The 56,203-nt window shown below is 67.7% G+C and carries 55 protein-coding genes, 1 tRNA gene and 2 riboswitches (2 of these 58 cut by a window edge); of the genes, 21 read left to right on the forward strand and 35 right to left on the reverse strand.

Annotated elements, in window-relative coordinates; translation table 11 throughout:
* Positions 1-218 carry the beginning of an Rrf2 family transcriptional regulator gene (locus ASF65_RS00325; RefSeq protein ID WP_055883499.1) on the reverse strand. It extends 259 nt beyond the left edge of the window, so 218 of the gene's 477 nt are visible here — the first part of the coding sequence; its start codon is at positions 216-218; its stop codon lies beyond the left edge, outside the window.
* Positions 219-331: 113 nt separating this feature from the next.
* Between ASF65_RS00325 and ASF65_RS00330 the strand changes: the two genes are divergently transcribed.
* The 7 genes from ASF65_RS00330 to ASF65_RS00360 all read left to right on the forward strand — a co-directional run bounded on the left by ASF65_RS00330 (position 332) and on the right by ASF65_RS00360 (position 10,855).
* The gene (locus tag ASF65_RS00330) at positions 332-766 is read left to right on the forward strand and encodes a group III truncated hemoglobin (protein WP_244486517.1); all 435 of its coding nucleotides are present in this window, start codon (positions 332-334) and stop codon (positions 764-766) included.
* Between the two features lie 32 nt (positions 767-798).
* Positions 799-2,031, forward strand: a complete 1,233-nt coding sequence (hmpA, locus tag ASF65_RS00335) for an NO-inducible flavohemoprotein (protein ID WP_055883502.1) — start codon at positions 799-801, stop codon at positions 2,029-2,031.
* Positions 2,032-2,093: 62 nt separating this feature from the next.
* Complete coding sequence (locus ASF65_RS00340) at positions 2,094-3,560, forward strand: DUF305 domain-containing protein (protein WP_055883503.1); 1,467 nt, start codon at positions 2,094-2,096, stop codon at positions 3,558-3,560.
* Between the two features lie 322 nt (positions 3,561-3,882).
* A riboswitch (cobalamin riboswitch) is annotated at positions 3,883-4,094 on the forward strand.
* A 123-nt stretch (positions 4,095-4,217) separates the two neighbouring features.
* On the forward strand, positions 4,218-7,124 hold the full coding sequence (locus ASF65_RS00345; protein WP_055883507.1) for a ribonucleoside-diphosphate reductase subunit alpha: 2,907 nt from the start codon (positions 4,218-4,220) through the stop codon (positions 7,122-7,124).
* 73 nt (positions 7,125-7,197) lie between these two features.
* On the forward strand, positions 7,198-8,346 hold the full coding sequence (locus ASF65_RS00350; RefSeq protein ID WP_082505070.1) for a ribonucleotide-diphosphate reductase subunit beta: 1,149 nt from the start codon (positions 7,198-7,200) through the stop codon (positions 8,344-8,346).
* A gap of 124 nt (positions 8,347-8,470) precedes the next feature.
* Positions 8,471-8,693: riboswitch (cobalamin riboswitch) on the forward strand.
* 118 nt (positions 8,694-8,811) lie between these two features.
* A complete protein-coding gene (locus ASF65_RS00355; protein ID WP_055883509.1) occupies positions 8,812-9,798 on the forward strand; it encodes a putative oxygenase MesX in 987 nt (328 codons plus the stop codon).
* Between the two features lie 28 nt (positions 9,799-9,826).
* Positions 9,827-10,855, forward strand: a complete 1,029-nt coding sequence (locus tag ASF65_RS00360; RefSeq protein ID WP_055883513.1) for a methionine synthase — start codon at positions 9,827-9,829, stop codon at positions 10,853-10,855.
* A 73-nt stretch (positions 10,856-10,928) separates the two neighbouring features.
* Here the strand turns inward: ASF65_RS00360 and ASF65_RS00365 are convergent, their stop codons facing one another.
* The 14 genes from ASF65_RS00365 to ASF65_RS00430 form a co-directional block, all read right to left on the reverse strand.
* Positions 10,929-11,519, reverse strand: a complete 591-nt coding sequence (locus tag ASF65_RS00365; RefSeq protein ID WP_055883515.1) for a HupE/UreJ family protein — start codon at positions 11,517-11,519, stop codon at positions 10,929-10,931.
* 195 nt (positions 11,520-11,714) lie between these two features.
* Positions 11,715-12,332 carry an SCO family protein gene (locus ASF65_RS00370; protein WP_055884908.1) on the reverse strand — a complete coding sequence of 206 codons (618 nt, stop codon included), beginning with the start codon at positions 12,330-12,332 and terminating at the stop codon, positions 11,715-11,717.
* A gap of 65 nt (positions 12,333-12,397) precedes the next feature.
* Positions 12,398-14,008 carry a CopD family protein gene (locus tag ASF65_RS00375; protein ID WP_162239435.1) on the reverse strand — a complete coding sequence of 537 codons (1,611 nt, stop codon included), beginning with the start codon at positions 14,006-14,008 and terminating at the stop codon, positions 12,398-12,400.
* Between the two features lie 50 nt (positions 14,009-14,058).
* Entirely contained in the window at positions 14,059-14,580 is a 522-nt protein-coding gene (locus ASF65_RS00380) for a DUF1775 domain-containing protein (RefSeq protein ID WP_055883519.1), read from the reverse strand.
* Positions 14,581-14,671: 91 nt separating this feature from the next.
* On the reverse strand, positions 14,672-15,199 hold the full coding sequence (locus ASF65_RS00385) for a copper chaperone PCu(A)C (RefSeq protein ID WP_055883523.1): 528 nt from the start codon (positions 15,197-15,199) through the stop codon (positions 14,672-14,674).
* Between the two features lie 86 nt (positions 15,200-15,285).
* Positions 15,286-16,656 carry a PepSY domain-containing protein gene (locus ASF65_RS00390; RefSeq protein WP_055883526.1) on the reverse strand — a complete coding sequence of 457 codons (1,371 nt, stop codon included), beginning with the start codon at positions 16,654-16,656 and terminating at the stop codon, positions 15,286-15,288.
* A gap of 47 nt (positions 16,657-16,703) precedes the next feature.
* Positions 16,704-17,501 (reverse strand): DJ-1/PfpI family protein, encoded by a 798-nt coding sequence (locus tag ASF65_RS00395; RefSeq protein WP_055883529.1) that lies wholly within the window; start codon positions 17,499-17,501, stop codon positions 16,704-16,706.
* Positions 17,502-17,634: 133 nt separating this feature from the next.
* Positions 17,635-18,237 (reverse strand): SCO family protein, encoded by a 603-nt coding sequence (locus ASF65_RS00400; RefSeq protein ID WP_055883531.1) that lies wholly within the window; start codon positions 18,235-18,237, stop codon positions 17,635-17,637.
* A 228-nt stretch (positions 18,238-18,465) separates the two neighbouring features.
* Positions 18,466-18,855, reverse strand: a complete 390-nt coding sequence (locus ASF65_RS00405; RefSeq protein WP_055883534.1) for a DUF2946 family protein — start codon at positions 18,853-18,855, stop codon at positions 18,466-18,468.
* 217 nt (positions 18,856-19,072) lie between these two features.
* Positions 19,073-19,891: a metallophosphoesterase gene (locus ASF65_RS00410; protein ID WP_055883537.1), complete on the reverse strand. Its 819-nt coding sequence runs from the start codon at positions 19,889-19,891 to the stop codon at positions 19,073-19,075.
* Positions 19,888-20,085, reverse strand: a complete 198-nt coding sequence (locus ASF65_RS00415; protein WP_055883539.1) for a hypothetical protein — start codon at positions 20,083-20,085, stop codon at positions 19,888-19,890. Before ASF65_RS00415 ends, ASF65_RS00410 begins: the two co-directional genes overlap by 4 nt.
* On the reverse strand, positions 20,082-21,863 hold the full coding sequence (locus ASF65_RS00420) for an AAA family ATPase (protein WP_055883542.1): 1,782 nt from the start codon (positions 21,861-21,863) through the stop codon (positions 20,082-20,084). Before ASF65_RS00420 ends, ASF65_RS00415 begins: the two co-directional genes overlap by 4 nt.
* 353 nt (positions 21,864-22,216) lie before the next feature.
* A tRNA-Thr gene (locus ASF65_RS00425) sits at positions 22,217-22,292 on the reverse strand.
* Between the two features lie 90 nt (positions 22,293-22,382).
* On the reverse strand, positions 22,383-23,336 hold the full coding sequence (locus ASF65_RS00430) for a nitronate monooxygenase family protein (protein WP_055883545.1): 954 nt from the start codon (positions 23,334-23,336) through the stop codon (positions 22,383-22,385).
* A 153-nt stretch (positions 23,337-23,489) separates the two neighbouring features.
* Between ASF65_RS00430 and ASF65_RS00435 the strand changes: the two genes are divergently transcribed.
* From ASF65_RS00435 to ASF65_RS00445, 3 genes are all read left to right on the forward strand, one after another.
* Positions 23,490-24,311, forward strand: a complete 822-nt coding sequence (locus ASF65_RS00435) for a DUF3820 family protein (protein WP_055883548.1) — start codon at positions 23,490-23,492, stop codon at positions 24,309-24,311.
* Positions 24,312-24,498: 187 nt separating this feature from the next.
* The gene (locus ASF65_RS00440; protein ID WP_055883550.1) at positions 24,499-26,166 is read left to right on the forward strand and encodes a cisplatin damage response ATP-dependent DNA ligase; all 1,668 of its coding nucleotides are present in this window, start codon (positions 24,499-24,501) and stop codon (positions 26,164-26,166) included.
* Between the two features lie 91 nt (positions 26,167-26,257).
* Positions 26,258-26,527, forward strand: a complete 270-nt coding sequence (locus ASF65_RS00445; protein WP_055883553.1) for a DUF6460 domain-containing protein — start codon at positions 26,258-26,260, stop codon at positions 26,525-26,527.
* 3 nt (positions 26,528-26,530) lie between these two features.
* Here ASF65_RS00445 and ASF65_RS00450 read toward each other — a convergent pair whose 3' ends face one another.
* Genes ASF65_RS00450 through ASF65_RS00465 form a run of 4 tightly spaced genes read right to left on the reverse strand, consistent with a single transcriptional unit; the run spans position 26,531 to position 29,957 of the window.
* The gene (locus ASF65_RS00450; protein ID WP_055883556.1) at positions 26,531-27,430 is read right to left on the reverse strand and encodes a histone deacetylase; all 900 of its coding nucleotides are present in this window, start codon (positions 27,428-27,430) and stop codon (positions 26,531-26,533) included.
* A 13-nt stretch (positions 27,431-27,443) separates the two neighbouring features.
* A complete protein-coding gene (locus tag ASF65_RS00455; RefSeq protein WP_055883559.1) occupies positions 27,444-28,562 on the reverse strand; it encodes a quinone-dependent dihydroorotate dehydrogenase in 1,119 nt (372 codons plus the stop codon).
* On the reverse strand, positions 28,559-28,912 hold the full coding sequence (locus ASF65_RS00460; RefSeq protein WP_055883562.1) for a DUF952 domain-containing protein: 354 nt from the start codon (positions 28,910-28,912) through the stop codon (positions 28,559-28,561). Before ASF65_RS00460 ends, ASF65_RS00455 begins: the two co-directional genes overlap by 4 nt.
* A gap of 37 nt (positions 28,913-28,949) precedes the next feature.
* The gene (locus ASF65_RS00465) at positions 28,950-29,957 is read right to left on the reverse strand and encodes an alpha/beta hydrolase (RefSeq protein WP_055883563.1); all 1,008 of its coding nucleotides are present in this window, start codon (positions 29,955-29,957) and stop codon (positions 28,950-28,952) included.
* Positions 29,958-30,025: 68 nt separating this feature from the next.
* Between ASF65_RS00465 and ASF65_RS00470 the strand changes: the two genes are divergently transcribed.
* From ASF65_RS00470 to ASF65_RS00485, 4 genes are all read left to right on the forward strand, one after another.
* The gene (locus ASF65_RS00470; RefSeq protein WP_244486518.1) at positions 30,026-30,466 is read left to right on the forward strand and encodes a secondary thiamine-phosphate synthase enzyme YjbQ; all 441 of its coding nucleotides are present in this window, start codon (positions 30,026-30,028) and stop codon (positions 30,464-30,466) included.
* 80 nt (positions 30,467-30,546) lie between these two features.
* Positions 30,547-31,005 carry a large conductance mechanosensitive channel protein MscL gene (gene mscL / locus ASF65_RS00475; protein WP_055883567.1) on the forward strand — a complete coding sequence of 153 codons (459 nt, stop codon included), beginning with the start codon at positions 30,547-30,549 and terminating at the stop codon, positions 31,003-31,005.
* A 111-nt stretch (positions 31,006-31,116) separates the two neighbouring features.
* On the forward strand, positions 31,117-32,286 hold the full coding sequence (locus tag ASF65_RS00480; RefSeq protein ID WP_055883569.1) for a pyridoxal phosphate-dependent aminotransferase: 1,170 nt from the start codon (positions 31,117-31,119) through the stop codon (positions 32,284-32,286).
* Positions 32,283-33,383 (forward strand): AbrB family transcriptional regulator, encoded by a 1,101-nt coding sequence (locus tag ASF65_RS00485; protein WP_055883572.1) that lies wholly within the window; start codon positions 32,283-32,285, stop codon positions 33,381-33,383. The genes ASF65_RS00480 and ASF65_RS00485 overlap by 4 nt, the downstream gene beginning before the upstream one ends.
* Positions 33,384-33,408: 25 nt before the next feature.
* On the opposite strand, the gene hemA is transcribed toward ASF65_RS00485, so the two are convergent.
* The 3 genes from hemA to ASF65_RS00495 form a co-directional block, all read right to left on the reverse strand.
* Positions 33,409-34,686 (reverse strand): 5-aminolevulinate synthase, encoded by a 1,278-nt coding sequence (hemA, locus tag ASF65_RS00490; RefSeq protein ID WP_055884911.1) that lies wholly within the window; start codon positions 34,684-34,686, stop codon positions 33,409-33,411.
* Between the two features lie 81 nt (positions 34,687-34,767).
* Positions 34,768-34,941 (reverse strand): hypothetical protein, encoded by a 174-nt coding sequence (locus ASF65_RS21740; RefSeq protein WP_200939986.1) that lies wholly within the window; start codon positions 34,939-34,941, stop codon positions 34,768-34,770.
* A 9-nt stretch (positions 34,942-34,950) separates the two neighbouring features.
* Positions 34,951-35,883, reverse strand: coding sequence for an NAD-dependent epimerase/dehydratase family protein (locus ASF65_RS00495; RefSeq protein WP_055883576.1), 933 nt, complete (start codon positions 35,881-35,883; stop codon positions 34,951-34,953).
* A 51-nt stretch (positions 35,884-35,934) separates the two neighbouring features.
* Here ASF65_RS00495 and ASF65_RS00500 point away from each other — a divergent pair, with 51 nt between their 5' ends.
* Positions 35,935-36,498, forward strand: a complete 564-nt coding sequence (locus ASF65_RS00500; protein ID WP_055883579.1) for a sugar transferase — start codon at positions 35,935-35,937, stop codon at positions 36,496-36,498.
* Positions 36,476-37,177: an endonuclease/exonuclease/phosphatase family protein gene (locus tag ASF65_RS00505; RefSeq protein ID WP_055883582.1), complete on the forward strand. Its 702-nt coding sequence runs from the start codon at positions 36,476-36,478 to the stop codon at positions 37,175-37,177. The genes ASF65_RS00500 and ASF65_RS00505 overlap by 23 nt, the downstream gene beginning before the upstream one ends.
* On the opposite strand, the gene ASF65_RS00510 is transcribed toward ASF65_RS00505, so the two are convergent.
* Genes ASF65_RS00510 through ASF65_RS00520 form a run of 3 tightly spaced genes read right to left on the reverse strand, consistent with a single transcriptional unit; the run spans position 37,174 to position 40,423 of the window.
* Positions 37,174-37,944 carry an ABC transporter permease gene (locus ASF65_RS00510; protein ID WP_348271162.1) on the reverse strand — a complete coding sequence of 257 codons (771 nt, stop codon included), beginning with the start codon at positions 37,942-37,944 and terminating at the stop codon, positions 37,174-37,176. The genes ASF65_RS00505 and ASF65_RS00510 overlap by 4 nt on opposite strands.
* Positions 37,945-37,988: 44 nt before the next feature.
* A complete protein-coding gene (locus ASF65_RS00515; RefSeq protein ID WP_055883588.1) occupies positions 37,989-38,936 on the reverse strand; it encodes an ABC transporter permease in 948 nt (315 codons plus the stop codon).
* Positions 38,937-38,950: 14 nt separating this feature from the next.
* Positions 38,951-40,423, reverse strand: a complete 1,473-nt coding sequence (locus tag ASF65_RS00520) for an ABC transporter substrate-binding protein (protein WP_244486536.1) — start codon at positions 40,421-40,423, stop codon at positions 38,951-38,953.
* 218 nt (positions 40,424-40,641) lie between these two features.
* Between ASF65_RS00520 and ASF65_RS00525 the strand changes: the two genes are divergently transcribed.
* A complete protein-coding gene (locus tag ASF65_RS00525) occupies positions 40,642-41,778 on the forward strand; it encodes a siderophore-interacting protein (RefSeq protein WP_055883593.1) in 1,137 nt (378 codons plus the stop codon).
* A 3-nt stretch (positions 41,779-41,781) separates the two neighbouring features.
* Here the strand turns inward: ASF65_RS00525 and ASF65_RS00530 are convergent, their stop codons facing one another.
* The 6 genes from ASF65_RS00530 to ASF65_RS00555 all read right to left on the reverse strand — a co-directional run bounded on the left by ASF65_RS00530 (position 41,782) and on the right by ASF65_RS00555 (position 47,790).
* Complete coding sequence (locus tag ASF65_RS00530; protein ID WP_055883596.1) at positions 41,782-42,816, reverse strand: L-idonate 5-dehydrogenase; 1,035 nt, start codon at positions 42,814-42,816, stop codon at positions 41,782-41,784.
* Entirely contained in the window at positions 42,813-44,219 is a 1,407-nt protein-coding gene (locus ASF65_RS00535) for a TRAP transporter large permease (RefSeq protein ID WP_055883599.1), read from the reverse strand. The genes ASF65_RS00530 and ASF65_RS00535 overlap by 4 nt, the downstream gene beginning before the upstream one ends.
* Positions 44,220-44,222: 3 nt before the next feature.
* The gene (locus tag ASF65_RS00540; RefSeq protein ID WP_055883602.1) at positions 44,223-44,795 is read right to left on the reverse strand and encodes a TRAP transporter small permease; all 573 of its coding nucleotides are present in this window, start codon (positions 44,793-44,795) and stop codon (positions 44,223-44,225) included.
* 104 nt (positions 44,796-44,899) lie between these two features.
* Entirely contained in the window at positions 44,900-45,823 is a 924-nt protein-coding gene (locus tag ASF65_RS00545; protein ID WP_244486537.1) for a sialic acid TRAP transporter substrate-binding protein SiaP, read from the reverse strand.
* Positions 45,824-45,870: 47 nt separating this feature from the next.
* Positions 45,871-46,659, reverse strand: a complete 789-nt coding sequence (locus tag ASF65_RS00550) for an FCD domain-containing protein (protein ID WP_055883608.1) — start codon at positions 46,657-46,659, stop codon at positions 45,871-45,873.
* Positions 46,660-46,749: 90 nt separating this feature from the next.
* Positions 46,750-47,790 (reverse strand): Ldh family oxidoreductase, encoded by a 1,041-nt coding sequence (locus ASF65_RS00555; RefSeq protein ID WP_055883611.1) that lies wholly within the window; start codon positions 47,788-47,790, stop codon positions 46,750-46,752.
* A 170-nt stretch (positions 47,791-47,960) separates the two neighbouring features.
* On the opposite strand from ASF65_RS00555, the gene ASF65_RS00560 reads away from it, so the two are divergent.
* The 3 genes from ASF65_RS00560 to ASF65_RS00570 all read left to right on the forward strand — a co-directional run bounded on the left by ASF65_RS00560 (position 47,961) and on the right by ASF65_RS00570 (position 51,322).
* Complete coding sequence (locus ASF65_RS00560; RefSeq protein ID WP_055883614.1) at positions 47,961-48,986, forward strand: hydroxyacid dehydrogenase; 1,026 nt, start codon at positions 47,961-47,963, stop codon at positions 48,984-48,986.
* Between the two features lie 9 nt (positions 48,987-48,995).
* Entirely contained in the window at positions 48,996-49,442 is a 447-nt protein-coding gene (locus tag ASF65_RS00565; protein ID WP_055883617.1) for an RbsD/FucU domain-containing protein, read from the forward strand.
* Positions 49,443-49,567: 125 nt separating this feature from the next.
* A complete protein-coding gene (locus ASF65_RS00570; protein WP_055883619.1) occupies positions 49,568-51,322 on the forward strand; it encodes an ABC transporter ATP-binding protein in 1,755 nt (584 codons plus the stop codon).
* Between the two features lie 16 nt (positions 51,323-51,338).
* Here ASF65_RS00570 and ASF65_RS00575 read toward each other — a convergent pair whose 3' ends face one another.
* The 4 genes from ASF65_RS00575 to ASF65_RS00590 form a co-directional block, all read right to left on the reverse strand.
* Positions 51,339-52,370, reverse strand: a complete 1,032-nt coding sequence (locus ASF65_RS00575) for a carbohydrate kinase family protein (protein ID WP_055883623.1) — start codon at positions 52,368-52,370, stop codon at positions 51,339-51,341.
* Positions 52,371-52,374: 4 nt separating this feature from the next.
* Positions 52,375-53,379: a hypothetical protein gene (locus tag ASF65_RS00580; protein WP_200939987.1), complete on the reverse strand. Its 1,005-nt coding sequence runs from the start codon at positions 53,377-53,379 to the stop codon at positions 52,375-52,377.
* 43 nt (positions 53,380-53,422) lie between these two features.
* Positions 53,423-54,472: an ABC transporter permease gene (locus ASF65_RS00585; RefSeq protein ID WP_055883627.1), complete on the reverse strand. Its 1,050-nt coding sequence runs from the start codon at positions 54,470-54,472 to the stop codon at positions 53,423-53,425.
* Positions 54,473-54,585: 113 nt separating this feature from the next.
* Complete coding sequence (locus tag ASF65_RS00590) at positions 54,586-55,560, reverse strand: substrate-binding domain-containing protein (RefSeq protein WP_244486538.1); 975 nt, start codon at positions 55,558-55,560, stop codon at positions 54,586-54,588.
* A gap of 572 nt (positions 55,561-56,132) precedes the next feature.
* Here ASF65_RS00590 and ASF65_RS00595 point away from each other — a divergent pair.
* On the forward strand, positions 56,133-56,203 hold the 5' end (the start) of the coding sequence (locus tag ASF65_RS00595) for a malate dehydrogenase (RefSeq protein ID WP_055883630.1). The gene runs 907 nt beyond the window's last position; the window shows 71 of its 978 coding nt (coding positions 1-71); its start codon is at positions 56,133-56,135; its stop codon lies off the right edge, out of view.

Here is a 56,203-nt window from a genome sequence, read left to right on the forward strand (position 1 = left end):
ATCTCCCCGGGCGGGCGCGCCATCTTGATGCCGCCCGAACGGCCGCGCACCGTCGTCACGAGGTTCGCGCGGCCGAGATCCTGGACCACCTTCATCAGATGGTTCTTCGAGATGCCGTAGGCCTGCGAGATCTCGGCGATTGAGGACAGGCGATCGGGATGGGCCGACAGGAACACCAGCACGCGGATCGAGTAGTCGGTGTAGAGGGTCAGCCGCACGGCTATGGATCCTTCGCTTCAGCAAAACATGTAGGACGCTTGCATCTTTTAGGCAATGTGCTACACGACAGCCATAGATGCATCATCGATGCATGTTATGGCGATCCCGTCCAATGCGCCCGTTCGAAGTTGCTCCTGAACCCTGCCCACTCAGCGCAGCCGAACTGCGGCACTTGGTGTCGGCGCTCTATGGCGCGGTCCGCAGGGACGACCTGCTAGCGCCCATGTTCATGCCGCGGGTCTTAAACTGGCCCGCGCATCTGAAGCGTCTTGAGGCGTTCTGGTGCTCGGTCATGCTTGGCAGTGGCACCTATAAGGGCAATCCCTTCGGCGCCCATCTGCCTCTCCGCGACACACTTGAGCCCATGCATTTCGCGCGCTGGCTCTCGCTGTTCCATGCGACCGCGGAACAGGAGTTCGGTGCCGACCGCAGCGCCGCGATCTCGCAAAAGGCCGATCGGATCGCCGATAGCCTGAAAGCTGGGCTCCGGTTCCGGGCGTCGGCTCGGCCGCCTCCGGCTGCAACGGTTGATCCGCCTCTCGGCTGACGCCTTCCATCCTTCCACTAGGAGACAATGCCATGACCTCGCCCCTTAGCGAGCGAACAGTCGCGACCGTAAAGGCGACGATCCCAGCCCTCGAAGCCCACGGGCTCGAGATCGTCAGGACCATGTACGAACGCATGTTCCGCGATTCCGCGATCCGCGACCTGTTCAACCAGTCCCACCACGGCGAGACGGGCTCGCAGCCCAAGGCCCTAGCCGGGGCGATCCTCGCCTATGGGCGGAACATCGACAACCTTGCCGTCCTTGGCGAAGCCGTCGAGCGCATCGCGCAGAAGCACGTCGGGCTCCAGATCCGTCCCGAGCACTACCCCGTCGTCGCCGAGGCCCTGCTCGGCGCCATCTCCGAGGTATTGGGCGAAGCCGCAACGCCCGAGGTGCTGGACGCCTGGGGCGAAGCCTACTGGTTCCTCGCCAACATCCTGATCGGAAGGGAAGGAGCGCTCTACCGGGAGCTCGAAACAGCCGACGGCGGCTGGTCCGGATGGCGGCAGTTCACGATCGAGGCCAAGATCCGGGAAAGCGACATCGTGACGTCGTTTGTGCTGCGGCCCGCGGACGGCGGAGCCGTGATCCGGCACCGCCCGGGGCAGTATCTGACCTTCCGGCTGAGCCTTCCCGGCGACGTCGTGTTGAAGCGCAACTACAGCATCTCCTCCGCGCCCGACGGCCAGACCTATCGCATCACCGTCAAGCGCGAGCTGAAGGGCTCGGCGTCCAACTGGCTGCACGACGCAGCCGAGGTCGGCACCATCCTCGACGTTGCGCCCCCCGCCGGCGAGTTCGTCCTGAAGTCCGAGACGGACGCTCCCGTCGTGCTCCTGTCCGGCGGCGTCGGACTGACGCCGATGGTATCGATGCTCGAGACGCTCGTCGGACGAGGGGAGGGCGTCCCCGTGCACTACGTCCACGGCACGCAGGACGGAGCGACCCATGCGATGGGCAAGCACGTCAAGCGCCTCGTGTCCGGTCGGTCCGAGGCACGGCTGACGACCTTCTACCTGTCACCCCGCCCGGAAGACGAGATCGGCCGAACGCACGACGTCGACGGCATGATCACCCTCGACTGGCTGCGCGAGCACACGCCGATCGAGAGCGCGCATTACTACCTTTGCGGTCCGAAGGCGTTCCTCGCGGCGTTCGTCCATGGCCTGCAACGGATCGGCGTGCCGCCCGCACGCATCCACTACGAGTTCTTCGGGCCTGCCGACGACCTGTCCGAGGAGCCGGATGATCGCCTGGCGGCCTGAACCGTCGGGGCTCGCGTGTGCAGGCCCCCTTCCACCTTCCCGAAACCTGGAACTCTCCCGACATGCGTATCCGAAGTTCGACCAGCCGTTTAGGAACGACGCTGGCCTGCATCGTTCCCGCCATCCTCATGCCGACGCTGGCGCAGGCGCACGTGAAGTGGTTCGCGCCCTACATCGTCGGCGCCCCGCCTGCGCCCGTCTCGAGGACGGCCGCTGATCCCTGGTTTTGGGCTGCCATCGCGCTGGTCCTCGTCTTCTTCGTCGGCACGCGCCTCGTCGAGCGCTCGGCGGCGGGCGAGGGGATCCTACGCGGCATGGACCGCGTCACCGATCCCCTCTGGACGCGCCTTGACGATTTCGTCTGCGTCGTCGTCGGCGCCTTCTTCGTCGCCATCTTCGCGGTTGGCGGCGTCTACCTGACGCCCGACCTCAAGACCCCTAACGAGTGGGTGTCGTGGGTCCAGCTCCTGATCGCCTTCGGCGTCTTCTCGAAGCGCACGATGCCGCTGTCTGCGGCCGGGATCATCTTCCTCTGGGTGATCGCCCTCCGGGACTACGACTTCTTCCATCTGCTCGACTATCTGGCGCTTGGGCTGGGCGTCGCGGCCTATCTCGTGCTTGCCTCGTCGACGAAGCCCGAATGGCGCAAGCACCGCTTCGAGGCGCTGCGCTGGGGCGTTGCGATTGCCCTGATGTGGTCGAGCCTCGAGAAGTTCGCCTATCCCGACTGGTTCTACCCGCTCGTCGAGGAGAAGCCGTTCCTGACCTTCGGCATGCCGCGGGACGTCTTCATCCCGATGGCGGGCGTCGCCGAGTTCACGATGGGCTTCGGCTTGATCTGGACGCCGCTCGTGCGCAGGCTCTCGGCGATCGCGCTGTTCCTCATCATGGGCGCCGCCGTCTACCCCTTCGGCCGGGTCGATCTCATCGGCCACGCGCTCATCATGGCGATCTTCGTCGCCATCGCCGCCGACCACACCCGGGAGGTCCACTTCCTCCCGGCGATCAAGCGCTCGCTCGCCGGGGTCCCGGCCGGGATCGCCGCCGCCCTCGTGATCTTCGTGACGGGCTACTGGGGGCTGCACATTGCCTTCTACGGCCTGGAGGGACGTGCGGTCGCCATGCCGACCGAGATGGCGACGCACACGTACTCGCCCGAGCATCCGCATGGCCCGAAGGCGCTTGAGAGCGTCGTCTCCGGCGAGCTCGAGGGGGGCATGCACATGTCTCATGGACAAACCACATCCGCACCCGGAGGCGGGGCGACCGCTGCCTACGCGGCGACCATGGCGACGATGCATGGTCCGATGATGGAGGGCATGCGCCATCCCGACCCCGACGTGGCCTTCGTGCTCGGCATGATCCCGCATCATCAGGGTGCAATCGACATGGCGAAGGTGCAGCTTCAGTACGGCGCCGACCCGAGCAACAAGGCGCTGGCCGAGCACATCATCCTGGAACAGCAGCAGGAAATTGACGCCATGACCGATTGGCTTCGGCAGCGGGGCGTGACCGCACCGAGCCGGTAGAATTTCGAAGGAGCTTTGGGACGGGGCCGGCCGAGACGCTGTACGGCCCCGTCCGCATACGCACAGTGCATTTCTATACAATCAGCAACGAAGCGCCGACCAATCCGACGATAGCGAATGTCCGCTATCGAGAAGAGCTTCTGTGCTCGCGAACGACAGAGACGGGTCGATAGCGGATGAGCCGCTTCGAGGCGTCCGCTTTCTCCGCTACGATCGCCACGACCGGGTGGGTACCTGCCTGTCCGCTTCGAAGCCCCATCCAGGACAAGCGGACGTTGGGGATAGAGACGCACGGCGCGTTGACTCGAACCCTCGCTGCCGCACTATATGCGGCAGTCACGGTCCGCCGCATCGCAAGATGTGGTGGCTAAGAGGGAACCCGGTGAGCCGCAGGGCAAGGCCGGGGCTGCCCCCGCAACTGTAAGCGGCGAGCCATCCGTCCATTCCGCGTCACTGGGGCATTCGCTCCGGGAAGGCCGGACGGAAGGCGACGACCCGCGAGCCAGGAGACCTGCCGCGACTTGGTAGAACCTTCCCTGGGCGGGGTGTCCCGGTGGATCGTGTGCCTGTCGCGGCGCCGCGCTCCCGTCCGGGATCCGCGTGCCGTCCGGTCTCGCGTCCGCTCGGCCTTTGCCTCCACTTCGCTGGAGCAGCCGAATGTCTCTTCTTCCTACCCCCGCGGCCCTGCCGCATCCGTTCCCCGCAGCGCACGCCGCCAACGACGCGTCCGCACCGTCCGACACGGCGACCGCGCGCGTGATCCGGCGCAACGGCTCGGTGTCGCCCTTCGACGCCTCCAAGATTGCGGTCGCGATGACCAAGGCGTTTCTCGCCGTCGAAGGACGCCAGGCCGCCGCCTCGACCCGCGTCCACGACGTCGTGCGCAGCCTTGCCGACGAGGTCGTCGCCGCGCTGGCGCGACGCTCGGGCGGCGACCGCCTCCTGCACATCGAGGACATCCAGGACCAGGTCGAGCTCGCGCTGATGCGCTCCGAGCACCCGAAGGTCGCCCGAGCCTACGTTCTCTACCGCGAGGAACACGCCCGCGCCCGCGCCTCACAGGCCGCCGCGTCCGAGACGCCCGCCATGCCGACCCTGTCCGTCCGGCAGGCCGACGGTTCGCTCGCGCCCCTCGACGAAGCCCGGCTCGACCGCGTCGTCGCCGAAGCGTCCGACGGTCTCGACGGCGTGTCGCCCGACGCGATCCTCGCCGAGACGCGGCGCAACCTCTACGACGGCCTGACGCTGGCGGAGCTGGCCGAAGCGCCCGTCATGGCGGCGCGCACCCTGATCGAGACCGAGCCGAACTACGCCTTCGCCTCGGCGCGCCTCCTCCTCGACCGCTTGCGCGGCGAGGCGCTGTCGTTCGTCTCCGGAGCGCCCGCCGCGCCGACGCACGCGGACATGGGCCGGCTTTACGGCGAAGCCTTCCCCGCCTACCTCGACCGCGGCATCGCGGCCGGCCTGATCGACCCGGAACTCGCCCGCTTCGACGTCGCCCGCTGTGCTGCCGCGCTGATCCCCGAATGCGACCGCCTGTTCCAGTTCCTCGGCCTCCAGACGCTCTACGACCGCTACTTCCTTCAGACCGATGGGGTGCGCTTCGAGCTGCCGCAGTGGTTCTTCATGCGCGTCGCGATGGGCCTCGCGCTGCGCGAGGTCGACCGCGAGGCGCGGGCCATCGAGTTCTACGAACTCCTGTCGAGCTTCCGCTTCATGGCCTCGACGCCGACGCTGTTCAACGCGGGCACCTCGCGCCCGCAGCTCTCCTCCTGCTTCCTCACCACCGTCGCCGACGACCTCGGCGGCATCTTCAAGGCAGTGAAGGACAACGCGCTGCTCGCCAAGTACTCCGGCGGCCTCGGCAACGACTGGACGCCCGTCCGTGGCCTTGGCGCCCACATCAAGGGGACGAACGGCCAGAGCCAGGGCATCGTGCCGTTCCTCAAAGTGGCCAACGACACCGCGATCGCGGTCAACCAGGGCGGCAAGCGCAAGGGCGCGGTCTGCGCCTACCTCGAGACCTGGCATATCGACGTCGAGGAGTTCCTCGACTTGCGCAAGAACACGGGCGACGACCGGCGGCGCACGCACGACATGAACACGGCGCACTGGGTGCCGGACCTCTTCATGCAGCGCGTGGCCGAGAACGGCGACTGGACCCTGTTCTCGCCCGACGAGGTGCCGGGCCTGCACGACCTCTACGGCGCGGCGTTCAAGGAAGCCTACGAGGGCCACGAGGCGCGGGCGGCACGCGGCGAGATCCGCGTCCACCGCCGCGTGAAGGCGGTCGACCTGTGGCGGCGCATGCTGACCATGCTGTTCGAGACCGGGCACCCGTGGATCACGTTCAAGGACCCGTGCAACGTCCGCTCGCCGCAGGGCCATGTCGGCGTCGTGCACTCGTCGAACCTCTGCACCGAGATCACCCTCAACACCTCGGCCTCCGAGGTCGCCGTCTGCAATCTCGGCTCGGTGAACCTCGCCGCCCACGTGACTGCCGGCGGCCTCGACCGGGCGCTGCTGTCGCGCACCGTGAAGACGGCGATGCGGATGCTCGACAACGTCGTCGACATCAACTTCTACACGATCCCCGAGGCGCGCCAGTCCAACCTGCGCCACCGTCCGGTCGGCCTCGGTCTCATGGGCTTCCAGGACGCGCTCCAGACCCTGCGCCTCGCCTATGCCAGCGAGGAGGCGGTCGCCTTCGCCGACACCAGCATGGAGGCGCTCTCCTACGAGGCGATCTCGGCCTCGGTGGACCTCGCCGCCGAGCGCGGGCGCTACCCATCCTTCGACGGCTCGCTCTGGTCGAAGGGCATCCTGCCGATCAACAGCCTGGAACTCCTGGCCGAGGCTCGCGGCGGCACCCTCGACCTCGACCGTTCGGCGACGTTGGACTGGGAGGCCCTGCGCGTCCGCGTCCGCTCGGTCGGCATGCGCAACTCCAACACGATGGCAATCGCGCCGACGGCGACGATCTCGAACATCTGCGGCGTGTCGCAATCGATCGAGCCCGCCTACCAGAACCTCTTCGTCAAGGCGAACATGTCGGGCGACTTCACGGTGGTGAACGCCGCCCTGGTGCGCGACCTGAAGGCAAGGGGCCTCTGGGACGAGGTCATGGTCTCCGACCTCAAGTACTACGACGGGTCGCTCGGTCCCATCGACCGCGTGCCGGACGACTTGAAGCGCCTCTACGCCACCGCCTTCGAGATCGACTCCGCGTGGCTGATCGAGGCGGCCGCCCGGCGGCAGAAGTGGATCGACCAGGGGCAGTCCCTGAACCTCTACCTCGCCGCGCCGTCGGGCAAGGCGCTCGACGCGCTCTACCGCCTCGCCTTCGACCGCGGCCTGAAGACGACCTACTACCTGCGCACCCGCTCGGCGACGCATGTCGAGAAGTCCACCCTGAAGGTCACCGACGGCAAGCTGAACGCCGTTGCGGCCGCGCCGATGGCGGCGGCGGCGACGGCCTCGGTGCCCGCGGAGATCCGCGTGCCGGACGCGGCATGGGGCAGGGCCTGCTCGATCGACGATCCAGAGTGCGAGGCCTGCCAGTAGGCCGTCACTCGCAATGATCTTCCTCAGCCCGCCGACCGGCGGCGGGCCACTTCTCCCTTCGAAAGACGCTCCCATGCTCGACTGGAACGACTCCGTCCCCGCGACCGCCGCGAACATCCCCGCCGCCACGCCCGTCCCCGACGACATCGCACCGCCGCCGGCGACTGCGACCGAGATCACGACCGACACCGTCGATCGCAACGGCGGCCGCGTCTCGGTGTCGGAGAAGCGGATGATCAACGCCCGCGCCGACGTGAACCAGCTCCTGCCGATGCGCTACGGCTGGGCCTGGGAGAAGTACCTCTCGGCCTGCAACAACCACTGGATGCCGACCGAGGTCTCCATGCAGGCCGACATCGCGCTGTGGAAGTCGGCGGGGGGCCTCACTGAGGACGAGCGGCGCATGGTGAAGCGCAACCTCGGCTTCTTCGCCGCCTCGGAGAGCCTGGTGGCCAACAACATCGTGCTGGCGATCTACCGCCACCTGACGAACCCCGAGTGCCGCCAGTACCTCCTGCGACAGGCCTTCGAGGAGGCGGTCCACACGCACACGTTCCAGTACGTCGTGGAGAGCCTTGGGCTCGACGAGGGCGAGCTGTTCAACATGTACCGCGAGGTGCCGTCCATCACCGACAAGGCGGCCTGGGCACTCAAGCACACGCAGGGCATCGAGGACCCGCACTTCCGCACCGGGACGCCGGAGGCGGACCGCGCCTTCCTGAAGGACCTCGTCGCCTTCTACGTCGTGTTCGAGGGCATGTGGTTCTACACGGGCTTCGCGCAGATCCTGTCGCTCGGGCGGCGGGGGAAGATGCAAGGCATCGCCGAGCAGTACCAGTACATCCTGCGCGACGAGAGCATTCACCTGAACTTCGGCATCGACGTCATCAACCAGATCAAGGCGGAGAACCCGCACCTCTGGACGCCCGCCTTCCAGGACGAGTTGCGCGCCATGCTGCGTGAGGGCGCCGAGCTGGAGGCGGCCTACGGTCGCGACACGATGCCGACCGGCTTCCTCGGGCTGAACGCCTCGAGCTGCGAGGCGTACATGCGCTTCATCGCCAACCGCCGCTGCGCCCAGCTCGGGCTTGCCCCCGTGTTCCCCGAGACCGAGAACCCGTTCCCGTGGATGTCGGAGGTGATGGACCTGAAGAAGGAGAAGAACTTCTTCGAGACCCGCGTCATCGAGTACCAGAACGGCGGCGCGCTCGCCTGGGACTGACGTGAGGCGTGTCCGAGAGGGAGGGGGCCGTGAACGAGGCCCCTGCGCCGTTCGTCGCGCTAGGCAAGATATACGGACATAAAGATGTCCTTATGTCCTCATTGACACCCCGGCTGAGATCGTGTTGAATGGTCGCTGTCGAGGTTCCCCATCCCAGGCATGGCGGTGGGGCTAAGACGGGAAGCCAGTGGCGCCCTTGCGGGCGGAGTCTGGCGCTGCCCCCGCAACTGTAAGCGGCGAGCGGCGGTTTCCTCGGGTGCCACTGCGCCTTGCAAGAGGCTCGGGAAGGCCGGAACCGTCGCATTGACCCGTGAGCCAGGAGACCTGCCTCCGACGCAAGACGTTCCTCGGACGGGGGTTCCTCCGGTGGATCGCGCTCGAAGCCCGCGCCCATGGCCACCGCCATGGAGGCACTTCCCTTGCGCGTTCGACCCATGCCCCCCGCCTGACCAGAGACGGTGGGTCATGACGAACAGCGCCTTCGCCTTCACGATCAGCAGCGTCCCGTTCGACGAGGACTACCGTCCCGCCGACCACACGCGCATCACCACGAACTTCGCCAACCTCGCCCGCGGGGACCGTCGTCGGGAGAACCTTCGGAACACGCTCGCGATGATCGACAACCGCTTCAACTCCCTCATGCCTTGGGACAACCCGGCGGGGGACCGTTACGCGGTCGAGCTTGCGATCGTCACCGTCGACCTGACGGTCGGAGCGCGCGAGGAGGCCGAGACCTTGCCCCTGATCGAGATTCTGGCGGCGACCGTCGTCGACAGGCGCACCGGCGAGCGGTTCGACGGTATGGTCGGCAACAACCTCTCGTCCTACGTCCGCGACTACGACTTCAGCGTCCGCCTGGCGGACCACCTCCGAGAGCACCCTGAAGGCGGCGCGCCGGAGGGATTCGGCGAGTTGCACGGCAACCTGTTCAAGCGCCTCCTGGCCTCCGGCGCCTATCGGGAACGGTTCGCGAAGCCGCCCGTCGTCTGCCTCAGCGTGTCCAGCCGGGAGACCTACCGCCGGACCGCGAACGCCCACCCCATCCTCGGAGTGGAATACGGGGCCGAACGCCCTTCCAGGACCGACGACTACTTCGCCAGGATGGGGATGCGGGCGCGCTACTTCCTGCCGCCGGGCGGCGTCGCGCCGCTCGCCTTCTACCATCTCGGCGACCTGACGGGCGACTATTCCAATGGCGAGCTGGCCAGCACGGTCGCCGTGATGGAGACCTTCCAGAAGATCTACCGCCCGGAGATCTACAATGCGAACTCCCCGGCGGCCGAGCACTACCGACCGAGCCTGACCTGGCAGGACTACTCCCTGACCCGCATCGTCTACGACCGGGACGAGCGCAGCCGGCTGGCCGTCGAGCAGGGCCGCTTTGCCGAACAGCACGTCATCAAGCCGCTTGGCGCCCAGCTCGAACGCTGGTCGGCGACCGCGGACCTATGAACCGAACGGACACGAGAGGACAACCAGCATGACGATCCTGTTGCCGACCACCACGGCGGGCAGCCTGCCGAAGCCTTCCTGGCTCGCCGAGCCCCGGACGCTCTGGTCGCCCTGGAAACTCGAAGGATACGAGCTTCTCGCGGGCAAGCGGGATGCCCTGCGCTTGGCCTTGGACGACCAGCGGCAGGCGGGGATCGACATCGTCGGCGACGGCGAACAGACGCGCCAGCACTTCGTCACCACCTTCGTCGAGCATCTCGGCGGCGTCGACTTCGAGAAGCGCGAGGTCGTCCGAATCCGCAACCGCTACGATGCCAGCGTGCCGACCGTGGTCAGCGCCGTCTCGCGCACGAAGCCGGTCTTCATCGAGGACGCGAGGTTCTTGCGGGCGCAGACCGCGCAGCCGATCAAGTGGACGCTTCCGGGTCCCATGACGATGATCGACACGCTCCACGACGCCCACTACCGGAGCCGCGAGAAGCTCGCGTGGGAGTTCGCGTGCATCCTCAACGAGGAGGCGAGGGAACTCGAGGCCGTCGGCGTCGACATCGTCCAGTTCGACGAGCCGGCGTTCAACGTCTTCTTCGACGAGGCGAACGACTGGGGGATAGCGGCCCTGGAACGGGCCGCCGAGGGGCTGAAGGCCGAGACCGCGGTCCACATCTGCTACGGCTACGGGATCAAGGCCAACACCGACTGGAAGATGACCCTCGGCTCGGAATGGCGGCAGTACGAGAAGACCTTCCCCAACCTCCAAAAGTCGGGGATCGACATTGTCTCGCTCGAGTGCCGGAACTCGCGCGTGCCGATGGACCTGATCGAACTCGTCCGCGGCAAGAAGGTGATGGTCGGCGCGATCGACGTGGCAACCGACGCGATCGAAACGCCCGAGGAGGTCGCCGACACCCTGCGCAATGCGCTCCGGTTCGTGGACGCCGACAAGCTGATCCCCGCGACGAACTGCGGCATGGCCCCCCTGTCCCGCGACGTGGCACGGGGCAAGCTGAAGGCGTTGGGCGCGGGTGCCGCGATCGTCCGCGAGGAGCTTGCGCGCTGAAGTCGACGCGGTGTCCCGAAGACAGGTTAGCCAAGTGCCGGGCGGGTCGACCGCCCGGCACCGCGACCAGGGACTAGAGCCAGCCGGCGAGGATGCCGACGCCGCCCAGCGCGAAGACGGCACCTGCGGCGCGGGCCACGGTCCGTCCGTAGCGGCCGATCAACGAGGCAATCCCGAACGCCAGCGCGATGCCCGTCGCGTGCAGGAGGGCGGTCGCCGCGATGAACCCGGCGGCGTAGGTCAGCCCGCCGGCCGTCTCGGGCATCTCCGCCCCGTGGGCGTGTCCGTGGAAGACGGCGAACACCCCGACCAGAGCCATGGCGACGCCGACGGGCATCGGCCGGCCGAGGGCGGCCGCCCCGCCGATCACGACGCTGGAGAGTGCAATGCCGAGTTCGACGAACGGCACGTCGACCTGTGCGACGCCGAGCGAGAAGCCGACGACCATCATGCCGACGAAGGCGGCGGGGACCAGCCACAGCGCACGGCCGCCGAGGACGTAGGCGAACACGCCGACCGCGACCATCGCGAGGATGTGGTCGAGACCGCCGATCGGGTGCTCGAAGCCATGGAGGAAGCCGGCCGTGTCGCCGACCCCGGTATGGGCGAAGGCGACTGTCGGAAGGAGGGAGGCCGCTAGGGCAAGGGGAAACGCTCTGCGCATGGTGGTCTCCTGTGAGGAACGAGGCGTCCCAACTAGTATCGGTCGCGGGGACGGCGGGTCCTTTGCGTTGACTTCGGTTCGTCGCCGACTCCCCGTTCAAGCCGACGACCGGGCCGCGCACCGTTCGCGTCGCGCATCTTTGCCATCACGACGGCGTGACGGCAACGACGCATCTTCGCACTTGGCCGGCCTGCGTCACGTTCCCGCCAGTTGTACCGGCTCCTGCCGTAGAAGCACCTGCCGGATCTTGTCGATCGCCTCCTCCCGGGGCGTGGCGTAGGGGATCAGTCCCTTCAGCCGACCGTCCCGCCCGACGAGCAGCAGCGAGGTCGTGTGCTTCATGTGGTAGTCGTTGCCGTCCCCATTCTTGCGGGCGACGACGAGCCAGGCCTGCGACGCCTTGTGCATCTCCGCCTCGCTTCCCGTCACGCCGACGATCCGGTCGGATATCGAGGCGACGTAGGGCCCCACGACGTCCGGCGTGTCGCGCTCGGGGTCGATGGTGAAGAAGAGCGCCTGAAGGTCTCGGCCTTCCGGACCCAGCTCGTTCAGCCAGTCGGCCATCTCGATCAGCGTCGTCGGGCAGACTTCGGGGCAGTTGGTGTAACCGAAGTAGACGAGCGACGGGCGTCCCTCGAACACGTGCTCGGTCACCGTCCGGCCCGCGGTGTCGACAAGCGCGAACGGGCGCTTGACCGCGCTGTGCTCCGCCTGACCGACATAGACGAAGCCAACGGCGGTGAGGAGCACGCCGAGAAGTGTGACGAGACCGCCGATCGCGAGCATGCGGTTGGCTGAAGCGGGCGATGACATCGAGATGATCCTTTCGTTCTCCAACGCTGATCGGTGGTCGGGGCTGTCGGGCGGCGAGACCGTCGTCAGGGTCTGACGTCGATCGTCGTCGCGATGCGTTCTAGGCTGAAGTCGTCGATCAACACCTCCAACTGGACAGCCCACGCGCCGGGAACGGGCAGCGTCACATCCGTCCGCCAGACCCCGTCGCCGCGGTTCTCGGCTGGCCGCCGGATGGGGCCGATGCCGCTGGCGGCCTGCTCGAACACGAAAGTGACGGACGTCGGGGCGACGGGTCCGTAGTCGATGGTGAAGAGCGTCGCTTCGGCGGTGACGGGCCCGGCCCGGCCGGGGACCAGCGACAGGTCGGCCATGACGGTTCGTCCCATCGCGTGGGCCGAGATGGGCTCGGCCGCGACCGCCGCCTCGACGCGCGGCGGCGGCGTGAAGCGCCATAGGGCGACCGCCGACAGGATCAGGACCGCCACGCCGATCTCGACGACGATCACACGGGCCATCGACACGGTCGCCGACGGCTCGCCACGCAACGACTGCTCCGTGAGGCGCCAACGATTGTAGGCCGCGAGCGAGAACAGGACCGCGAGGAGGCAGAGCTTGGCGAGGAGGACCCTTCCGTAGGCGGTGGCCCAGAGCGCGGAGACGACGCCGACCTGCACCACCGCGAGAACCGTGCCCGATACCAGTAGCGCGACGACGACCCACGGGATGAGCTGCGAGAAGCGTCGCAGCGCCGCCGCGCCGACCGAAGGGCCTCCGCGCAGCGACGCGGCGAGCGGCACGAGGGCGCCGATCCACAAGGCGACGGCCAGCCCGTGCACGGCGACCGCCGGGCGCATCAGCCATGTCGGAGAGGCGTTCGAGGCGTGACCACTCGACGCAAAGGCAGCTCCGACGCCGAGCAACGCGGCAGACGACAGCAGCGCGGCAAGGAACTGGCCGGGCACCCATGTCGTTAGGAGCGCCACCGCCATGGCCGCGGCCGCAACCGCGAGCGTCCAGGCGAAGCTGGTTCCCGCACCCGCCTGCCACACCTGGGGATCGGTGAGCGCCGCCAAAGGCGCGCCGAGGGCATCGAGCCCCTGGGCGATCAGCGCGACGGGTGTCGCGAGAAGTCCCACCAGAAGGGCCGCACGGACCAGACGCAGTGCGGCGCCGGACGGCCGTGACCCCACGAGAAGCCCGGTCGCGCCGCCGACCCCGAGAAAGAGCCCGACATACAGAAGAACACGCGACGCCCAGACGAGCATGCGCACGCCGAGGTCGTCCGTCATCGTCGCGGTCGGGGTCGCGCTGGTGCTTCCGAGGGAGAAGACGACCGAGCCGGCGACGGGATGGCCGTCCGCCGAGACGACGCGCCAGGACAGGACGTGCGTCCCCTGAACCATGTCGCCGGGCGCGGGAACACCGAGCGTGTTGCCCGAGAGGCTGGCCCCCGACAAGTCGCGGCTCGAGCCGTCGGGGCCGACCAGGACGATGCGGAGCGGGGACACGGGTTCGCTGAACGTCATCTCGTAGCGCGAAGGCGCGACGTCGAGAACGGCTCCGTCGGACGGAGACGTGGAGACAAGGCCCGCATGCGCATACGCGGCCGCCATCCCGGCGACGAGCGCCGAGACGAGGGCGATCAAGCCGAGCACGGCGTCTCGTAGGGTGCCCGGTCGGAACGGGATGGACATGCGCGCCTCCATGGCGGGGGGCGGTGCGGCGGGACCGCACCGCCGGACAGTCAGTTCTTCGGCAGGAGCGTCACGCCCGCGGCCGGGTACTCGTAGTCGTCGGCTGTCTTCCCAGCCTCGGGGATCTCGATCCAGCGCTCGGCCTTGCCTTCCGGGCATTCTTGCACGACCGGGAACCAGAGCTTGCCCCCGGTGGCGAGGTCGGGCGTCAGGTACACGCGCATGACGAACTCGTCGTAGTAGGCGTCGGGCAGGTTGCCGCCGCTCCAGGTGACCTCGCGCACGCCCTCGGTGAGCGGCGTGCCGTAGTAGTCGAAGGTCTTGCCGTAGGCTTCGGTCTTCGTCGCGATCTCCCAGCCGGCCTTCGGCATCGGCTTGACGGAGATGACGCCGTCCGGGATGCGCACGCGGATGGTCGTCGTCGGCGCGCCCTCGCAGCCGTGGCCGACGCGGAACACGGCCTTGTAGCTACCGCCGACCTTGGCCTCCTGGGTCTCCAGGGTGACGTGCGCGGAGGCCTGGCCGAGCATGGCCGCGGTGGCTGCCGCCGTGATGAGAATGCGTTTGGTCATGGGATGGTCCCTTCGGGTTTGCCCTGGCCTTGTCGAGGTCCTCGGGCGGGTGGATTGGGGTGTTGGTTCGTTCGGTACGGAGCCGGACGCGTCAGTGCGCGTGGGCCGGGTCCGCGGTGCCGTGATCGTGCGCGGGCTCCTTGGCGCCCATCGAGCCGACGTCGAGTTCGACCTCGACGGAGCCGGCCTTCTCGAAGGTCAACGTGACGGGCACCATGTCGCCCTGCTTGAACGGCTCCTTGATGCCGACCAGCATGAGGTGGAAGCCGCCCGGCGCGAGTGCGGCCTCGCCGCCGGCGGGGATCTCGATGCCGCCCGCGACTTGGCTCATGTTCATGACGCCGTCGACGATCGTCATCTCGTGGACCTCGACCTTCTCGGCCATCGGCGAGGCGGCCGACACGAGGCGGTCGGTCTCGGTGCCGGAGTTCGACAGGGCGAGATAGCCCGCGCCCGTCCTGGCGCCCGGCGGCGTGGCGCGGCTCCAGGGGTGCTCGATCCCGATCGAGCCGACCTTGAACTCGTGGGCCTCGGCGGTCATCGACGCGGCGGCGAGCGTTGCGCAGGCGAGAACGAGGGCCGTCGCGCCTCGCCGGGCAGCGAGAGTGATCCTGATCATGGACTGGGTTCCTTTTTGGATGGAGGCCGGGACGCGGACGTGGTTCCGGCGGTTGGGATTGACGATGTGCGGCTTTGCGCCAGCCCTCAGGCGGGACGCGCCTCGCGCGCGGAGCGGAGCTTCGAGACGGCGAAATCCATCGCCAGCATCACGAGCAGCGAGGCGCCCATCAGCGGGAAGACGATGCCGCCGATGGCGAGAATCGCGATCAGGCCGCGGAACACCCGCTTGTCCTTTGGCATCGGCGGCACGCCCATCGAGCGGCCGGGGCGGCGCTTCCACCACATGACGGCCGCCGAGACAGCCAGCACCACGTTGCCGATGCAGACGAGGACAAGGAGAATCTGGTTGGCGAGGCCGAACTGCTGGCCCATGTGGAAGTTGATGCCCCATTCGAGCGCACGCCCCATCGGGCCGTAGTCGGCGTAGCTCATGTCGAGGAGCGGCTTGCCGGTGTACTGGTCGAGATGGACGACGCGCTGCTGGGCGAGGTCGTCGGGATAGACCGAGCCCGTGTAGACGCCGGTCGGCTTGGTCGGCAGGTTGACGGCGTAGCCGTGGTGAAGCCCCAGTTCGTCGAACTCGGCGACGGCCCGGTCGAGGCCGATCGGCGTGGCGTCGGAAGGGGCCGAGTTCGGCACCTGCGCCTGCTCGAGCGACCAGGTCGTCAGCCCCTCGGCCGACAGCTTCTGGCCGGACATCGGCACGTCGACGCGCACGCCGGAGGGGTAGCCGAAGTTCGAGCCGTTGGCCCACTCGTTCACTTGGCCGCCCCAGACCTGCGACCAGGGCATGCCCGTCAGCGCCAGGAAGGCAATGAAGCCGCCGACGAAGAGGCCCGTGACGGCATGGGTGTCTCGCCAGAACACGCGTTTCGTCCGGTCGCCGCGAACCGACACGACGCCGCCCTTCTGACCGCGAGGCCACCAGAGGTAGATGCCGGTCGCCACCAGCAGGATGGCCCAGCCGCCCGCGATCTCGATGACGCCGCGTGCGACGGGGCCGAAGTACCGCAGCGAGTGGAGATAACGCACGGTCCACATGACCGTGCCCCGGTCGGCGATCGAGCCGAGGACGTGGCCGTCATAGGGGTTCACGTAGACGGCTATGCGCGCGCCGTCGGGCGTCTTGATCGTCACCTCGGCGGAGGCTTCCCGAACGGCGGGGTCGGTGAACTTGACCGCCGTTCCCGGATAGGCCGCGAGCGCCGCGTCCACCATGCGCGACGGAGCGATGGTCTGCGCGCCTTCGACAACCTGCACGCGCTGGAGGTCGGCATGAATGAAGGCGTCGATCTCCTCGCGGAACAGGTACAGCGCCCCGGTGACCGACAGGGTGACTAGGAAGGGCAGGACGAAGAGCCCCGCGTAGAAGTGCCAGCGCCAGACGGCGCGGTAGAGGTCGACGGCGGAGGCGCGGGCCGCGCTGTCCATCCGGTCGGCGGTGATGTCGGACATTCGGCGGTCTTTCGTGGTTCGAGGTGTGAAGAGGGGCGTGCCGTCCGTCAGGCAGGCATGCGAGCGGCCGCCCGTTCGGCCGCGCGCCTAGCGTCCTGGAGCGCGGGTCCGCGTCGGCGCAGGACCTCGGCCGTGATGTCCGCGCCCGCGCCCGCGGGCGATCCTGCCGGGAACGGCGGCTTCGGATCGTATTCGAGGACGAGCTGGATGCGCTTTGCCGCGTCCTCGCCCTTCATCCGGGCCGCGAGCGTCAAGCCGAAGTCGACGCCGGCCGTCGCGCCCCCGCCGGTGACGAGGTTTCCGTCCTCGACGACGCGTTCCTCGGTCGGGACCCCGCCGAACAGGGGGAGGAGATCGCGGACGTACCAGTGCGTCGTCGCGCGCTTGCTGCGGATGAGCCCGGCCGCTCCGAGAAGGAGGGTGCCGGTGCAGACCGCGGTGACGAAGCGGGCACGCTCTCCCATCTCCCGGAGGAAGGCGATCGTGCCGGGATCGTCCATCAGGTCGACGGTGCCGCCGAGCCCGCCGGGGACGAAGAGGACGTCCACGTCGCGCGGGCAGTCGGGATAGGTCGTCGTCGGGGTCACCGGGATGCCGACCTCGGATGCGACCGGGGCCGGCGTGCGGCCGACGAGGTGGATCCGCGCCCCCATGACGTTGAAGACGGTCAGCGGGCCAACGAGGTCGAGAAGGATCATCTTCGGGTGGACGAGCATTGCGAAGCTCGGCCCGTCCGCCGCAGAAGCGGCGGGCGTCGGGCTCTTGGCCGCCGATGCGGTACCGGGCGCGAGCACGCCGAGGCCCGCGGCGGCCCCGAGGGCCAGCGAGAAGTCCCTGCGGTTCACGGGCTTGTCTCCATGCGAGAAAGACGTTCGGCGCACGGACGGAGAACCTGTCCGGGCGATTGCACTTGGTGACGGGGTGGCTCGCCGGTTCGGGCGAGCGACAGGACGGAACGCGGGCGCCCTTGGCGCCCGTTCAGGTCGTCGTGCGCGAGGCAAGCCGCCGCAGCTTTGCGAGGGCGTTGTCGTGCCCTTCCTCGTAGGCGATCGTGCCGACGAACCCGCCGGCCGCATCGAGGAGGAGCACGGCAGCGGTGTGGTCCATCGTGTAGCCACCGTCCTCAGTGGGAACCCGCTTGACGTAGATCCCGTAGCTCTTGGCCATCGCCCGCACGGCGTCCGGCTCGCCCGTGATCCCGCGGATGCGCTCGTCGAAGGCGGAGAGGTACGTGTGCAAGACCTCCGGTGTGTCCCGCTTCGGGTCCACCGACACGAAGACGACGTTGAGCCGTTCGGCGTCGGGGCCGAGTTCGCCCATCAGTCCGGCGAGTTCGGCAAGCGTCGTCGGGCAAACCTCCGGGCAGAAGGTGAAGCCGAAGAACAGCGCCGTCGGCTTGCCCCGCAAGTCGGTGTCCGAGATCGGCCTGCCTTCGTCGCTCGTCAGCCGGAACGGCGCGCCGAGCAGCGTCGCCACACTGTCGCTCCGGTTCCAAGGACCAAGGACCGCGGCCGCGCCGACAGCGCCCCCAAGGACCAAGACGGCGGCGAGCGAAAGGAAGAAGCGGTTGCCACGGGTCATCGGACCCGGCCGCTTCGCGCACTGAGCGGGGACGTATCGGCGCGTCCTGCCGAAACCGCTGGGAGGGCGCCAGCAAGTGGACGATGCCGGACCGTCGTGCGCCCGGAGGCGCCACAATTGATATGCATGAGAACAGCCTCTCGGCGACCGGGCGACCGACGCCAAAGGCGCGGTGCCGTCGCAAATGACGCATACGATCCCGCCACGGACGCGGCGGGGGCTCGGTCGTCAGGCGGAGAGAGGCGGGCCTCGGGTGCTTCGAGGCGTCTCGACGGCACCGGAGCCGACGTCCTCGTACAGGACGAACGGCACGGACAGGATGACGGGCTGGCGGACGAGCAGCGACACGAGCGTCGGCGGCGGAGCGCTGGGAGCCCCGAACATGCCGCAGCCCATCGAGCAGCATTCCATCAGCTTGGAATGGTGATCGGACTTGTCCGTTGGCTTGTGGTTGCCGCCCTTGCCGTCCGTGACGCAGAGGACGTTGCCGAACTGGTCACGGGGCAAGAGGTCGGCGGTGGCGCTCAGGGAGAAGCCGAGCAGCGCGGCCTGAACGACGAACAGGAAGGCGGCGAGCCGCACCATCCATCCGTTCGAGCCGTTGCGCCGCGATTCCAAGTCCCAGTCTCCCTTTGATGCAGGAGTCGTAGCACCTGCGAACCGCTTTGGCCATGACGGTCCCTTGGACAAACGGTCCTACGATTCGACCCGACGAAGCGTCTTGTCGGGACGGCAAAATACTCATCGTAAAAACTTGGGTGCCGGAATGTCCGCTTCTGAGCCTCGGTTATTTCGAGCTGAGAGTCCGGTAGGGGTCGGAAGGGGTCGGGCGACCTCAAACCTCGACGACCAACCTAGGATCGAAAGCCGGGTTCTCGATCTCATCGAAGCCGACGCCCTGAACGCGTCTCGACCGCACGTAGCCTCTCGGATTGCAGATCACCCGCGTCCCGAAAACGGTGTAGTCGCGCTGGCAGTGAATGTGCCCGTGCACCCAGAGCGCCGGCCGACCGTCGTGCATGACGTCCTCGAGGTGCGAGGCGTAGGCAGCGTCCAGCCGTTCCCTGACCTCGCCGTGGCGCAGGGAACGCGTCGACGGCGCATGGTGCGTGACGACGACCGTCGGGCCATCGAACGGCGTCGCCAGCGTCTCGACGATCACTTTCCGGTGCCGGGCGTGGATGCCGACTAGGTGCTGTGGTGTGAGCCTGGGCCGTTCCCGATCGACGCCGGCCCTCGTGTACCGGAAATCGTTCATGTTCGCCAAAGCCTCGATCTGGCCCTTGTGGACGCCGTCGCGACATATCCCATAGTCCGTCCAGAGCGTCCCGCCGACGAAGCGGACGCCGCCGATCTCGACCGTGTCGCCGTCGAGGACGTGGATGCCGTCGTGCTGGAGCCGCTCCCGGAACCTGGGGATCTCGCGATCGACCGAGCCACCCCAAAAATCGTGGTTTCCCGCGACGACGATGATCGGGATGCCTAGGCGGCGGCGCTGCCCCTCTAGCCAGTCCCGCCCCATCGTTGACAGCCTGCCTGCGATGTCGCCGGCGACGACCAGGACGTCGGCTTCGACGTCGGCGAGAGGCTGCCAGATGCCTATCGCCGACCGGGAGAAGTCATCGTGCAGGTCGCTCATGATCCAGACTTTCATGCGTGACCTCCTGCTTTGTAATGGCGTTCCATGACCAGGCCGATGGCCGTGACGCCGAGTGCGCGACGCTCCGGTCCGGTGAGTTGAGAGAAGACCGAGATGGCCTGGTGGCAGACCTCCAGGGGCGGGACGCCTTCCTCACGTTCGATGCGGTCCAGACGTTCCCTGACGTCGATCGGGAGCGCGAGGATCACATCGGCCTCCCGCGCAGCACCGTTTCCCGTGCGTCCAGCGTCGCCTGGATTGCCGTCCGTAGACGACGGAGGGAGCCGCCCTTCCACATACGTCGGATCACGGCCAGCTCGTCGTATGCCAGCGCCGGAGTCCAGGCGGGGTCCAGACCGTCATCGATCGCGATGTCCGCAACGATCCGCCGGGCGAGATCGCCCAGGTGTTCGGGGCCTGCGTCCGGCATCTCGATCACCCGGAAGCGGTCGAGGAGAGGCGCGGGGACGTCTACCAGACTGTTCGCCGTCGCAATGAAGCTTACGAACGACAGGTCGGACGGACGCTCGATGCCGACCTCGAAATACGCCGAGGCCGTGTGCCGTTCGAGCATCGGTAGGAGCGACGTCAGAAGGGAACCGTGGTTGCCGCCGCTACCCGTCTTCTCGATCTCATCCAGCACGAGGACCGGGTTGGCGAGGTTCGCTGCCCGGATCGCCTCGAGGGGCGTGGATGCCCTCCTGGTGCCCCACTGCATGGGCGTGCCGCCGAACGAGTTGTCGGACACGGATGCGCACGGATAAACCGTCGTGTGCAGGCCCAGAGCCGTCCCGATCTCGCGGGCCAAGGACGTCTTGCCGGAACCCGGCTTGCCGACGAGGAGCGTCGGACGGAACCGGATCGGTTCGCCGGGCAGGACGTCCCGGAGGATCCGATCGATCGCCTCGCGAGCATGCGGCCAGGCGTCACCGAGCCTCCCAGCAATGCCGAACACATTGTCCGGCGCACACGCGAGTTCGATGTGACGGCCCGAGATCGCTCCCAGATGCCTGACGAGTTCGTTGTCGCCGCCGGGAGCCTTCCGACCGCCCTCCGAAAGCTCCAGATCGGCGAGGACGACGAGGTACGGATACGCAGCCGTAGGCCGGTCCGGCCGTGCAGCCTCCCTCTCCGCCGTCACCTGCGCGACGTGCGCATGGATCCTGGCAGTCCGCTCTTCGGGCGGCTCGTCCGAACTCTCGTCGACGACGACGCCGAGATGATCATCCCACAACAACCCGGAACCAGCACGGCAGTACCGGTTCGGGTCGTCCGGGCCGACGTAGTCTTCAGCCTCGACGTCGACGGTCCTGGTCTTCTCGATTTCGCGTTCGTATGCCTTCGTCCTCGCGATCGTGACCAGATCGCGCAGCCATGCCTTCTCTGCCGCAGCGTGCTCCTCCTGTGCGCTGGGACGCTTGATTGCCTCGCGCCAGTCGCAGACGGCGCTCACCGCGCCGACCTGCAGAGCGATGCGCGTGGCGAGTTCGGCCGCACCGCGGATCAGGATCTTGATCTCGATGCCGGGATGCCACGACCAGGCGTGGTTCCGGGCAATGGACTTCGCGTGCTTCTCCAGTCCGAGCACGAACGCGGCCCGGAGGTCCACCGACTGATGGTACCGCCGATACAGTTCGTTGGCAGCGTCGAGGTCCCCGTGGACCGCGAGCCAGTAATCAACCCGCTGCCGCTCGTTGCCGGCCGGCATGTGATCCCGCAGATCTCTCAGGATCGCACGAGTAGGCAGATTCGTGCACGCGATGAGCAGCCGGAGTTCGCCGTCTTCGGACAGCAGGCGACGCCGGCGGATGTTCTCGGCCCACAAGCTGAAGTCCGTCATAATCGAGCCGTCGGCGGGCGGGCCACCCTTCAGCAGGAAGTCGAGGGCGGCGTACTCCTTGCCCGCGAGAACGGGCTGGAGGCTTTCGTCGTAGATCTGGGTTTGGGAAATCAGGACGTCGTACAGACTCGCGGCGTCGGAAGACACAGGGCCACCTTGGCGATCGGGAACGGGAAGGGCGGGGGGTGGGTGCTGCGACGCTACCCGCGGTCACCAGGATTTCAGACCTGGGTTATTCGGCGGACGTTGCACCCTGCTTTGGGGGTAAGGAGAAGACTAGCGCGTCCCTCGCCCGTCCAGCAGTCCCGATCAGCGATCGCGGTTAGCGAGAAGTTTTCCTAAACCCTGAAAATCCCGCCCCGACGCTCACGATCCGCCAAGGAACCTGAACGTCTCCGCTAAAAAGCGATTCCCCCAGAACTCCCCCAAACGGCCGATACAGCCGGGTAAGTGGCAGTCATCTAAAGGTCAAAAGACCAATGTTTGCAGGGTGTTGAGGGTGGTGCCGCTTAGGTGATTCGAACACCTGACCCCATCATTACGAATGATGTGCTCTACCGACTGAGCTAAAGCGGCCCGGCCTAGGCTCGTGCCCGGCGGATGGGGTTCTGATAGCGCCATTGGGCTCGAGGTTCAAGCGGTTTTGTGACGAAACTGGCGCGGAGATTAAGCGATCGAAAGGCGCGCGCGGGCATCGTGGTATTCTTTGAGCAGACGCTCCACGAGTTCGGAAACGGGCGTGACGGCATCGATCGAGCCGACCCCTTGGCCGGCGCCCCAGATGTCCCGCCAGGCTTTTGCGCCTTTCTCAGCTCCGAAATCCATCTTGGATGGATCGCTTTCCGGGAGGTGATTCGGATCGAGCCCGGCGGCTTCGATCGAGGCGCGAAGGTAGTTGCCGTGAATGCCTGTGAAAAGGTTGGAGTAGACGATGTCCTGGGCTCGGCTGGCGACGATTGCGGCCTTGTAGCGCTCGTCGGCTCGGGCTTCCGTCGTGGCGATGAACGCGGAACCGATATAGGCGCCGTCCGCGCCCGCAGCCTGGGCCGCCAGGATTCCGCCACCGGTGGCGATCGCGCCGGACAGGAACAGCGGGCCGTCGAACCAGCGCCGAATTTCGGCCACCAGCGCGAAGGGAGATAGCGTGCCGGCATGGCCACCGGCGCCCGCTGCCACCGCGATCAGTCCGTCCGCTCCCTTTTCGATCGCTTTGTGGGCAAATCGATCGTTGATCACGTCGTGAAAGACGATCCCGCCATAGGAATGGACCGCCTGATTGACCTCTTCCACAGCACCGAGCGAGGTGATGACGATCGGAACCTTGTGCCGGACGCAAACGGCGAGATCGGCCTCAAGCCGCTTGTTGGAGCGGTGGACGATCTGGTTGACCGCGAAGGGCGCGGCGGGCCGACCGTCGGAAAGGGGAAGAGTCAGCGCGTCCGAGATTTCCGCAAGCCAGTCGTCGAGTTGCTCGGCGGGTCGGGCGTTGAGGGCGGGGAAGGCGCCGACGATGCCCGCCCGTGCCTGTGCGATCACCAAGGCCGGATGCGAGATGATAAAGAGCGGGGCGCCGATGAGTGGCAGTCGCAGGCGACCTTGCAGGATCGGGGGCAGGGCCATCGGGTCGCTCCATGATTGACGTAAACGTAAGACCTGGTTTAGCTCGACCGTACGCGGACGCCAAGGGGGGCGTTACGGGTCGAGATACGATCACTGCGCCGGAGCGGGCCGCGATGGCGCGTCGCACTGGCGCCGTTGCCATAAAGTGCCGATATGGCGGGGATGACCAGTCTGTTCCCTGCCGTCGCGCCTAAACCGGATTTGTTCCAGCATCAGCCGAACCTCCTGGTCCGGGTGATCGACGTGGAAACGGCGGGTCACAAACTCGAAGATGACGCGGTGATCGAGATCGGGTCGGTGGATGTCGATCTGGTGTCCGGTCAGATCGGAGATCCGCGGGAGACGTTGGTCGATCGAGGCAGCATTGCGATCTCGCCGGGCGCGCGGCGGGTTCACCGGATTTCGGACGAGGCGCTCGTCGGCGCGCCGGATTTCGATACGGCGCGCGCTGGCTTCGCCGGGGCGCCGATCTACGCGGCGCAGCGGGCCTCGTTCGACAGGTCGCGGCTTCGCCTGCCGGGACGCTGGCTCTGCACCTACAAGCTCGCTCTGCGGGCGTTCCCGGGCGTGCGGGCCCACGGGCTCCAGTCGTTGGTGAAGTACGTGCCGCTGGACCTCGCCGATGTCCGGGACAGGCTGGAAGGTTCGCATCCGCACCGTGCCCTCTACGACGCCCTCTGCACCGCGGTTCTCCTGCGCCGGATCGCGCAGGAACTGATGCCTCGGTGCGTCGATGCCGCGGACTTTCTGGCCCGGGCGGAGAAGGTGTCGGCGGAGCCGGCGCTTCTCGTCCGCTTTCGCTTCGGGCGATACAAGGGCGCGACGATCGCGGACGTGCCGAGCGACTATCTCGACTGGTTGATCCGCGAGCCCGGGATGGATGCCGACGCCGTGTTCACCGCGAGGCACCACCTGGCCCTGCGGGAGCGCGCGGCGCTGGCGGCCACAGCGAGACCGCTCCCGGCGCAGGTGTGAGATCTGGGCCCCGTCGCGGAAGCTCTCGACCGTCCGGCATCCGCTCCGAGAGCGTGAATCGCAATTCGCCGCGCCCTGGCGGAGATGCCCGGTGTCGATACGAATTCAGCTGGAGGCGGCATCGCTTCTCGCCCTGTACCCGCTGCGAACTATCTAGCGGCTGAACGCCAACCTCCGGTTCACCCGCTTGCAGCGATTTGCCGACCTCCTGGATCGCCTCGTCCTGACACCGTCGCGCAACGGCAAGCTGCGGTTGATGGCGGATCATTTTCGCACCGTTCCCGATCCCGAACGCGGCTATGCGCTGGCTGCGATCACCGGTGAACTCGATATCCGCTCGGTCAAGCCTGCCATGCTGCGCGACCTGATGACCGAGCGGATGGACGAGGTTCTGTTCGGCTATTCCTACGACTATGTCGGCGATCTCGCGGAAACCATCGCGCTGGTGTGGCCGTCGCCGCATGACGGCGAGGTCGTCCGGCGGAACGATACGCCGACGCTCGAGCAGGTGATAACCGAACTCGATGCGGCGACGCGGGCCGAGGGGCCGCGCCTCGTGGAAGCGTGGCTGGACAAGCTGGACTCGTCCGGTCGCTACGCCCTCCTGAAGCTCGTCACGGGATCGCTGCGGATCGGCGTGTCCTCGCGCCTCGCCAAACAGGCTCTCGCCGACTTCGGGGGCAAGGACATCGTCGAGATCGAGGAACTCTGGCACGGTCTGCGTCCGCCTTACATCGAGCTCTTCGACTGGCTGGAGGGGAGGGCGCTGAAGCCGGTGTCCGCCGCTGCCTCGCCCTTCCGGCCCGTCATGCTCTCGCAGCCGCTCGAGGAGCCGGACTACGGCCGCATCACGCCGCAAGACTATGCAGCAGAGTGGAAGTGGGATGGGATCCGGGTCCAGGCGACGGTCGAACGCGGTGTGAAGCGCCTCTATTCGCGCACCGGCGACGACGTGTCGGGCGCCTTTCCCGACCTTCTCGACTACATGACCTTCGAGGGCTCGCTTGACGGCGAACTGCTCGTCGCGCGGCCCGCCGCCAAGGGGGGCGGCCGGCCGGCCGTTCACCCCCATCAGGGGGCGGTCCGGGACGATATCGTGGTCGGCACCTTCTCCGACCTCCAGCAGCGGCTGAACCGCAAGAGCGTGTCGGCTGCCGTGATGAAGAAGCACCCCGTCTTCATGCGAACCTACGACCTCCTTCAGGACGGGGCCGAAGACCTGCGGGCGCTGCCCTTCGCGGAGCGCCGCAAGCGGCTCGACCGTTTCATTGAAGGGCTCGAGACCAGCCGCTTCGACATCTCGCCGTTCGTGGCGTTCGACCGGTTCGAGGATCTGGCGCGCCTGCGGGCCGACCCGCCGCATCCCGTGATCGAAGGATTGATGCTGAAGCGGTGGGACTCGGCCTACGTTCCCGGCCGGCCGAAGGGGCCCTGGTTCAAGTGGAAGCAGGACCCGCATCTGATCGACGCCGTGCTGATGTACGCCCAGCGCGGCCACGGCAAGCGTTCGAGCTTCTATTCCGACTACACGTTCGGCGTCTGGACGGGACCCGACGATCAGCCGGAACTCGTGCCCGTGGGCAAGGCCTATTTCGGTTTTACCGATGAGGAACTGAAGCAGCTCGACAAGTACGTTCGCGACAACACGATCGAGCGTTTCGGGCCGGTCCGCTCGGTGCGCGCCGAGCCGGATCATGGTCTCGTGATCGAGGTGGCGTTCGAAGGCCTCGCCCGCTCGACCCGCCACAAGTCCGGCGTCGCGATGCGGTTTCCGCGCGTTTCGCGACTTCGGTGGGACAAGCCGGCCGCCGAGGCGGATCGGCTGGAAACGCTCCAGGCGATGATCGACGCGTGAGATCTGCGTTCACGCTTGTGGCAGACGGGCCGCTTGCATCGCCACAATCCGCCCTCTACCTCCGACGGGTCGCTGGAGAAAGAGGACTGCCATGGCCGATCGGGTCTCGACATTTCTGGGTGGATCGCCGCTGTCCGTGCTTGTCCGGCTGCTGGTCATCTCGCTGCTCGTGGGCATCCTCCTGTCCTGGTTCGACGTTCGTCCTTACGAGATCGTCGCCTGGGGGCGGGAGTTCGTGCAGTGGGCCTGGTACAGCGTGTTCGGCTCGCTCAACCGGGTGATCGACTACGTGCTCCTCGGCGCGGCCGTGGTCGTGCCGATCTTCATCGTGTCCCGCCTTCTGAAGACGGGCCGTGGCTGACGTTCAGGCGAACTCGCTGGCGACACGATGCAGGATGGAGTGGCGGCGGGCCAAGGCCTCGATGTCGCGCGAATAGCCGCCGCCGATCACGCCCGCGACGGGAATGCCGCGGTCTCTGAAGAAGCCGATCACTCGCCGGTCGCGCTCGGCAAGCCCGCTATCGCTCAGCGACAGGCGGCCGAGCCGGTCGTCCACATGCGGATCGACGCCAGCGTTGTAGAAGACGATGTCCGGCCGCGCGCGCTCCAGGGCGGTACGCAGGAGATCGGGAAGGATCGAGAGATACTCGTCGTCGCCGGTCCCGTCGGGCAGGCCGAGGTCGAGGTCTGATACGGCCTTCGGATGCGGATAGTTTCGCTCGCCGTGGATCGACAGCGTGAACACGGCCGCGTCGTCGGCGAAGATGCGCGCGGTGCCGTCGCCCTGGTGCACATCGCAGTCGAACACGAGGACACGTCCAACCTCGCCATCGGCGATCAGCACCGAGGCCGCGACGGCGACATCGTTGAAGACCGAGAAGCCCGCGCCCCCCTCACGCGCCGCATGGTGGCTCCCTCCGGCAGTGTTGCAGGCGAGGCCGCGTTCCAGCGCCAGCCGTGCCGCGAGCACCGTGCCGCCTGTCGCGCAGCGCGAGCGCATCGCCACGCGCGCGTCGACGGGAAACCCGATCGCCTTCTCCGTCGCCGTGTCGACGCGCTGCGTCAGGACCGCATCGACGTAGGCAGGGGTGTGCGCGAGTTCGAGCCAGCTTTCAGGCGCCGGGATCGGCTGGAAGAAACCGGGCGAAACGAGCCCGTCCTCGACCAGGATTTCCGCCAGGCGCGTGAACTTCGACATGGGAAAGCGATGCGCGGCGTCGAACTGCGCATCGAAGGCGGGGTGGTGGACGATCGCCAGCGACATGGCGTTCAGCCCGTCAAGGCCGGTCGGTCTCCCAGCCGAGCGGCGGGCCGCCGGACAGGATCTCGTCGACGCGCGTATCGCGCACGCTCGCGATCGTGTCGATGCCGGCCCGGTCGAGATGCCGCGACAGGTCGTTCAGGATGCGGATGGGTAGGTCCGGCCCCCCGTAGACGAGGGCCGTGTAGAGCTGGACGAGATCGGCGCCCGCCTCCATCTTGCGCAGGAACGTCGAGGCGTTCTCGACACCTCCGACGCCGATGATCGGCACGTCGGGCCCCATCGCCCGCCGGAACAGGGCGAGGACATAGGTGGACCGGCTGAAGACCGGACGGCCCGATAGCCCGCCCGCCTCGCCGGCATGAGTGCGGCCCTCGACCCCATGGCGAGACAGCGTCGTGTTGGAGACGATGAGGCCTTCGACCTTCCGGTGCTTGGCGGTGTCGGCGATCGCCCAAATCTCGTCCTCGCTGAGGTCCGGCGCGACCTTAAGGAACACCGGACGCCGCTTCGTGGCCGCGATCGCCGCCGCGCCGTCGCGCGCCGCCATCACGAACTCGAGGAGCCGGTCGAGATCGGAGCCCTGCTGCAGCTTGCGAAGCCCCGGCGTGTTCGGCGAGGAGATATTGACGGTCAGATAGCTCGACAGCGCCTCGAACCGGTGGATGCCCGCGACGTAGTCGGCGATCCGGTCCTCCGAGTCCTTGTTCGCACCGATATTGACGCCGACGATCCCGGCCTTGCGTGAGCGCGCTTCGAGGCGCTCGGCGACATCCGCGTGACCGTGATTGTTGAAGCCGAGCCGGTTGATCACCGCATCCGCGTCGGCGAGGCGGAAGACGCGGGGCTTCGGGTTGCCCTCCTGCGGAAGCGGGGTCACCGTGCCGACCTCGACGAAGCCGAACCCGAGCCGCAGCGCCGCATCCGCGACTTCGGCGTTCTTGTCGTAACCCGCGGCCAGTCCCAGGGGGTTGGGGAAGGACAGGCCCGCGACCTCCGTGCGGAGGCGCGGATCGATCGGCCGGTTGCGACGCGGAACGAGGCCGCGCTTCAACGCCTCCACCGACAGGCCATGCGCGCGCTCGGCGTCGAGCTTGAAGAGGAGCGGGCGGGCGAGCCCATAAAGACCGCTCATCGCATGCTGCCCGGAAACACGTGCCGGCCATCCGGCCCGATCGGCAGGTCGGCGACGTAGACCACCGCGTCCATCGACAAATCCGCATAGAGGTGAGGGAAGAGCGCACCGCCGCGCGACACCTCCCACTTCAGCGCCTCGCCGAGCCGCGCGGGATCGATCGCCGCGACGATCAGCGAGGACTGACCGGCGAAATGCTTCGCCGCCGTTTCGCGAACCTGCTCGGCCGTCGAGAAGTGGATGTACCCGTCCTTGCGGTCCACCGGAGCGCCGGTGAAACGGCCGGCCGCCTCGGCTTCCAGCCAGTCCGAGCGAGGCGACAACTTGAAGATGAGGGCTTGCTGTTCCATTCGTTTCGCCTGCCAGACGGTCCGCCGCTCGTCAATCTCAAGCGGCCGCGCCGGGAAACTCCGGACGGGACTCCGCAACCACCGCGATCTGCCGGTTGAGGATTTCGGCCATGGCCCGTTCGGAGCGGGTTCCGGCTTCGGTCTCGAATGTCTCGTAGACATGGCAGCCGTCCGGCTGCACGCGCAGTTCTGCCTCGTTGCCGGCGGCGAGCCAGCGCGCGTGCATGAACAGCGTATCGTCCAGGAGGAGATCGCGGGTCCCCACGCTGAAAAGGGCAGGGGGCATGTCCGTGAGATCGGCGTAGAGGGGCGAAACCTCGGCGCTGCGCGCGTCCACCCCCTGCGGCACGAAACGCTGCACGAACTGCAAAACGTCGTCACTGTTCAAGATCAGGCGCTCGGCACCGAAATTTCGCACGCTCGGCGTGAGGGAGAGGTCGAAGCAGCCCGCCACGAGGTTGGCGGCCTGAAACGGCACCGATCCCGTTCGCTGGCGAAGCCGGAGCAGCGTCAGGGCGGAGAGATGCGCGCCAGCCGATTCACCGCCGATCGCGAGGAAGTCGATCGGAAGATCGGCCAGCTTTCCAGCAGCGAGGGCCAACGCCGCGCTTTCGCAGTCGTCAGGCCCGGCCGGGAACGGATGCTCCGGCGCCAGCCTGTAGTCGACGGAGGCGATGCAGAGGCCGGTCGCGTCGGCCAGATGGCGCAGGCGCGGGTCGTTCTCGACCGCTCCGCCGAACACCCAGCCGCCGCCGTGGAAGTGAAGATAGGTTCCGCGCGGCGTCCGGTCCTGCGGGTACAGGATCCGGACCGGGATCGCGTGGCCCTCCGGGGCCGTCAGTTCGAAGACCCGGGCGTCCGGGTCGGGCGACAGGCCCGGAAAAACGCCGAGCCCTTGCCGCCTCGCTTCGCGCACGACCTCGGCCGGAAACGACCAGGGGCTCGGTCGGCTCGCCTGAAACGCCGAGATTTCGGCGTTCAGCCGTCGCAGTTCCTCATCTGCGCCGAGAAACGCGTTATCTCCCTGACCGATGCCGCCCGCCATCCATCCACCCTCTCGCCGCTCTGCACTGTCCGAACCATATGGCGCGGGACGCCGAGGACGAAACGATCATGCAACCGATCACGCATCAATTTCTTCATCGCCTTTCCCTGCAGACGAAAGGGCAGGGGCTGACCGACATCACGCGCGAGATCGCAGCCGCGCTCGCCTCCCATGGAGCGGGGGACGGCCTCCTCACGGTCTTCATCCGGCATACGTCCGCGTCGCTGACGATCCAGGAGAACGCCGATCCCGACGTGCAGGCCGATCTCCTGACCGCGTTCGACCGGCTGGCGCCCGAAACGGCGCCTTACATTCACACGATCGAGGGCCCCGACGACATGCCGGCGCACATCAAGACGGCGCTCACCGACACCAGCCTCTCGGTGCCGGTCGAGCGCGGGCGGATGGCGCTGGGCACGTGGCAGGGAATTTATCTGTTCGAGCACCGCAGCCGGCCGCACCGCCGCGAGGTGGTGCTGCACTTCATCGGCGCCAGCCGCGACCTATAGGTTCGCGCGATGGTTGCTTTCGTGAAACCCTGCGGTACGTTTCTGCCACGGGCCCGTGAGTCGGGCGGAGGGGGTATGCCATGCTCAAGGAGTTTCGCGAGTTTGCCCTCAAGGGCAACATGGTCGATCTGGCGATCGGTATCATCATCGGCGCCGCGTTTTCCGGCCTGGTGAATTCGATCGTCGCCGATATCATCATGCCGATCGTTGGCCTCGTGACCGGCGGTGTCGACTTCTCCAATCAGTTCGTCGCGCTGAGTTCCAACGTCACGGCGACCAGTCTCGCGCAGGCGCGCGAGCAGGGCGCCGTCATCGCCTACGGCAACTTCCTGACGCTCGCGATCAACTTCGTGATCGTCGCCTTCGTGCTCTTCATGGTCGTCAAGGGCATGAACCGTCTGAAGCGCAAGGAAGAGGCCAAGCCCGCCGAGGCCAAGGAGGTGCCGCGCGAGGAGAAGCTCCTCGAGGAGATCCGCGATCTCCTCGCAGGTGGCCGCTCCTCCGTTCGTCCCGGACAGGTGCCGGGCGGCGACTTCTAGTGCGGCGATCGACGCGCCTTCGGGCTTGACGAAACCAGCGGAAAGACCGAGTCCCCGGGCTGAACGGGCCGCGCACCGATCGTGGCCCGCACCGCTATCCGGGACTGCCACATGAGCCATCTCCAGCGTCTGCGTCCGGCCGCGCTCGCCGCGCCTGAAAGCGGCATCGTCGCCGTCATCAATCATGCGCGCGGGCGCGACGGGCTGATCCCGCTCTGGGCCGGCGAAGGCGACCTCTCGACCCCCGCCTTCATCGCGGAGGCCGCCGCCGAAGCGCTGCGCTCCGGCGAGACCTTCTACACTTGGCAGCGCGGTATTCCCGAACTGAGACAGGCGATCGCCGCTTATACGGAGCGCCTCTACGCCCGCCCGACCTCGCCGGAGCGCATCTTCGTGACCGGCTCGGGAATGCACGCGATCCAGCTCGTGCTGACGGCGCTGGCAGGAGAGGGTGACGAGGTCGTCTTCGTCTCGCCTCTCTGGCCGAACTTCGCCGCAGCGGCCGGCATCACCGGCGCCCGCGCCGTGGAGGTGCCCCTCGACTGGACCGGCGAGGCGTGGTCGCTCGACCTCGACCGGGTGCGGGACGCCATCACCCCGCGCACCAAGGCGATCTTCGTCAACACGCCGAACAATCCGACCGGCTGGACCGCCGACGAGGGCACGATCCGCGCCATTCTGGGCCTCGCGCGGGACGCCGGGATCTTCGTGGTCGCCGACGAGATCTACAGCCGCTTCTTTTATGCGGGTACGCGCGCGCCGTCCTTCCACGACGCGATGACCGACGAGGACGCGCTGATCTTCGTCAATTCCTTCTCCAAGAACTGGGCGATGACCGGCTGGCGCGTCGGCTGGATCGAGGCGCCCGAGGCGTTCGGGCAGCTGATCGAGAACCTCGTCCAATACTCCAACTCGGGCGTCGCGGCCTTCATGCAGCGCGGCGCGGTCGCGGCGATCGAGCACGGCGAGCCCTTCATCGAAAGCCAGGTGACACGGGCCGCCGAGGCCCGGCGCATCTTCACGACGACGCTGGCAGCGACCAACCGCGTGTCGATCGCGCCGCCCGATGGCGCGTTCTACGCGTTCTTCGCCATCGACGGCGTGTCCGACGGAATGCAGGCTGCGCTCCGGATCGCGGACGAGGCGCTGGTCGGTCTGGCGCCCGGTGCCGCCTTCGCGCCGACGACGCAGGGGCATCTGCGCGCCTGCTTCCATCGACGTCTCGATCAGGTCCAGGAATCGGCCAATCGTCTTGCGGAGTGGATCGGGCGTCAGCCTTGAACGGGTTCGCGCAGGCGGCGCTGACGATCGCCATCGGCGCGGTCGGCGGCACGCTGGCAGCGGTCGCCGATCTGCCGGTCGCCTGGTTGCTCGGTGCCACCATGGCCGTCGTGATCGCGACGCTTTCCGGCCTCTCGCTGCGGGTGCCCGACCGCCTGCGCGACCTCACCTTCTTCATCCTCGGCATCCAGGCCGGCTCGGGCGTCACGCCCGAGGTCGTCGATCAGCTCGCGCTGTGGCCGCTGTCCTTCGCGATCCAGATGGTCGGGGTGGCGCTGATCGTCGTCGCGACCAAGGTCTTCCTGCAGCGCGTCTTCGGTTGGGATCGCGAAACCGCGCTCTTCGCTTCGCTGCCGGGTGCCATGTCCTTCGTGCTTGCGGCCGCCTCGGAAACGCGGGCCGACATGACGCGGATCGTGGTCGTCCAGTCGACGCGACTTCTTCTCCTCATCGGTGCGCTAACGCCGATGCTCGCATGGCTGGAGGGCGGCGACGTCATCGAAGGGGAGTTGCGTGGCGGGGTGATCGGCACGCCGCTGCAATACCTGATCCTCGGCGGTCTCTGCGCCCTGTGCGCCTGGATCGGCCTGCGAAGCCGCGTTCCCGGCGGACTGATCCTCGGCGCGCTGTTTGCGAGCGCCTTCCTGCATGGAACGGAGATCGCGCCCGTCGCCATCCCCACGTGGATTGCGATCCCCGCACTCGTCGTCCTCGGCTGCTCGATCGGCGCACGGCTGAAGCCGGAGCACCGCAACGCCATGCGCGAGCTGCTGACGGCGTCGCTCGGCGCCTTCGCCATCGGCCTCGGACTGTCGGGCCTCGCAGGCCTCGTGGCCTTCGCGATCCTCGGCATCGCCTTCGGAAAGATCGCGCTCGCCTACGCGCCGGGTGCTCTCGAGGCGCTGACGGTTCTGGCCTTTCAGTTCAACCTCGACCCGGCCTACGTCGCCGCCCACCATGTCGTGCGCTTCGTCGGCCTCGCCCTGATCGTGCCGGTCCTCGCGCGTCGCCTTCCGCGTTCGCGAACGGAAGAAAGCGTGGTGCGCAAGGAAGCGGCGCCCGGCTCGGCCGCTCACGACAGCGAGGACGCCGCCTGACCGGCGGTCGTCCGCCGACGTCCGCTCAGCCGCCGGCCTTCGCCAGCACCAGCGCCGGGGCCGGATCTTCGACCGGCGTCTCCACTGGCCGCTGCGAGGCGAAGGGGATGCCGAGCGCGGTCCAAGTCTCGACGAGGGCCGCGCGCAGGCCCGCCACGAGGGCGTCGTCGTGCAGCGGGGTCGGCGTGATGCGCAGCCGCTCGGTGCCGCGCGGCACCGTCGGGTAGTTGATCGGCTGGATGTAGATGCCGTGCCGGTCGAGCAGTCGATCGCTCGCCTGCTTGCACAGTTCGGGATCGCCGACGAGAAGCGGCACGATATGCGTGTCCGACGGCATGACCGGCAGATCCGCACTCGTCAGTTCGCGCTTCACCTCGGCCACCTGGCGCTGCTGTCCCGCGCGCTCGGCGCCGGACTGCTTGAGATGCCGGATCGAGGCCGCCGCCGCGGCGGCAAGTGCCGGGGGCAGGGCTGTCGTGAAGATGAAGCCCGGCGCATAGGAGCGCACCGCGTCGACGAGCGCGCGCGAGCCGGCGATGTAGCCGCCGAGCACGCCGAAGGCCTTGGCCAGCGTGCCCTCGATCACGTCGAGCCGATGTGCCACGCCGTCCCGGTCCGTGATGCCGCCGCCACGCGGCCCGTACATGCCGACCGCATGGACCTCGTCGATGTATGTCATCGCGTTGTAGCGCTCGGCGAGGTCGCAGATCGCGGCGATCGGCGCCACGTCGCCGTCCATCGAATAGACGCTCTCGAAGACGATCAGCTTCGCCCGCTCGGGATCGGCTGCTTTCAGCAGTTCCTCGAGATGCGCGACGTCGTTGTGGCGGAACACCTGCTTGCGGCAGCCTGACCGCCGGACGCCCTCGATCATCGACGAGTGGTTCAACTCGTCCGACAGGATCAGGCAGTCGGGCAGGAGCTTGGCGATGGTCGAGATCGACGCGTCGTTGGAGACGAAACCGGAGGTGAAGACGAGCGCCGCCTCCTTGCCGTGCAGGTCGGCGAGCTCGGCCTCGAGCTCGACCAGCGGATGGCTGGTGCCCGAGATGTTGCGCGTGCCGCCGGCGCCCGATCCCATCGAGGTGACGGCGCCGCGCATCGCATCGACCACGGCGGGATGCTGGCCCATGCCGAGATAGTCGTTCGAGCACCACACGGTGATCTCGCGAGCCTTGCCCTCGTGGCGCCAGACGGCGGCCGGAAAGCGACCGGCGATCCGCTCGAGATCGGCGAAGACGCGGTAGCGGCGTTCTGCGTGGAGGGCCTCGATCGCGGATGCGAAGTGGGACTGGTAGTCGATCATCCGGAACTCCTTCGTGAGAAGGGTTCTAAATTCGGCCCTCCCTGAAGTCCACCCGGACAGAATGTCCAAGCGCTTGCGTCAGACGGCGCTCTCGTCCGGTCGGTCCGCGTGCTCGTCCGATGGCTCGTCGTCGGTCGGCGCCTCCGCCCGGCCGCGCGCCTGTTCCTTGCGCCGGCGCAGGTTCTCGCGCAGCGTTTCCTCCAGCCGCTTCTGCCGCTTCAGCTTGGCCGGGTCGATCGGGGCGTGAGTCATGATCGAGCCCTATCGCCGCTTGCCGCGGCGCTTCAGGTGCAGGTCGCGCAGCATTCGGCGCAACCCGTCCTCGGTGGTCTCCGGCGGATGCCAGTCGGCTGCGGTCCGAAAGGCCGTGTCGTCGACCACCAGCGAGCCGAAGACGTGCTCGTACTGTTGGCGGCGTCCGGCGAGGCTGGCGATGCGCGCCAGCGTGTGCGTCGGCAGCGAGAACAGGCGCGGGGAGCGTCCCATCTCCTGCCGCGCGAAGGCGACCATCTCACCGAGGCTCCAGGGCTCCCCGTCGCAGACGAGGAACGTGCCCCCGGCCGTTCCCGGCGCCGTCGCTGCCAGCGTCAGGGCATCCACGGCGTTGGCGATCGACAGAAGGCTGCGGCTGGCGCTCGGGGCGGCGAGGGGCAGAGGAATGGGCAGGCTGGACACCCGCAGCAGCGCAGCGACGCCGCCGCGCCCGCCGGGCCCGTAGACCGGCGGCAGGCGCAGGACGACGCCGTCCGTCTGCGACCCTTCCAGCCCCTGCCACAGCGCGGTTTCGCCCGCCAGCTTCGACGCGGCGTAGGCATTCTGCGGCTGTTCGGGCGCGCTCTCGTCGAACGGTTCCGAGGTCAGCGGGTGCACGAGGTTGGTCGAAGCATAGACGACGCGTGGAACGCCCCGCCGTGCGGCCGCCTCCGCCAACGCTTTCGTCGCCGAGACGTTGGCCGCCATCAGCGCTGCGTCGTCGCTCGCGGCCGCGTCGCCGCGCGCCGGATTGAGGGCGGCAAGGTGGATCACCGCGTCCAGCCGGCTCGGCCAGCCCGCCCATGCGTCGATCTCGCGGAGGTCGCCCGGAACGCCGTCGCGCCCCCGCGACACGGCGACCGCGTCGTCGCCGTGTTCGACGAGATGGGCGACGAGGTGCCGGCCGATGAAGCCGGAGGCCCCGGTCACGAGAATGCGCACGTCGGATTGTCCCCACTTGCTCTGGCCGCGTTTTCGCGGCACTCGCCTCCCATGAAGCGTGTGTTCGACATTCTGGCAAGCGCCGCCGGCCTGATCGTGTTCGGTCCGGTGATCCTGATCCTCGCCGCGCTGGTGCGCCGCGACAGTCCGGGGCCCGGAATTTTCGCGCAGGAAAGGGTGGGCCGAGGCGAGCGGCCCTTCACCTGCTACAAGCTGCGCACGATGCGCCAGGGCACGGTTTCCGCGGCTTCGCACGATACCCCGGTCTCGGCGGTGACCCCTCTGGGCGCCACGTTGCGCAAGTGGAAGCTCGATGAGCTTCCGCAGCTATGGAACGTCTTCAAGGGGGAGATGAGCTTCGTCGGGCCGCGGCCGTCGCTTCCGGTCCAGAGCGACGTCATCTCCGCACGCCGAGCCCAGGGGGTGTTCGCCCTGCGTCCAGGAATCACGGGGCTCGCGCAGGTCCACGACATCGACATGTCGCAACCGGAGCGGCTGGCCGAGGCGGACGCCCGCTATCTCGCGACGCGAAGCTTTCTCGGCGACATCCTTCTTATCTTTCAGACGATCACGGGAAAAGGGCGCGGAGACCGTGTCGGCACCGGACAGACCTGACGTCCTGCGCATCGCGACCTGGAACCTTCATGGTTTCGTCGGGGAAGGGCGGCGGCCCGACCCCGAGCGGTCCTTTCGCGTCATCGAACGTTTCTCGGCGGATATCGTCGCCCTTCAGGAGGTCGACGGACGCACCCATCTTCGGCGCCTTCCCCGAGCGTTCGAGCAGGTTCGCGAGACGCTGGGCGGCCATCTGGCGGAAACGCGGCTCTTCGGGCCGCCGGGGCGCGAATACGGTCATGCGCTGTGGTCGCGCCATCCGTTCGAGCGCGTGGCCCTGCACCCGCTGCCGGGTCCGGGAATGGAGCCGCGAGGGGTCATCGAGGCGGTGGTCGCGACCCCGCTCGGCCCCTTGCGCGTCCTGGCCGCCCATTTCGGGCTCGATCCGCGGGCCCGCCCGCGACAGGGCGCCTTCGTCGCGTCGCTCGTGAAGGGCGACATGCCGACCGTCGCGCTCGGCGACTTCAACGAGTGGCGACGCTCCGGCCCGGTTCATGGCGCGCTGAAGGCGGCGCTCCCCGTTCACCGGCCGATGCCGACCTGGCCGGTCGGTCGACCCTTCGCCTGTCTCGACCGCCTTTATGCATCGCAGACTGTCACGCTCCGCTCGATCGAGGCGGTGCGGGCGGCCGCACCTGCGTCCGATCACCTGCCGCTGGTGGCCGACATCGCCTTCTAGCGTCTGCGCGGGTCCAGCCGGTCGCGCAGGCCATCGCCGATGAGGTTGAAGCCGAGGACCGCCAGCGCGATCGTGCAGCCGGGCGCCAGCGCCAGCCAAGGCGCCGATCCCATGTAGGTCTGTGCGTCGGCCAGCATCCGCCCCCAGGACGGCGCGGGGGGCGGCCGGCCGAGGCCGAGATAGCCGAGGCCCGCCTCTGTGAGGATCGCCAGCCCCATCTGCAGGGAAATCTGGATCGCCAGGGCGCCCGCGATGTTCGGCAGGACATGGTGCCGGGCGATGGCCGGCCCGCTGCGACCGAGCGCGCGAGCCGCCGCGACGAAATCGCGAGCCAGGACCGATGCGGTCGTCGAGCGCGTCACCCGCGCGAAGACCGGAAGGGTGAACAGCGCGATCGCAGTCGTCGCGCTCCAGAAGCCGGTGCCGAGCGCGGCGGCGAGCATCATCGCCGACAGGAGCGGCGGAAAGGCGAAGAGCACGTCCGCCCCCCGCATCAGCGCCGACCCGGTGCGCCCGCCCGTCTCGGCCGCGATCAGGCCGACCGCAGCGCCGAGGATTGCGGCGATCAGGATGGCGGTGGCTGCCGTTGCAAGGCTGTTGCCGGCGCCGAGCATGAGAAGCGACAGGACATCGCGGCCGAGCTGGTCCGTCCCGAGAAGGCCGCCGGCAAGCGGCGCTTCGAGGCGCTCGCCGAGACGCAGGCGAAACGGCGCGGCGGACGGTGTCCAGAACGGCGCGACGAGCGCCGCCGCGACAAGCGGCGCCACGATCGCGAGGCCTGACGCAATGCGCAGGTTCCTCCGATCCGGCATCAGGTCGCCGATCGCGTGCGCGGGTCCACCCAGACCTGCACGAGGTCGACGACGGCGTTCACCGCCACCACCATTCCGGCCAGAAGCAGCGCAACGGCCTGCATCGTCACGAGATCGCGCTGAGCGAGCGCCTGATAGGCGAGCTGTCCGAGCCCCGGCAGGGCGAAGACGTTTTCGACCAGGACCGCGCCGGCAACGAGATAGGCGAACTGAAAGCCGACGATGGTGAGGATCGCGGGCAGCGCGTTCGGCACGCCATGCCGCAGGAGCGCCTGCGTCTCGGACAGGCCCTTGGCGCGGGCGGTCCGCAGGAAATCCTCATTCGCCGTGTCCATCAGGGCGCCGCGCGCGACGCGGCAGAGAACGGCAGCCTGCGGTATGGCGAGGGCGGCGGCCGGCATGACCAGCGATCGCAGGGCAGGGCCCGCGCCCGCATCCCATCCGGGAAAGCCGCCGCCCGGCATCCAGCCGAGCGTTGCGGAAAAAACGAGGATCAGAAGGAGGCCGATCCAAAAGTTCGGCACCGCCATGCCGCCCTGCGCGAAGACGACCGCGAACCGATCCGCCCGGCCGCCCGGACGGCGCGCGGCGAAGAAGCCGGTCGACAGGCCGAGCGCCAGCGCCAACGCCAACGACAGGAAGGCGAGCGGCAGCGTGATCGCCATGCGCTGGGCGATCAGGCCGGAGACCGGCATCCCGTAGGTCAGCGAACGTCCGAAGTCCCCCGTCGCGGCACCGCCAAGCCAGGAGAGCCACCGCACGAGGACCGGCCGGTCGAGCCCGAGCTCGGCCCGCAGCGCCGCCAGCGTGTCCGGTCGCGCCGAAGTGCCGAGCATGACCGCGGCCGGATCTCCCGGCAGAAGATCGAACACGACGAAAACGACCAGCGAAACGACGACGAGAAGGGCGACGAAGCTCGCCAGTCGCCGGAGGAGGAGGCTCGGCAAGGCGAAGCGTCAGCTCACTGCGTCCAGCGGACGTCTGTGAGGTCGTTGGAGGGGATCGGCTCGTTGGTCCAAAGGCCGGTCAATCGCTTGTCCCACAGCCCGAGCTTGGGCATCACGAAGAGGTAGAGGGCGGGCAGGTCCTGCGCGAGGATCTCCTGCGCGCGGCCGTAATGCGCCAGCCGCGCGGCCTCGTCCGTCGCACGCTCGGCCTCGTGGTTGGCCTCGTTGAAGGCGTCGCTCTGGTAGCCGAAGTAGTAGTTCGGGCGGGCGTAGATGCCGATGTCGAGCGGTTCGGCATGGGCGACGATCGTCATGTCGAAGTCGTGGCCCTTCAGCACCTGATCGACCCAGACCGCCGGAAACTCGGTCGGCACGATCTCGACGGTCACGCCGATTTCGGCAAGGAGGGCCTGCAGCACCTCGGAGGAGCGCGTCGCGTAGGACATCTGTGGCACGCGGATCGTGGTCTTGAACCCATCGGGATAGCCGGCCTCCGCCAGCAGCGCCTTGGCGGCGTTTGGGTCGTAGGGCGCCACGCCGGTCAGGTCGCGATAGCCCGGGTCGTTCGGCGTGTAGTGACTGCCGATCGGCTGGCCGAACCCGTTCATCGCGGCCTCCACGAGCCCCGCCCGGTCGACCGCCATCATCAGCGCGCGGCGTACCCGCGGATCGTCGAAGGGCTTGCGCCGGGCATTCATGCCGGCGACGACCTTCAGCTCGGTGTTGCCGACGACGCTCGCGAGGCGCGCGTCGCCTTCGAAGCTCTTGTAGAGTTCGGTCGCGATGAACTCGGGGATCGCGTCGACATCGCCGGAACGGATCGCCGTCGCCTGCGCCTGCGGGTCGGCGATGAAGCGGAACTCGGCACTCGCCAGCGCCGGACGGTTCGCCTCGTCCCAGTAGCGCTCCGCGCGCTCCAGCCGCACACGATCGCCCGGCCGCCACTCGGCGAAGCGGAACGGGCCCGTGCCGACCGGCTGCGAGCGGTTGGTCTCGGCCGAACCCGGCTCGACCATGACCGAGGCGGGCCAAGCCAGCCAGTAGAGAAGGTTGGCGGACGGCTCCTTCAACCGCAGCACGAGCGTCGCGGCGTCGGGCGTCTCGATGCTGTCGATGACCTGGAAGAACTGCTTCTGGGGATTGGTCGACGTCTCGCCGCGCGCCCGGTCGAGAGTGAACTTCGCGGTACTGGAATCGAAGCGCACGCCGTTGTGGAAGGTCACGTTCTCGCGAAGGCGGAACGTGATCGTCCGGCTATCGTCGGACATCGTCCAGCCGGTCGCGAGCTGGGGCAGGACCTTTCCGTCCGCGTCGATGCGGGTCAGCCCCTCGAAGACGTTCTGCCAGACGACCTGTCCGATAGCCACGGGCGCGGCGATGGTCGGGTCGAGACCGGCAGGCTCGATGCTCATCCCGAGGCGGATCGAATCGCGCGGCTCCGCCGATGCGGCGCTCGCGATGCCAAGCAGCATCACTGCGCCGGCCATGAGGGTCAGGAGACGGGACGAGAACATCGGCATGTCTGTAGGTCTCCCCTCCACGACGCACACGGCGCCGTTCGAGCTCTTCGCAGCGGCGGCCATAGGCATCATAAGCCCCCGCGAAAGTCGAGAGTGCGATGCGAAGAAACCGTCGTCCCCAGCCCGCTTAAACTTGACTATTGAAGTCAACAAATCGTAGGCCGGATCATCGAAGGAGAGCCGGCATGGACCAGATCGACACAAGCGCTTCGCCCGTTCCGGCGACGGATCAGTCGCGGCGGCTGACCGCGCGTCTGACCGCCCCCGTCTCCGACCGCGAGGCGTTTCTCGGTCATCTTCTGGAGCATCTCGACGAGGACTGGTTGGGGCCGATCGATCCAGACAATGAAACGTGTCTCACGGTCTACGATTGCGAGACCCGGTTGCGCTTTTCCGGCGAGGTCCTGTCGGTCGTCGTGAACGGGCAGGAGGCCGGGCAGCACGGCGTCGCCAAGGGCGTCATCGCCTACTATCTCCAGCACATCCTCGGCGACGCCTGCCCGCCGCTCGTCTGGAGCGGCGACGGGGCCGACACGAGGGAACTTGCTCACTTCCGCGAGATGCGCGTCGTCTCGGCCCATCAGGTGACGCCGCACATGCGGCGTGTCCGCCTGGCGGGCCGCTACCTGGCGCGATTTGCGACCGGCGGCCTCCACGTGCGGCTCCTGTTTCCGCCGAAGGGGCGCGCGCCGGTCTGGCCTCACGCCGGTCCCGCCGCGCTGCCCGTCTGGCCGCAAGGCGAGGACGAACTCGTCACCCGCGTCTACACGATCCGCCGCATCGATCCGGCCGCCGGCCATCTCGATATCGACGTCGTCCTCCACGATCCGCCCGGCGCCGGCTGCCGGTGGTCGCGCGAGGCCGCGCCCGGCGATCCCGTCGGCCTGCTGGGTCCGGGCGGCGGCGAGGTCGGCGAGGCCGAGCGATATCTACTTCTTGGCGACGAGACGGCGCTGCCCGCGATCGCGCGCACGCTGGAGGAGATGCCCGCAAACGCGACCGGGCAAGCCATCATCGAGGTGGACGGACCTGCCGACGAGCAGGCGCTTGTCCATCCCCCAAGCATGACCCTGCGCTGGCTGCATCGCAACGGCGCCCCGGCCGGCACCACGACGCTGCTGCAGGACGCGGCCCGATCCGCCGTCGCGGCCGGCGAGCCTGTGCCCTTCGTCTGGGCGGGATGCGAGTTCGAGGCCTTCAAGGCCATCCGCCGCTTCTGCCGCAAGGATCTCGGGCTGAAGAAGAACCAGCACCTCGTCGTCGCCTACTGGCGGCGGGGTCGCCGGCAGGACGACGAGCCCGCCGGCGACGACGAGGGTTGAGGCTCAGGCCGTCAGGACGACCTTGACGCTCTGGCTGCGATCGAGCGCCAGGCGGAAAGCATCCGGCGCATCGGTCAGCGGCCGGCGCGCGGTGACGATCGACAGGACGTCGACCTTGCCCTCGGAGATCAGACCGACCGCTTCGGCAAACTCCACGTCGAAGCGGAACGAGCCGAGAAGGTCGAGTTCCTTCGACATGACCGAGTTCGCGGGGATCGGCAGCGGTCCCGCGGCGAGGTTGCCCACCTGGACCACTATGCCGCCGCGGCGCACGTTCTGGATCGCCGAGGACAGGCCTGCCGGCGTGCCGGATACCTCGAACACGACGTCTGGCGGCGTGATCTTCGAGAAGCCCTCGTCATCCTTCGACAGGTCGATCACCTCGTCGGCGCCGAGCTTGGTCGCGAAGGCAAGCGGGGCGGCCGCCATGTCGACGACGGTGAGTCGGCCGGCCCCCTTCAGACGGGCCGACAGGAGCGTGAAGAGGCCGATCGGTCCCGCGCCGACAATCGCGACCGACTTACCCGTCAGATCGCCCGCACGCTTCACGGCATGAAGGCAGACCGCCAGCGGCTCGGCCAGCGCGGCGGCCTCGATCGCGACGTGGTCCGGCACCGGCACACACTGGCCGGGCGTCGTATCGAAGAAGCTGGAAAAGCCGCCCTGCATATGCGGGTTCTTCGAGGCGGAGCCCATGAAGAAGACGTTTTCGCAGAGATTCGCCCGTCCTTCGCGGCAGCGGGGGCAATGGCCGCAGGGACGGAACGGGTTCACCGCGACGCGCGTGCCCGGCTGGAGACCGGTCACCTCGGAGCCCACGGCCTCGACCACGCCGGAAATCTCGTGGCCGAGCACCAGCGGCTCGCGCACGACGTAGTCGCCCGTCTTGCCGTGGCGGAAGTAGTGCATGTCCGAGCCGCAGATGCCGCCGGCACCGAAGCGGATACGAACGAGGCCGGGGGCGAGATCCCCGAGGTCGCGGTCCACGACCCGAAGGTCCTCTGCGCTGAAGATGGTCGCTGCGCGCGCGGTCGTCATTGGATCAGTCCCATCTGAGTCGGAAGCCAGAGCGTTACTATGGGGAAGAAGGTGATGACCAGAAGGGCGAGGAACAATGGCACCAGCCAGGGCAGGATCGCCATCGTCGTTCGCTCGACCGAGAGCTTGGCCACCCGCGACAGGACGAAGAGCACCATGCCGAGCGGCGGGTGGAGAAGGCCGATCATCAGGTTCAGCGTCAGGATCAGCCCGAAATGCACGGGGTCGATGCCGAGGCGCAGCGCGATCGGCAAGAGGATCGGCACGACGATGGTGATCGCGGCGATCGTGTCGAGGAAGCAGCCGACGACGAGGAGCAGGATGTTGACGAGGATCAGGAAGACGACCGGGTTGTCGGTGATCGACAGGATCGCATCGGACATCAGCTGCGCCGCCTGACTGACGGTGAGGAGCCAGGCGAAGACCGACGCCGCGGTCACGATGAAGAGCACCGAGGCCGTCGTCTCGATCGTGTCGAAGCTCGCCTTGGCCAGCGTGCGGAAGGTCATCGTGCGGTAGCGCACGAGGCCGAGGAACAGCGACCAGATCACCGCCGCGACGGCGGCTTCCGTCGGCGTGAACCAACCCATGGTCATGCCGCCGATCAGGATGACCGGGGTCATCAGCGCCATCACGGCCGAGAAGTCGTAGTACCAGTCGAGTGCCACCAGTGCGGCGAGCGCGATCAGCACCGAGAGGTTGAGCGACAGGCCGAGGTGCACGAGCACGTAGACCGAGATCGGGAAGCTCGCGACGACGAGGATCTCGATCGAGGCCGACAGGAGCCGGCGCATCTCGAAGGGCGTGTCGGCGCCCCAGCCCTTGCGGTAGGCGAAGACCGCGACCGTCAGCATCATCAGGACGGTCATCACGACGCCCGGGATGATGCCGGCCATGAACAGCGCGCCGATCGAGACATTGGCCATCATGCCGTAGATCACGAAGGGCAGGGACGGCGGGAAGATCGGCCCGAGCGTCGCCGAGGCGGCGGTGACGCCGACGGCGGCCTCGACGGGATAGCCGTGGTCCTTCATCGCCTTGATCTCGATGGTGCCGATGCCTGCGGCATCCGCCAACGCGGTGCCCGACATGCCCGAGAAGATCACCGAGCCGATGATGTTGACCTGCGCGAGGCCGCCCTTCATCCAGCCGACAAGCGCCACAGCGAAGGCGTAGATGCGGCCGGTGACGCCGGCGATGTTCATCAGGTTGCCGGCGAGGATGAAGAAGGGGACCGCCAGCAGCGGAAAGCTCTCGACGCCGGCCATCATCCGCTGCGCGATGATGATGTCCGGGGCGACGCCGTAGACGGCGAGGTAGAGGCCCGAGGCGACGAACATCGAGACGGCGACGGGAACGCCCACCACCATGAGGACCAGGAAGGCTCCGATCAGCACGAACATGGCTTACTCTCCCAGGCCGTCGAATGCGCCGGGGCGCTCGAGCACGGAATAGCCCCGCCGCCAGTTCCCCCAGGCGACCTGGATCGCTCGCAGCAGCATCAGCACGAAGGCGGCGAACACGGTCCAGAAGATGATCGAGCGCGGCAGGTCGATCGTGACCATCCGCTCGCGCGACACGATGTTGACGTAGCGCCAGAGGAGGTAGGCGGCGTAGGCGAAGAAGGCGATGCGCAGGACGTCGACGAAGGTCGAGAGCGCGCGGGCGAGGCCCGCCGGAATGTAGTGGTAGAGGACGTCCACCTGAATGTGTCGCGACATGCGCACACAGGCGACGGCGCCGAGGAAGACGACGACGATCAGGCAGTTGATCGCGATCTCCTCGGTCCATGCGAGAGAGTTGTTGAGGACGTAGCGGGTAAAGAACTGCAGGAAGACGCAGACCGCCATGCCCCAGAAGACGAGCAGCGTTAGCCAGTCCTCGAAGGCATAGGGGCTGAGGTCGGCGGTCGGGCTTTCGTCCTCGAACGCGTGCGCGATCTCTTCGGGGGTCGTCTGGGTATGATGCTCTGCGGCCATGACGGCTCCCTGGCGGGCGCGCGAGGCTCCGCCTGTCGTTCGGCTCTTCGGAGATAAGGCGAGCCGCCGCGCTCCGGTCGGGAAGCGCGGCGGACCAGCGAGGTTTATTGGACGGCGCGGATCGCGTCGTAGTCGGCCTGGCGGTAGCCGTAGGTTTCGAGCGGCGCCTTCTCTTTCACGTTCTTCTCGAAGTCGGCCTTGTCGACCTCGACGACGTTCAGCCCCTTGTCCTTGAAGGTCTGGACGAGGCTCGCCTCGCGCTGCTGCACGATCTTGGTGGCCCGCTCGGCGGCCTCGAGCATCACGTCGGTGAAGATCGTCTTGTCCTCGTCTGACAGCGAGGCCCAGCGGCTTTGCGACACCACCGTGTTGAGGTGGTCGACGATGTGGCCGGTGAGGGCGATCGTCTTCTGAACCTCGTAGAACTTCTTCGCTTCGATCGCCGTCAGCGGATTCTCCTGCGCTTCGACCGTGCCGTTCTGAAGCGCGAGGTAAACCTCGGCGAAGGCGATCGGCGCGGTGTTGGCGCCGCAGGCGCGCGGCATCGCCAGATAGGCCGGCACGTCCGGCACGCGCATCTTGAGGCCCGCGAGATCGGCGCAGGTCTTGATGTCCTTGTTCGCCGTCGTGTGCCGCGTGCCGTAGTAGGTCACGGCGGTGATGTGATGGCCGGACTCTTCCTCGTATCCCTTGGCAAGTTCGCGGAAGATGTCGCTCTTCGTATAGGCCAGCAGGTGTTCCGGGTTGCGGAAGATGTAGGGGTAGTAGGTCACGCCGATCGGGGTGAACTCGCGCGAGGCGAAGCTCGAACCGGAGATGATGATGTCGACCGTGCCGAGCGTCAGGCCCTGGTTGAGATCGGCCTCCTTGCCGAGCTGCGACGCCGGGAAGACGTTGATCTCGTAGCGCCCGTCGGTGCGCTTCTTGATCTCCTCGGCCGCCCAGACGGATTCTGTGTGGAAGGGCTCGGTCACCTCGTAGACGTGGCCCCAGGTCAGCTTGGTCTGCGCGAGCGCCGTGCCCGACATCAAGGTCGCGACGGCAAGGGCGGCGAGCACCCAGGGTGCCTTGGTCGTCATGTGTGGTTCCTCCCGTTGGGTCCGGCGCCGGCCTTCGTCGCGCGCCGCGTTGCAGGTGTGGCCGGCGTCCTCCCGACGGCCTTCCCGATGCCGGCGTCCTCGCCGAAACTATGTTGGAAACGGACCTGCGACTGGCGCAGGTGCTGGCGCATCGCGGCTTCGGCTGCCGCGGGATCGCCGGCGGCGATCGCATCGCGCACCGTGCGGTGCTCGGCATAGGCGACTTGCCAGGTCTGCCCGGTCTCGAAATACTCCGACAGCCGGGCGAAGTACGGCGTCATCCGCTGGTCGAAGAGCTCTCCGATGAAGCGCGTGATGACCGCGTTGCCAAGGATGCCGGCGACGGCCACGTGAAATTCCCGGTCCACGGCGATCGTCTCGGGGGAGGGATGGTCGCCGTTCTCCATCCGGCCGAGGATCGCGTCGAGGACGGCGACGTCCGCGGCGGTGGCCTTGGCCGCGGCCTCGCGGATCAGCGCGCTCTCGATCAGCTCGCGCGCCCGCAGAAGCTCGAACGGCCCCTCCACCTCATCCGACACCGGCTCGGTCGCCGGCGGCGCCGTGACGTAGATGCCCGAGCCGACCCGGATCCGGATGCGACCTTCGACCTCGAGCGCGATCAGCGCCTCGCGCACCGTGGGGCGCGAGATGCCGAGCCGCTCGGCCAGTTCGCGCTCGGTCGGCATGCGATCACCGACCCCGTACTCACCGGACTCGATGAGGAGCCGCAGCTGGTCTGCGACCTGCCGGTAGAGGCGACGCGGTTCGATGGCCTTGAGGGGCATGGTGCGATGCCCTCCCAAGCCTCGCGCTGGCCAATTGATCTGACCAATTGGCCAGAGTGTGGCTGGGCGCACCGGTCACGTCAAGCCGCGTTAAGCTTTGCCTGCCAAGCCGAGGAAGCGGGCCGTGTCGGGATCGACCGGAATGCCTTCGACCGCGCGGCGCGTCTCGACGTCCCATTCACGATCGCCCGGCGCCATGACCCGGCCGCTCTCGACCGGGGGCACGGATCGGAGGGCGTCGAGATAACGGCGCATGCCCTCGGCGAAGAGCGCGGCGCCGGCGAAGCGCTGCGGATCGATCGCCAGGAAGAAGTGGCCCATGTTGCGCGGCGTCGAAACATCGACGTCGCCGACCATCGGGATGAAGTCGTGGTCCAGCGTCGTGCCGTTGAGGATGCCGGTGAGGAGGGTCGCGACGCCCGCCAGCGCCGCGCCCTTGAAGCCGTAACCTTCCCCACCGAGCGGCAGGAGCATCTCGGCCGCATGCGGATCGCGCGTCGCGTAGCCGGACGTGTCCGCCGCGACGCCTTCGGGCAGGGTCTGACCGAGCGAGCGATAGAGGAGCACGCGGTTCATCGGGATCGATGAGGTCGCCATGTCGAGAAGCCATGGCTTCTCGCCGGTAACCGGCGCTGCGAAGGCGAGGGGGTTCGTGCCGTGGAAGGCCTTCGTGCCGTCGAACAGGCCGACCACCGAATCGGTGTTGGTGGTGGCGAACCCGATCATGCCGGCCTCCGCGATCGCCACGGCATAGGCGCCCGCCGCGCCGAGATGCGAGGACCGGACCGCGCCCACCGCGCCGATGCCGCTCTCGCGGGCGAGTTCCACCGCGAACGCGGCGGCGCGGTAGCTCGTGAGATGACCGAGCCCGTCGTCGCCATTCACCGTGCCAGTCGCCGCCGCGGTGCGCTTGACCGTCACGTTGGGGCGCGGGTTGACCCGCCCGCCCGCCATCACCTTGCAGTAGTGCGGGACCAGGCGAACGCCGTGGCTGTCGACGCCGACGCGCGAGGCGTGCATTAGCGCGCGGGTCGTCGCCTCGACCGATTCGTCCGAGGCGCCGGCGCCCCGAAGGGCTGCCCTGACGCTGGCCTCGAGTTGCGCTGCGTCGACCAGAATGGCGCTCGTCATGTCCGTTTCCTCCCGATGGTGCCGAATGCGTCGGCGTAGCGCGATCGCAGGGCGCCGCGCAAACGGCGCGATCATGGGGGACGAACGGAGAAGCCGTTTGAGATCGGGCGCGTTCGCCGCTATCGGAAGCTCGAAGAGGCCGCGCCGTTGCCGGGCCTCGGGGAGGACGAATGAGCGAACGGCCCCTGGTGATCGTCGCGCCGCATCCGCGCGACCTCGACATGATCTTCACGCCGGACGCGCTGTCGGAGTTCCGCGAGCGCTACGAACTCGTCGAGACGACGAGCGGGGAGATCGACGCATTGCCGGCCGAAGTGCTGGCGCGCGCGCGTTACCTCGTCGGTCAGCCCGACATTTCGGATGCCCTGCTGGCGGCGATGACGAACCTTCGGGCCATCGTCAACGTCGAGGGCAACTTCACCGACAACATGCCCTATGCCGCCTGCTTCGAGCGCGGCATCCACGTCCTCATCACCAGCTCGGTGTTCGCCGAGCCGGTGGCCGAGATGGGGCTCGGCATGGCGCTCTCGCTGCACCGGCAGATCGCGAAAGCCGACGCGGACTTCCGTCGCGGCGAGGAAGTGTGGGGCCTCGACGGCAACGGGGCGGCCCAGCTTCTCACCGGCTCGCTCATCGGCATCGTCGGTTTCGGCGATCTCGGCCGCTGCCTGAACCGCCTGCTCGCGGGCTTCCGTGCCAAGGTGCGGGTCTACGATCCCTGGCTGCCGGCCTCCACCATCGCCGATCACGGTGCCAAGGCGACCGCGCTCGATGACATTCTCGCCAAGTCCGACACGGTCTTCGTGACGGCCTCGGTCACCGCGGACAACCAGCACCTCTTCGACGCCAGGGCTTTCGCCTCGATGAAGCCGGGCGCGGCGTTCGTCCTTCTCAGTCGCGCCGGCATCGTCGATTTCGACGCGATGCGCGAGGCGGCCGCGAGCGGGCAAATCAAGGTCGCGACCGACGTGTTCCCCGAGGAGCCGCCGGCGGCGGACGATCCCGTCCGAAGCACGCCGAACATGCTTCTGTCCGCCCATCGTGCCGGCGCGCTCGATCGCGTTTTCAAGCGGATGGGCGACATCCTTCTCGACGATCTCGAACTGATGGACGCGGGGCTCCCCCCGGTGCGCGCCCGCCGCGCCGAGCGCGAAACCGTCCGCCGCATGCGCTCCAAACCCGTATCGAAAAGCTGAGGTGCTTCCATGCTGAAGAACATTCCGTCCATCATCACGGCCGAACTCCTCACCATCCTTGCCGAGATGGGACACGGCGACGATCTCGTTTTGGTCGATCGCAACTATCCCGCCGAATCGACCGCTGCCGAGACCGTCACGGGCACCTGCGTCCAGCTGTCGGGCATCGGCACCACGGAAGCCGCACGCGCCATCCTGTCGCTGCTCCCGCTCGACTCCTATGTCGACGCGCCGGTGCGCCTCATGGCGGTGGTCGGCGATCCCGACGCCGTGCCCGAGGTGCACAGCGAGATGCAGGCCGTGGTGAACGAGGCCGAGGGCAAGGACATCGCGATCGAGCGGGTCGAGCGCTTCGCCTTCTACGACGCCGCCAAGAGCGCCTATGCCGTCGTGCGGACCAGCGAAGCCCGGCCGCACGGCTGCTTCATCTTCAAGAAGGGCGTCATCTTCGACTGATCGCCCGATCGGAAATTTGACGACGGAAGTCAGGTTTTCTAAACGACGCGCGATGGGCCTCGAGGTCCGCGCTAAGGAGACCGGGCGTCGCGCCACAAGCCGCGCGTCCGGTCCATGAGGATGCCATGCTCGCGCGTTTCTTTTCCTACTACGCCCCGTGGCGCGGGCTCTTCCTGCTCGACTTCTCGTGCGCCGTGCTGGCCGGTCTTCTCGAACTCGGCTTCCCCATCGCGGTGAAGGTTTTCGTCGACAACCTTCTTCCGAGCGGCAACTGGGGGATGATCGTCCTCGCGTCGGCAGGCTTGCTCGCGATCTACGTCCTCAACACCGGTCTGATGGCCGTGGTCACCTACTGGGGCCACATGCTCGGCATCAACATCGAGACCGAGATGCGGCGCAAAGCCTTCGAACATCTCCAGACGCTGTCGTTCGGTTTCTTCGACAACCAGAAGACCGGCCATCTCGTGGCGCGTCTGACCAAGGACCTCGAGGAGATTGGGGAGGTCGCCCATCACGGCCCGGAAGACCTCTTCATCGCCGTGATGACCTTCATCGGCGCCTTCTTCCTGATGCTGGCCGTTCACCCGGAACTGGCTCTCATCACGGCGGTGGTCGTGCCGGTCGGATCGTGGGTCACGACCCGATACGGCAGCCGCATGACCACGACATGGCAGGCGATCTACGGCTCGATCGGCGACTTTAACGCGCGCATCGAGGAGAATGTCGGCGGCATCCGCGTGGTGAAGAGCTTCGCCAACGAGGCGCACGAGCGCGACCTGTTCGCGCGCAACAACGCGGGCTATCGCACGCGCAAGCTCGACGCCTACCGCATCATGGCCGTCAGCCAGGCGCTCAACTATCTGACGATGCGCCTGACACAGGTCATCGTGATGCTGGCCGGCACCTGGTACGTGATGGCCGGTGAGCTCAGCTACGGCGGCTTCGTCGGCTTCCTGCTCCTCGTCGGCGTGTTCTTCCGTCCGGTCGAAAAGATCGCGGCCGTGCTCGAGACCTACCCGAAGGGCATCGCGGGCTTCCGCCGCTACACCGATTTTCTCGACACCAAGCCCGAGATCGCCGACGCGCCGGATGCGCGCACGCTGGCGAGCGTCACGGGCGCGATTGCTTTCCGGGACGTCCGTTTCGCCTACAAGGACTCGCGCCCCGTCCTCAAGGGGATCGACCTCGACATCCGAGCGGGCGAAACCATCGCCTTCGTCGGCCCGTCCGGCGCCGGCAAGACCACGATCTGCTCGCTGGTCCCGCGCTTCTACGACGTCAGCGCCGGTGCGATCCTCGTCGACGGGCAGGACATTCGCTCCCTGACGCTCGCCTCGCTCCGACGTCACATCGGCATCGTGCAGCAGGATGTCTTCCTGTTCGGCGGGACGGTGCGCGAGAACGTCGCCTACGGGCGTCTCGACGCCGGCGAGGCGGAGATCATCGAGGCGGTCGAACGCGCGCACCTCACCGAGACCATCGCCGCTCTACCGGACGGACTGGATACGGTCGTCGGCGAGCGCGGCGTGAAACTGTCGGGCGGACAGAAGCAGCGCCTGTCGATCGCGCGCATGTTCCTGAAGAACCCGGAAATCCTCATCCTCGACGAAGCGACGTCGGCGCTCGATACCGAGAGCGAGCGGGCGATTCAGGCTTCGCTCGCCGAACTCGCCGAGGGGAGGACGACGCTCGTCATCGCCCACCGCCTCTCCACCATCCGCCATGCCGATCGCATCGCGGTGGTCGTCGACGGACGGATCGCGGAACTCGGTAGCCACGCCGAACTGATGGCCGTCAATGGTGCCTATCGCCGCCTGAACGACGCGCAGGAGCGGCTGCACGGCGACATCGAACGGGAAGAGCGCCCGGCGGCCGAGTAGCCGCCGGGCCTGATCCTCAGGCGGCCGGCATCGAACGCCAGCCCCAGTCGTCCGCAAGGGCGAGGCACCGCTCGGCCGTCTCGACGCTCCCCGTCGTTCCGACGCTGCGAAGCGAGGCCGCCGCGCTGGCATGGGCCAGCTTCAGGCAGTCCGGCACCGGCCGGCCTTCATGGTGGCCGTACATGAAGCCCGCGGCGAACGCGTCGCCCGCGCCGTTGGCGCCGCGCACTTCGGACTGCGGCACGTTCACGGACGGGTGGCGGTAGACCGCCCCGTCCCGCGTGAAGGCGATCGCCGCCCGCGGGAAGTGGATGGCGAGCACCTTGACGGAGCTGCGCTCCATGATCTGCCGCCCCGCCGCCTCGCAGGCCGCGATATCGGTCTCGCCGTCGCGCGTCGTCTGCGAGCCGGTGATCGCGCCGATCTCGTAGTCGTTGATCACCAGCGTATCGAGATGGAGCAGGCACGGCTCGGCGAGTTCGCGCAGGCGCTCCGGCGCAATCTGCAGGAGCTCGAAGTTGGTCTCGAGGCCCGCCGCGCGCGCCGCCTTCAACGTCGCCACCCAGCCGTTCACCTCGCCCTTCCAGGCATTGTCCATCACGTCGTGGATGCCCGGCAGCCCGAGGTGAAAGATACGGGCCGAGGTGCCCGCGAAGTCGAAGTGGTCGGGCGAGAGGAGGGCGCTCGTGCCCTGGTGGAAGATGTGCGTGCGCTTGCCGGTGTCGCGCGTGCTGTAGGCGTCGGTGTAGTTGGTCCGGCCGCCTGCGATCACCCGCATGCCCGTGCGATCGATGCCGTTGTCGTCAGCATAGCGCAGGAGGATGCGGCCGTCCTCGTCGTCGCCGACGCAGCCGATGGTCGCCACCGGCATCGACGGGTCCAGCCGCCGGATGTCGATGCCGAAGTTGCAGGCCGATCCGCCGCCCTCGACGCTCTCCTCTAGGATGCGCGTGACGGTTTCCTCGACCGGCCAGCGGTCGAGGAGCTTGTTGTGATCGGCGCACCAGGTTCCCCCGGTCAGGAAGCCGCGCCGTTGCCCTGCGGACATGGGGTCAGGCTCCCATCTTCAGCGACGGATCGGTGATCTCCAGATCCTCTTCCAGCGACTTCTTCGGCCGGATGCCGTTCTTCTGCAGTTGGTCGTGATAGGCCTTGGTCGCCTCTTCCGAGGAGACGTCGTCCTCGATCACCGAGCGCATGGCGCGCACGATGGCCTTGGAGTCCTCGGCGAAGAAGATCTTGCGGCCGAACAGGGCGACCCGCGCGCCGTACTTCTCGGCCTGCTTCACCATTTCCAGCGTATCGCGGTTGGTGGACGAGGCGCCGCCGAGGATGCCGACGATCAGGTTGCCGGGATCGAACGAGGCGAGCTCTTCCGTCGCCTTCGGGCCGTTGTAGACGACCTTCAGGAACTCCGGCCGATCGTGCTTCGACACGCCGGCGAGGATCTTGGCAATGAAGTCGTTGTTGTAGGTGTAGAAGTCCGAACCCGGCGCCTTCACCTCGAACTGCGGGTTGAACACTTCGAGGAAGTGCCGCACGCCCGCCGCCGACGCCTCGTCGCGGAACTTGGCATAGGCCTCGATCGTGCGCAGGTCCTGATCCAGCTCGTTGAAGAAGGTCACGGCATAGAGGCCGAGGTCGGAGACCGGCTTCACGCGGTCGAGGCGCGCCGTGCGGAAGGGCACGGTCGGCAGGTGCTTGTAGTTGGCGCCGCGCCAGTGCCAGATGTCGCTGCCGTCGTTGAGGCGCACGGCGGACGTCACATCCGTGTCGGCATAGACCCCGCGCGACTGGAGGTGCTCGGCCGAGGAGAGCGAGGTCAGCATGATATCGACGAGGCCCGACTTCACCATCTCCTCCATCGCGTCGCGATAGACCTTGAGCGGGCGCATGCGGCCAGTGGGCTTGCCATCGGCATCGTGCTCCGGGCCGGAGACGCCGACGCCGAGCGCCATGTCGCCGTCCTTGGCGTCGGCGATGATGAAGTCCTTGGGCGTGTAGTCGCCGCGCCGGATGCGGGCGAGCTTGAGGTCCATGGTCTTGGCGGTGGTCATGGGGATGGGCTCCGAAGAATGCGGATGAGCGGGCGAAGGGTGGTCAGGCCGAGACCTTGCGGATCCACTGATCCAGGCCGACGGCGACGATGATGAGGATGCCGACCGCGAACTCCTGCCAGAGGGCGTCGAGGCCGGAGAGGGCGAGGCCGTTGCGGAAGACGCCGACGATCAGCGCCCCGATGAGCGTGCCGACGATCGAGCCGCGCCCGCCGAAGAGCGAGGTGCCGCCGATCACCACGGCGGTGATGGAATCGAGATTCGCCTGTCCGCCCGAGGTCGGGCTGATGGCGCCGACGCGGCCGATGAGCACCCAGGCGCCCAGCGCGCAGATGACGCCGGACAGCGAGTAGACGGCAAGCAGCACGCGGCGCGTGTCGATGCCCGAAAGGCGCGCGGCTTCCGGGTCGTCGCCGGTCGCATAGACGTGGCGGCCGAAAGCGGTGCGGTTGAGGATGTACCAGGCCACCGCGGCGACGAGGAGCGTGAACACCGTGCCGAAGGTCAGCCGGGCTCCGCCACCCTGGATGGCGGTGGCGGTGAGCTGGAGGAACGGCGCCTCGGCGGCCACCTCCTGCGCGCGGATCGTCTGCGAGCCGCTGTACCAGAGGAACACGGCGCCGAAGATGCTCCAGGTGCCGAGCGTGACGATGAAGGGCGGCAGCTTGACGTAGGTGATCAGGAGGCCGTTCAGGAAGCCGCAGGCGAACCCGACCCCGAGGCCGATGCAGAACGCGAGTTCCGCCGGCACGCCCATCATCACCGCCAGCCGGCCCATGACGACGGTCGCAAGGATCATGATCGCACCGACCGACAGGTCGATGCCCGCGGTCAGGATCACCAGCGTCTGCGCGATGCCGATCACCGCGATGATCGTCACCTGCTGCATGATCAGAGACAGGTTGAACGGCTGGAAGAAGCGCGGACCGACGATCGCGCTGAAGATCAGGAGACCGACCACCAGCACCACGAAGGGGACGATGGTCGGATACTGGTGGAGGAGGTGCTGCAGCCGCCGCAGCGGCGAGCGCCGTCCCTCGGCGAAATGGGCGACGGCGTCCGCGTTGTTCGCGGTCGGTTCGACGCTGGACATGATTTCCGACCCTCTCTGTGCGCCTGTCGAGACGGTCGGTGCGAAAGGGGTTTTCGCACCGACCGCGGGAGCGGCGCCGCAAGCGGCGCGCGCTTGGTCTCAAGGGGAGACGATCAGCCCCAGCACTTCTTGAGGGCTTCCTCGGACGTGATCGACGGGACGCCGTCGACCGGCTTGTCGGTGACGAGATCGACGCCGGTGTTGAAGAAGTCGAGGCCCGGCGTTGCCGCCGGCTTCTCGCCCGTCTTCTTGAAGTTGACGATGGCCTCGACGCCCTTGGAGGCCATCAGCAGCGGATACTGCATCGAGGTCGCGCCGATGACGCCGGCCTTGACGTTCTGGACGCCCGGGCAGCCGCCGTCGACCGAGGTGATCACGACGGAGCCTTCCTTGCCGGCCGCCTTGATCGCCTCGTAGGCGCCGGCCGCGGTCGGCTCGTTGATCGTGTAGAAGACGTTGAGGTCGGGGTCCTTCTGGAGAAGGAGTTCGGCGCCCGTGCGCCCGCCTTCCTCGGAGCCCGCCCCCCACTGGTGACCGACGATGCGCGCGTCGTCCTCGTCGAGGTAGCGGCTCATGTCCTTCGGATCGATGCCGAAGCCCTTCATGAAGCCCTGGTCGCGCGCGACGTCGACGGTCGGCTGCGTCTCGATGGCGTCGAGGAAGCCGACCTTCGCGGTCTTCGGGTCGGACACCGTCTTGGCGGCCCACTGGCCGATCAACTCGCCGGCCTTCACGTTGTCGGTGGCGAAGGTCTGGTCCGCCGAGTTGGCGGGATCGAGCGGCGTGTCGAGCGCGATCACGAGAATGCCGGCCTGACGGGCCTGTTCGAGGACCGGCACGATGGCCTTGGAGTCGCTGGCGACGATCAGGATGCCGCTGGCACCGGCCGAGATGAGGTTCTCGACGGCCGTGACCTGGCTGTCGTGGTCGCCGTCGAACTTGCCCGCAAAGCTCTGGAACTTGACGCCGAGCTCGGCGGCCTTCTCGCTGGCGCCCTGGCGCATCTTGGCGAAGAAGGGATTGGCTTCGGTCTTGGTGACGAGGCCGATCAGGATGTCGTCCTGGGCTCGCGCAGGCGCGGACGCCATCAGGCAGGCTGCGATGGCGGTGCCGGCGACGAGGCCGGCGAGGCGGTGGACGGTGCTGCGCGACATCATGTTCCTCCCGTTGATGATCGGCGGGCCCTCCTGGCCGACGCCGTTTTGCTGGCCGGGCGATTCGCCCCCGGCGAGCCGTCGAGGCGACGGTCGAACCGACCGAGACCCCGTTTCTCTCCCCCGCCGGTTGCAACCGGGCGGCTTCGGCGTCTCTCTCCCCAGAGCCGCCGCGCTGAAACGGAGTAAAAGCGCGATCGCGCAAAAACACAATCGCCCGATGCGCGTCGTCAGAACTTTTTGCGCAGAATTGGAAGATGCTGAACCTAAATCGATATGGCAGTCATACGAACCGATCCAAATTGGAAGGGATCGACGGTGGAACTGCGCAAAATCTTCCGAAGGGCGTCAGCATTCCCTCGGACCGGATGGTCGGGCGTATTCCCTGACGATCGGAAGCCGCACTTCGGATCGCACTGCGCATTTTCGGCGTGGATTGCCGGAGCGGATCGCGCTAGGGCAGGGCCGCATGCTCGCCTCGACCGCAAGGTAGGAAAGGTTATTCCATGACGCAGCCCAAACGTATCGCCGTCACCGGCGCGGCCGGCCAGATCTGCTACTCGCTCCTGTTCCGCAT

The sequence above is a fragment of the Aureimonas sp. Leaf324 genome (assembly GCF_001423245.1).
Classification (GTDB): domain Bacteria; phylum Pseudomonadota; class Alphaproteobacteria; order Rhizobiales; family Rhizobiaceae; genus Aureimonas.

Bases quoted from the DNA above. Each gene is read 5' to 3' on its own strand.
- ASF65_RS00545 (WP_244486537.1), bottom strand. From the start codon at position 45,823: ATGTCGGGCACGGCGCTCGCGCAGACCAAGCTGACCTGGGGCCACGTC.
- ASF65_RS00345 (WP_055883507.1), top strand. From the start codon at position 4,218: ATGTCTCTTCTTCCTACCCCCGCGGCCCTGCCGCATCCGTTCCCCGCA.
- ASF65_RS00355 (WP_055883509.1), top strand. From the start codon at position 8,812: ATGACGAACAGCGCCTTCGCCTTCACGATCAGCAGCGTCCCGTTCGAC.
- ASF65_RS00385 (WP_055883523.1), bottom strand. From the start codon at position 15,199: ATGATCAGGATCACTCTCGCTGCCCGGCGAGGCGCGACGGCCCTCGTT.
- ASF65_RS00535 (WP_055883599.1), bottom strand. From the start codon at position 44,219: ATGTTCGTGCTGATCGGAGCCTTCCTGGTCCTCATGGTGGTGGGCGTT.
- ASF65_RS00500 (WP_055883579.1), top strand. From the start codon at position 35,935: ATGAAGCGTGTGTTCGACATTCTGGCAAGCGCCGCCGGCCTGATCGTG.
- ASF65_RS00465 (WP_055883563.1), bottom strand. From the start codon at position 29,957: ATGGCGGGCGGCATCGGTCAGGGAGATAACGCGTTTCTCGGCGCAGAT.
- ASF65_RS00520 (WP_244486536.1), bottom strand. From the start codon at position 40,423: ATGGCCGGCGCAGTGATGCTGCTTGGCATCGCGAGCGCCGCATCGGCG.
- ASF65_RS00430 (WP_055883545.1), bottom strand. From the start codon at position 23,336: ATGGCCCTGCCCCCGATCCTGCAAGGTCGCCTGCGACTGCCACTCATC.
- ASF65_RS21740 (WP_200939986.1), bottom strand. From the start codon at position 34,941: ATGACTCACGCCCCGATCGACCCGGCCAAGCTGAAGCGGCAGAAGCGG.
- ASF65_RS00470 (WP_244486518.1), top strand. From the start codon at position 30,026: ATGCAACCGATCACGCATCAATTTCTTCATCGCCTTTCCCTGCAGACG.
- ASF65_RS00585 (WP_055883627.1), bottom strand. From the start codon at position 54,472: ATGTCCAGCGTCGAACCGACCGCGAACAACGCGGACGCCGTCGCCCAT.
- ASF65_RS00350 (WP_082505070.1), top strand. From the start codon at position 7,198: ATGCTCGACTGGAACGACTCCGTCCCCGCGACCGCCGCGAACATCCCC.
- ASF65_RS00410 (WP_055883537.1), bottom strand. From the start codon at position 19,891: ATGAAAGTCTGGATCATGAGCGACCTGCACGATGACTTCTCCCGGTCG.
- ASF65_RS00360 (WP_055883513.1), top strand. From the start codon at position 9,827: ATGACGATCCTGTTGCCGACCACCACGGCGGGCAGCCTGCCGAAGCCT.
- ASF65_RS00565 (WP_055883617.1), top strand. From the start codon at position 48,996: ATGCTGAAGAACATTCCGTCCATCATCACGGCCGAACTCCTCACCATC.
- mscL (WP_055883567.1), top strand. From the start codon at position 30,547: ATGCTCAAGGAGTTTCGCGAGTTTGCCCTCAAGGGCAACATGGTCGAT.
- ASF65_RS00340 (WP_055883503.1), top strand. From the start codon at position 2,094: ATGCGTATCCGAAGTTCGACCAGCCGTTTAGGAACGACGCTGGCCTGC.
- ASF65_RS00330 (WP_244486517.1), top strand. From the start codon at position 332: ATGCGCCCGTTCGAAGTTGCTCCTGAACCCTGCCCACTCAGCGCAGCC.
- ASF65_RS00390 (WP_055883526.1), bottom strand. From the start codon at position 16,656: ATGTCCGACATCACCGCCGACCGGATGGACAGCGCGGCCCGCGCCTCC.
- ASF65_RS00555 (WP_055883611.1), bottom strand. From the start codon at position 47,790: ATGACGAGCGCCATTCTGGTCGACGCAGCGCAACTCGAGGCCAGCGTC.
- ASF65_RS00480 (WP_055883569.1), top strand. From the start codon at position 31,117: ATGAGCCATCTCCAGCGTCTGCGTCCGGCCGCGCTCGCCGCGCCTGAA.
- ASF65_RS00450 (WP_055883556.1), bottom strand. From the start codon at position 27,430: ATGTCGCTGGCGATCGTCCACCACCCCGCCTTCGATGCGCAGTTCGAC.
- ASF65_RS00530 (WP_055883596.1), bottom strand. From the start codon at position 42,816: ATGACGACCGCGCGCGCAGCGACCATCTTCAGCGCAGAGGACCTTCGG.
- ASF65_RS00575 (WP_055883623.1), bottom strand. From the start codon at position 52,370: ATGTCCGCAGGGCAACGGCGCGGCTTCCTGACCGGGGGAACCTGGTGC.
- hmpA (WP_055883502.1), top strand. From the start codon at position 799: ATGACCTCGCCCCTTAGCGAGCGAACAGTCGCGACCGTAAAGGCGACG.
- ASF65_RS00525 (WP_055883593.1), top strand. From the start codon at position 40,642: ATGGACCAGATCGACACAAGCGCTTCGCCCGTTCCGGCGACGGATCAG.
- ASF65_RS00400 (WP_055883531.1), bottom strand. From the start codon at position 18,237: ATGACCCGTGGCAACCGCTTCTTCCTTTCGCTCGCCGCCGTCTTGGTC.
- ASF65_RS00375 (WP_162239435.1), bottom strand. From the start codon at position 14,008: ATGTCCATCCCGTTCCGACCGGGCACCCTACGAGACGCCGTGCTCGGC.
- ASF65_RS00550 (WP_055883608.1), bottom strand. From the start codon at position 46,659: ATGCCCCTCAAGGCCATCGAACCGCGTCGCCTCTACCGGCAGGTCGCA.
- ASF65_RS00370 (WP_055884908.1), bottom strand. From the start codon at position 12,332: ATGTCATCGCCCGCTTCAGCCAACCGCATGCTCGCGATCGGCGGTCTC.
- ASF65_RS00560 (WP_055883614.1), top strand. From the start codon at position 47,961: ATGAGCGAACGGCCCCTGGTGATCGTCGCGCCGCATCCGCGCGACCTC.
- ASF65_RS00460 (WP_055883562.1), bottom strand. From the start codon at position 28,912: ATGGAACAGCAAGCCCTCATCTTCAAGTTGTCGCCTCGCTCGGACTGG.
- ASF65_RS00445 (WP_055883553.1), top strand. From the start codon at position 26,258: ATGGCCGATCGGGTCTCGACATTTCTGGGTGGATCGCCGCTGTCCGTG.
- ASF65_RS00435 (WP_055883548.1), top strand. From the start codon at position 23,490: ATGGCGGGGATGACCAGTCTGTTCCCTGCCGTCGCGCCTAAACCGGAT.
- ASF65_RS00590 (WP_244486538.1), bottom strand. From the start codon at position 55,560: ATGGCGTCCGCGCCTGCGCGAGCCCAGGACGACATCCTGATCGGCCTC.
- ASF65_RS00540 (WP_055883602.1), bottom strand. From the start codon at position 44,795: ATGGCCGCAGAGCATCATACCCAGACGACCCCCGAAGAGATCGCGCAC.
- ASF65_RS00380 (WP_055883519.1), bottom strand. From the start codon at position 14,580: ATGACCAAACGCATTCTCATCACGGCGGCAGCCACCGCGGCCATGCTC.
- ASF65_RS00580 (WP_200939987.1), bottom strand. From the start codon at position 53,379: ATGACCACCGCCAAGACCATGGACCTCAAGCTCGCCCGCATCCGGCGC.
- ASF65_RS00455 (WP_055883559.1), bottom strand. From the start codon at position 28,562: ATGAGCGGTCTTTATGGGCTCGCCCGCCCGCTCCTCTTCAAGCTCGAC.
- ASF65_RS00570 (WP_055883619.1), top strand. From the start codon at position 49,568: ATGCTCGCGCGTTTCTTTTCCTACTACGCCCCGTGGCGCGGGCTCTTC.
- ASF65_RS00365 (WP_055883515.1), bottom strand. From the start codon at position 11,519: ATGCGCAGAGCGTTTCCCCTTGCCCTAGCGGCCTCCCTCCTTCCGACA.